This window comes from Rhizobium herbae (assembly GCF_017873135.1).
Taxonomy (GTDB): domain Bacteria; phylum Pseudomonadota; class Alphaproteobacteria; order Rhizobiales; family Rhizobiaceae; genus Pararhizobium; species Pararhizobium herbae.
Map to the genome: position 1 here is coordinate 221,389 of NZ_JAGGJV010000008.1, position 56,894 is coordinate 278,282.

General features: G+C 60.3%; 51 protein-coding genes and 3 tRNA genes (1 of these 54 running past the window's edge). 40 read left to right on the forward strand and 14 right to left on the reverse strand.

Annotated features, from left to right (window positions below):
• Nucleotides 1-26: 26 nt before the first annotated feature.
• Nucleotides 27-371, forward strand: a complete 345-nt coding sequence (locus tag J2Z75_RS21650; protein WP_209854854.1) for a cupin domain-containing protein — start codon at nt 27-29, stop codon at nt 369-371.
• 1 nt (nt 372) lies between these two features.
• Here the strand turns inward: J2Z75_RS21650 and J2Z75_RS21655 are convergent, their stop codons facing one another.
• Nucleotides 373-1,254 carry a hypothetical protein gene (locus J2Z75_RS21655; RefSeq protein WP_209854855.1) on the reverse strand — a complete coding sequence of 294 codons (882 nt, stop codon included), beginning with the start codon at nt 1,252-1,254 and terminating at the stop codon, nt 373-375.
• Between the two features lie 5 nt (nt 1,255-1,259).
• Nucleotides 1,260-2,507: a cytochrome P450 gene (locus J2Z75_RS21660; RefSeq protein WP_209854856.1), complete on the reverse strand. Its 1,248-nt coding sequence runs from the start codon at nt 2,505-2,507 to the stop codon at nt 1,260-1,262.
• Between the two features lie 217 nt (nt 2,508-2,724).
• Between J2Z75_RS21660 and J2Z75_RS21665 the strand changes: the two genes are divergently transcribed.
• The 7 genes from J2Z75_RS21665 (at nt 2,725) to J2Z75_RS21695 (ending at nt 13,461) form a co-directional block, all read left to right on the forward strand.
• Nucleotides 2,725-3,576, forward strand: a complete 852-nt coding sequence (locus J2Z75_RS21665) for an endonuclease/exonuclease/phosphatase family protein (protein ID WP_209854956.1) — start codon at nt 2,725-2,727, stop codon at nt 3,574-3,576.
• Between the two features lie 18 nt (nt 3,577-3,594).
• Complete coding sequence (locus J2Z75_RS21670) at nt 3,595-5,154, forward strand: phospholipase D family protein (protein ID WP_209854857.1); 1,560 nt, start codon at nt 3,595-3,597, stop codon at nt 5,152-5,154.
• A 275-nt stretch (nt 5,155-5,429) separates the two neighbouring features.
• Nucleotides 5,430-6,062: an ATP-dependent Clp endopeptidase proteolytic subunit ClpP gene (clpP, locus tag J2Z75_RS21675; RefSeq protein ID WP_209854858.1), complete on the forward strand. Its 633-nt coding sequence runs from the start codon at nt 5,430-5,432 to the stop codon at nt 6,060-6,062.
• 303 nt (nt 6,063-6,365) lie between these two features.
• Entirely contained in the window at nt 6,366-7,643 is a 1,278-nt protein-coding gene (gene clpX, locus J2Z75_RS21680) for an ATP-dependent Clp protease ATP-binding subunit ClpX (RefSeq protein WP_068953387.1), read from the forward strand.
• A gap of 473 nt (nt 7,644-8,116) precedes the next feature.
• Nucleotides 8,117-10,537, forward strand: coding sequence for an endopeptidase La (gene lon / locus J2Z75_RS21685; RefSeq protein ID WP_209854859.1), 2,421 nt, complete (start codon nt 8,117-8,119; stop codon nt 10,535-10,537).
• A gap of 231 nt (nt 10,538-10,768) precedes the next feature.
• Nucleotides 10,769-11,041 (forward strand): DNA-binding protein HupB, encoded by a 273-nt coding sequence (gene hupB, locus J2Z75_RS21690; protein ID WP_056331841.1) that lies wholly within the window; start codon nt 10,769-10,771, stop codon nt 11,039-11,041.
• Between the two features lie 224 nt (nt 11,042-11,265).
• The gene (locus J2Z75_RS21695; protein WP_209854860.1) at nt 11,266-13,461 is read left to right on the forward strand and encodes an esterase-like activity of phytase family protein; all 2,196 of its coding nucleotides are present in this window, start codon (nt 11,266-11,268) and stop codon (nt 13,459-13,461) included.
• A gap of 87 nt (nt 13,462-13,548) precedes the next feature.
• On the opposite strand, the gene J2Z75_RS21700 is transcribed toward J2Z75_RS21695, so the two are convergent.
• Nucleotides 13,549-14,022, reverse strand: a complete 474-nt coding sequence (locus tag J2Z75_RS21700) for a MarR family winged helix-turn-helix transcriptional regulator (protein ID WP_209854861.1) — start codon at nt 14,020-14,022, stop codon at nt 13,549-13,551.
• Between the two features lie 196 nt (nt 14,023-14,218).
• On the opposite strand from J2Z75_RS21700, the gene J2Z75_RS21705 reads away from it, so the two are divergent.
• From J2Z75_RS21705 to J2Z75_RS21720, 4 genes are all read left to right on the forward strand, one after another.
• Nucleotides 14,219-15,496, forward strand: coding sequence for a metallophosphoesterase family protein (locus tag J2Z75_RS21705; protein WP_209854862.1), 1,278 nt, complete (start codon nt 14,219-14,221; stop codon nt 15,494-15,496).
• Nucleotides 15,496-18,966, forward strand: a complete 3,471-nt coding sequence (locus J2Z75_RS21710; protein WP_209854863.1) for an ATP-binding protein — start codon at nt 15,496-15,498, stop codon at nt 18,964-18,966. The genes J2Z75_RS21705 and J2Z75_RS21710 overlap by 1 nt, the downstream gene beginning before the upstream one ends.
• Nucleotides 18,967-19,120: 154 nt before the next feature.
• Complete coding sequence (locus J2Z75_RS21715; RefSeq protein WP_209854864.1) at nt 19,121-19,519, forward strand: (R)-mandelonitrile lyase; 399 nt, start codon at nt 19,121-19,123, stop codon at nt 19,517-19,519.
• Between the two features lie 146 nt (nt 19,520-19,665).
• Complete coding sequence (locus J2Z75_RS21720; protein WP_209854865.1) at nt 19,666-20,040, forward strand: CAP-Gly domain-containing protein; 375 nt, start codon at nt 19,666-19,668, stop codon at nt 20,038-20,040.
• Nucleotides 20,041-20,098: 58 nt separating this feature from the next.
• Here the strand turns inward: J2Z75_RS21720 and J2Z75_RS21725 are convergent, their stop codons facing one another.
• Both J2Z75_RS21725 and J2Z75_RS21730 read right to left on the reverse strand, forming a co-directional pair.
• On the reverse strand, nt 20,099-20,356 hold the full coding sequence (locus J2Z75_RS21725) for a hypothetical protein (protein WP_209854866.1): 258 nt from the start codon (nt 20,354-20,356) through the stop codon (nt 20,099-20,101).
• Between the two features lie 201 nt (nt 20,357-20,557).
• A tRNA-Val gene (locus J2Z75_RS21730) sits at nt 20,558-20,633 on the reverse strand.
• Nucleotides 20,634-21,038: 405 nt separating this feature from the next.
• On the opposite strand from J2Z75_RS21730, the gene J2Z75_RS21735 reads away from it, so the two are divergent.
• Together J2Z75_RS21735 and J2Z75_RS21740 are read left to right on the forward strand one after the other, a co-directional pair.
• Nucleotides 21,039-21,115: transfer RNA gene (locus tag J2Z75_RS21735), tRNA-Asp, on the forward strand.
• A 50-nt stretch (nt 21,116-21,165) separates the two neighbouring features.
• Nucleotides 21,166-21,242, forward strand: a tRNA-Asp gene (locus tag J2Z75_RS21740).
• Nucleotides 21,243-21,460: 218 nt separating this feature from the next.
• Here J2Z75_RS21740 and J2Z75_RS21745 read toward each other — a convergent pair.
• Entirely contained in the window at nt 21,461-21,676 is a 216-nt protein-coding gene (locus J2Z75_RS21745; RefSeq protein ID WP_209854867.1) for a hypothetical protein, read from the reverse strand.
• A gap of 252 nt (nt 21,677-21,928) precedes the next feature.
• Entirely contained in the window at nt 21,929-22,192 is a 264-nt protein-coding gene (locus J2Z75_RS21750) for a DUF982 domain-containing protein (RefSeq protein WP_209854868.1), read from the reverse strand.
• Nucleotides 22,193-22,761: 569 nt separating this feature from the next.
• Between J2Z75_RS21750 and J2Z75_RS21755 the strand changes: the two genes are divergently transcribed.
• From J2Z75_RS21755 to J2Z75_RS21865, 23 genes are all read left to right on the forward strand, one after another.
• A complete protein-coding gene (locus tag J2Z75_RS21755) occupies nt 22,762-23,127 on the forward strand; it encodes an NADH-quinone oxidoreductase subunit A (protein WP_209854869.1) in 366 nt (121 codons plus the stop codon).
• Nucleotides 23,118-23,696 (forward strand): NuoB/complex I 20 kDa subunit family protein, encoded by a 579-nt coding sequence (locus J2Z75_RS21760; RefSeq protein ID WP_209854870.1) that lies wholly within the window; start codon nt 23,118-23,120, stop codon nt 23,694-23,696. Before J2Z75_RS21755 ends, J2Z75_RS21760 begins: the two co-directional genes overlap by 10 nt.
• 17 nt (nt 23,697-23,713) lie before the next feature.
• The gene (locus J2Z75_RS21765; protein WP_209854871.1) at nt 23,714-24,319 is read left to right on the forward strand and encodes an NADH-quinone oxidoreductase subunit C; all 606 of its coding nucleotides are present in this window, start codon (nt 23,714-23,716) and stop codon (nt 24,317-24,319) included.
• Nucleotides 24,320-24,376: 57 nt separating this feature from the next.
• On the forward strand, nt 24,377-25,567 hold the full coding sequence (locus J2Z75_RS21770; protein ID WP_209854872.1) for an NADH-quinone oxidoreductase subunit D: 1,191 nt from the start codon (nt 24,377-24,379) through the stop codon (nt 25,565-25,567).
• Nucleotides 25,567-25,827 (forward strand): hypothetical protein, encoded by a 261-nt coding sequence (locus J2Z75_RS21775; protein WP_209854873.1) that lies wholly within the window; start codon nt 25,567-25,569, stop codon nt 25,825-25,827. The genes J2Z75_RS21770 and J2Z75_RS21775 overlap by 1 nt, the downstream gene beginning before the upstream one ends.
• Nucleotides 25,828-25,842: 15 nt before the next feature.
• Nucleotides 25,843-27,006, forward strand: coding sequence for an NADH-quinone oxidoreductase subunit E (locus tag J2Z75_RS21780; protein ID WP_209854874.1), 1,164 nt, complete (start codon nt 25,843-25,845; stop codon nt 27,004-27,006).
• 11 nt (nt 27,007-27,017) lie between these two features.
• A complete protein-coding gene (nuoF, locus tag J2Z75_RS21785; protein ID WP_209854875.1) occupies nt 27,018-28,322 on the forward strand; it encodes an NADH-quinone oxidoreductase subunit NuoF in 1,305 nt (434 codons plus the stop codon).
• Nucleotides 28,323-28,327: 5 nt separating this feature from the next.
• Complete coding sequence (locus J2Z75_RS21790) at nt 28,328-28,993, forward strand: NADH:ubiquinone oxidoreductase (RefSeq protein ID WP_209854876.1); 666 nt, start codon at nt 28,328-28,330, stop codon at nt 28,991-28,993.
• A gap of 110 nt (nt 28,994-29,103) precedes the next feature.
• A complete protein-coding gene (nuoG, locus tag J2Z75_RS21795) occupies nt 29,104-31,185 on the forward strand; it encodes an NADH-quinone oxidoreductase subunit NuoG (protein WP_209854877.1) in 2,082 nt (693 codons plus the stop codon).
• Between the two features lie 21 nt (nt 31,186-31,206).
• A complete protein-coding gene (gene nuoH, locus J2Z75_RS21800; protein WP_209854878.1) occupies nt 31,207-32,250 on the forward strand; it encodes an NADH-quinone oxidoreductase subunit NuoH in 1,044 nt (347 codons plus the stop codon).
• 64 nt (nt 32,251-32,314) lie between these two features.
• Nucleotides 32,315-32,806, forward strand: coding sequence for an NADH-quinone oxidoreductase subunit NuoI (gene nuoI / locus J2Z75_RS21805; protein ID WP_068953425.1), 492 nt, complete (start codon nt 32,315-32,317; stop codon nt 32,804-32,806).
• 140 nt (nt 32,807-32,946) lie between these two features.
• Entirely contained in the window at nt 32,947-33,561 is a 615-nt protein-coding gene (locus tag J2Z75_RS21810; protein ID WP_209854879.1) for an NADH-quinone oxidoreductase subunit J, read from the forward strand.
• Between the two features lie 29 nt (nt 33,562-33,590).
• A complete protein-coding gene (nuoK, locus tag J2Z75_RS21815) occupies nt 33,591-33,899 on the forward strand; it encodes an NADH-quinone oxidoreductase subunit NuoK (protein WP_037169335.1) in 309 nt (102 codons plus the stop codon).
• A gap of 7 nt (nt 33,900-33,906) precedes the next feature.
• Nucleotides 33,907-35,904, forward strand: coding sequence for an NADH-quinone oxidoreductase subunit L (gene nuoL / locus J2Z75_RS21820; RefSeq protein WP_209854880.1), 1,998 nt, complete (start codon nt 33,907-33,909; stop codon nt 35,902-35,904).
• Complete coding sequence (locus tag J2Z75_RS21825) at nt 35,904-37,415, forward strand: NADH-quinone oxidoreductase subunit M (RefSeq protein ID WP_209854881.1); 1,512 nt, start codon at nt 35,904-35,906, stop codon at nt 37,413-37,415. The genes nuoL and J2Z75_RS21825 overlap by 1 nt, the downstream gene beginning before the upstream one ends.
• Before the next feature lie 18 nt (nt 37,416-37,433).
• Nucleotides 37,434-38,876: an NADH-quinone oxidoreductase subunit NuoN gene (gene nuoN, locus J2Z75_RS21830; RefSeq protein WP_209854882.1), complete on the forward strand. Its 1,443-nt coding sequence runs from the start codon at nt 37,434-37,436 to the stop codon at nt 38,874-38,876.
• Nucleotides 38,873-39,640, forward strand: a complete 768-nt coding sequence (locus J2Z75_RS21835) for a biotin--[acetyl-CoA-carboxylase] ligase (protein WP_209854883.1) — start codon at nt 38,873-38,875, stop codon at nt 39,638-39,640. Before nuoN ends, J2Z75_RS21835 begins: the two co-directional genes overlap by 4 nt.
• A gap of 34 nt (nt 39,641-39,674) precedes the next feature.
• Nucleotides 39,675-41,342: a ribonuclease J gene (locus J2Z75_RS21840; protein WP_209854884.1), complete on the forward strand. Its 1,668-nt coding sequence runs from the start codon at nt 39,675-39,677 to the stop codon at nt 41,340-41,342.
• A gap of 17 nt (nt 41,343-41,359) precedes the next feature.
• Nucleotides 41,360-41,764, forward strand: coding sequence for a methylmalonyl-CoA epimerase (gene mce, locus J2Z75_RS21845; protein ID WP_209854885.1), 405 nt, complete (start codon nt 41,360-41,362; stop codon nt 41,762-41,764).
• A gap of 112 nt (nt 41,765-41,876) precedes the next feature.
• Entirely contained in the window at nt 41,877-42,146 is a 270-nt protein-coding gene (locus J2Z75_RS21850; RefSeq protein ID WP_209854886.1) for a DUF1467 family protein, read from the forward strand.
• A gap of 704 nt (nt 42,147-42,850) precedes the next feature.
• The gene (gene proS / locus J2Z75_RS21855) at nt 42,851-44,179 is read left to right on the forward strand and encodes a proline--tRNA ligase (protein ID WP_209854887.1); all 1,329 of its coding nucleotides are present in this window, start codon (nt 42,851-42,853) and stop codon (nt 44,177-44,179) included.
• Nucleotides 44,180-44,190: 11 nt separating this feature from the next.
• A complete protein-coding gene (locus tag J2Z75_RS21860) occupies nt 44,191-45,498 on the forward strand; it encodes a lipoprotein-releasing ABC transporter permease subunit (protein ID WP_209854888.1) in 1,308 nt (435 codons plus the stop codon).
• 18 nt (nt 45,499-45,516) lie between these two features.
• Nucleotides 45,517-46,200: an ABC transporter ATP-binding protein gene (locus J2Z75_RS21865; RefSeq protein ID WP_209854957.1), complete on the forward strand. Its 684-nt coding sequence runs from the start codon at nt 45,517-45,519 to the stop codon at nt 46,198-46,200.
• A 17-nt stretch (nt 46,201-46,217) separates the two neighbouring features.
• Here the strand turns inward: J2Z75_RS21865 and J2Z75_RS21870 are convergent, their stop codons facing one another.
• Nucleotides 46,218-46,685 (reverse strand): DUF5680 domain-containing protein, encoded by a 468-nt coding sequence (locus J2Z75_RS21870; protein ID WP_209854889.1) that lies wholly within the window; start codon nt 46,683-46,685, stop codon nt 46,218-46,220.
• 79 nt (nt 46,686-46,764) lie between these two features.
• Entirely contained in the window at nt 46,765-47,346 is a 582-nt protein-coding gene (locus tag J2Z75_RS21875; protein ID WP_209854890.1) for a hypothetical protein, read from the reverse strand.
• A gap of 462 nt (nt 47,347-47,808) precedes the next feature.
• Here J2Z75_RS21875 and dnaE point away from each other — a divergent pair, with 462 nt between their 5' ends.
• Nucleotides 47,809-51,315, forward strand: coding sequence for a DNA polymerase III subunit alpha (gene dnaE / locus J2Z75_RS21880; RefSeq protein WP_209854891.1), 3,507 nt, complete (start codon nt 47,809-47,811; stop codon nt 51,313-51,315).
• A 7-nt stretch (nt 51,316-51,322) separates the two neighbouring features.
• Here dnaE and J2Z75_RS21885 read toward each other — a convergent pair whose 3' ends face one another.
• From J2Z75_RS21885 to J2Z75_RS21905, 5 genes are all read right to left on the reverse strand, one after another.
• The gene (locus J2Z75_RS21885) at nt 51,323-52,549 is read right to left on the reverse strand and encodes a L,D-transpeptidase family protein (protein ID WP_209854958.1); all 1,227 of its coding nucleotides are present in this window, start codon (nt 52,547-52,549) and stop codon (nt 51,323-51,325) included.
• A gap of 120 nt (nt 52,550-52,669) precedes the next feature.
• A complete protein-coding gene (locus tag J2Z75_RS21890; protein ID WP_209854892.1) occupies nt 52,670-53,959 on the reverse strand; it encodes a DNA polymerase IV in 1,290 nt (429 codons plus the stop codon).
• 86 nt (nt 53,960-54,045) lie between these two features.
• Nucleotides 54,046-54,366, reverse strand: a complete 321-nt coding sequence (locus J2Z75_RS21895) for a hypothetical protein (RefSeq protein ID WP_209854893.1) — start codon at nt 54,364-54,366, stop codon at nt 54,046-54,048.
• Between the two features lie 18 nt (nt 54,367-54,384).
• Nucleotides 54,385-55,032 (reverse strand): hypothetical protein, encoded by a 648-nt coding sequence (locus J2Z75_RS21900; RefSeq protein ID WP_407692802.1) that lies wholly within the window; start codon nt 55,030-55,032, stop codon nt 54,385-54,387.
• On the reverse strand, nt 55,029-55,301 hold the full coding sequence (locus tag J2Z75_RS21905; RefSeq protein ID WP_209854895.1) for a DUF3572 domain-containing protein: 273 nt from the start codon (nt 55,299-55,301) through the stop codon (nt 55,029-55,031). Before J2Z75_RS21905 ends, J2Z75_RS21900 begins: the two co-directional genes overlap by 4 nt.
• 166 nt (nt 55,302-55,467) lie before the next feature.
• Here J2Z75_RS21905 and J2Z75_RS21910 point away from each other — a divergent pair, with 166 nt between their 5' ends.
• Together J2Z75_RS21910 and J2Z75_RS21915 are read left to right on the forward strand one after the other, a co-directional pair.
• Nucleotides 55,468-55,839, forward strand: a complete 372-nt coding sequence (locus J2Z75_RS21910; RefSeq protein ID WP_003547430.1) for a response regulator — start codon at nt 55,468-55,470, stop codon at nt 55,837-55,839.
• Between the two features lie 116 nt (nt 55,840-55,955).
• Nucleotides 55,956-56,894: the 5' portion of a PleD family two-component system response regulator gene (locus tag J2Z75_RS21915; RefSeq protein WP_209854896.1), read on the forward strand. It continues 429 nt past the right edge of the window; 939 of the gene's 1,368 nt are visible here — the first part of the coding sequence; its start codon is at nt 55,956-55,958; its stop codon lies off the right edge, out of view.

Below are 56,894 nucleotides of genomic sequence, written 5' to 3' on the forward strand. Positions count from 1 at the left end.
GGCCATCTCCTTCTTGCGGAGCCTGCATGACCTACGCGTTGACATTCGATCCGACGTCCATCGAACCTGAAGCGGGTGCCCCGGCACCCGACCGGCTGATCTCCGGCACGCCGGAATTTCGCACCTGGAATTTCGAGGAAGCCGAAGGCGGCATCTATGCCGGCATATGGGAGGCGACGCCGGGCAAGTGGCGGATCGCCTATGACGAGTGGGAGTATTTCCACATCCTGTCCGGCGTTTCCGTCGTCATCGAAGACGGCGGCGCCGAGACGCATCTGAAGGCCGGCGACAGCATGATCCTCAGACCCGGCTTCAAGGGAACCTGGGAAGTGATTGAAACGACTCGCAAGGACTATGTCATTCGGGTTTGAGTTAAGGGTGTTGTTGCGGGGTGCACAAAATCTCCGGCCGAGCGGTACTGTTTGGGGAATCATAGAGCGAATCCGACGTGAACGTTGTCTTGCGATAAGACCAGTTGAAAACGTGCCGCCCATCCGCCGCATCCACGATGAGGAGGCCGTGGTTTCGAAGAAAGCGAACTCCGCTGCCGCTGTATTTCGGCTCACGAAAAGTCAGAACCGACGCGTCCATCATGGTAGTGACCGGCCGGTTGCCTGATTGCAGACAATAAGGGTGTCCCTCCGCGCCCCTTTCCGCTTCGGTCCAAACAGCGACGGCAGATACATAGGCGATGGTCACAGACAGCGTGAGCGTTGCTGCGAGCATCAGGCAGGATAAACCGAAACGATCAAACGGTGACCTTTGCCGCAGCCCGGGCACGGCGAAAAAAGCCAGGCAGACCAAGGCGACTGCGAGACAGATCAGCAGCCCGAAGACGATAATGCCGGGCCAACGCGCGAAAATGCCCAGCGGAAACAAAATTATCAATGGTATTGGAACGGATGTAACGAACGCGAACAGTACATCGACATAGCGGTTCGCCGCTGCTTCTTTCCGTCTCCGAAAAGTGCTGATCGTTGCTCCAAGGGCAAAGCATATCAAGAACAACACGATAGCGGCAAAGGCGATCAGTACGCCGACCCCGAACCGATCGTCGCTATCAGCAGCATCAGACGCCAGCCAATAGCAGAAAACCGCATTTGAGAACGCAAGAATCCAGAAGGAAAGGCGGTTGAAGTACGGCATGATCGGCAGAATGATCATCGCCAGCAGCAACGACGGATAGGCGACGAAAAAGGCAACGACCATTATCTCGTTTGTGTTCTGAGATATCTGACGAAATACATCCGCCAACACCGTTACCACTCCAGTTCCAGCCGCTCCAATCCGTGGAAATGATAGCTGTCCTTCACCTGGGGCTCGCCCTTGAGCCGCAGCCCCGGCAACCGTTCGAACAGGATCGGCAGCGACAGTTTCAGTTCGAGCCTTGCCAGCGGTGCGCCGATGCAGAAATGCAGGCCGGCGCCGAACGAGACGTGGGCGCCTTCGTTGCGGTCCGGACGGAAGGCGAGGGGATCGGAGAATTTCTTCGGATCGACATTGGCGGCGGCCAGCAGCAGGCCGATCTTGTCGCCCTTCTTCAGGCTGATGCCGTCGTCCAGCTCGATATCGGAAAGCGCGTAGCGCTGGAAGATGTGCAGCGGGGCCGCGTAGCGCATGCATTCCTCGATCGCCCGCTCGGTGGCGGCGTCGCTGGAGAACGCCGCTTCGGCGGACGTGCCGGTTTCGAGCAGGGTGCGCACGGCGTTACCGAGCTGGTGAACTGTCGCCTCGTGTCCGGCGTTGAGCAAAAGGACGGCCGTGGAGATCAGCTCGTCGTCCGACAGCCGCTCGCCATCCTTCTCGGAGGTGATCATGTGTGTCAGCAGGTCGTCGGAGGGATTGTCGCGTTTCCAGTCGATGATGCTCTTCAGGTAGGCGCTGAATTCGGCAGACGCCTGGTTGGCGTCGAGTTCGGTTTCGAGCGTCGGGTTGAACATGTACATCCGCACCATGCGGTGCGACCAGTCGAGCAGCTTGGGCGCCATGTCCACCGGCACGCCGAGCATGCGGGCGATCACGGTGACGGGGATGATTTCGGCATAGGTCTTGAGAAGCTCGACCTCGCCGTCCTTTTCGAAACCGTCGATGAGGGAATGGGAGAGTGCTGCGATTTCCGGCTTCAACTGCTCGATCTGGCGCGAAACGAAGGCGCGGTTGACCAGCGTTCGAAGCCGCGTATGCGCCGGCGGTTCGAGTTCGAGCAGGGAATAGGCCTCCAGCCGGTCGAAATCCTGCAAATGCGGCTTGGGGTCGGGTAGGCCCAGTTCCTCACGGGTCGCGACATGCAGGATCTGCCGGCCGAAGCGGCGGTCTCGCAACAGGCCGTTCACCTGGTCGTAGCCGGCGAAAAACCATTTCTGCTGTTCTTCCCAGAAGAAGGCCGGACATTGTTGATGCAGCTTCGCGTAAGATGCCAGCGGGTTCCTGTAAAAGGCCGGATCGCGGACGTCGATGCTGACGCTGCGGGTCGAGGGGGCGACGGAAATGGCAGATTGTGCGGGCATTTGGCATTCTCGCTGGATGAAACGACGTGCGTAGGATTGCGATCTATGGTGAGTGCGGCATGGCCGACAAGGAAATTGTCATGTGCATGCCAGATATTGCTACCTGGAAAATCGTGATGCAGACACCGAAAAACGCGCATTTGTCGGATGCCGCCTTGCCTTGCGGTGTGACATGTCTATTTCATGGACGATGAACGGCAACGACCAGAGAGAGACTATGGCTTCGTCGCATACCAGCCTGTCAGCGGGCATTCTGGCCGCTCTCCGCGGCAAGCGCGTCTCGCTTGCAGGCCGGGATCCGGCGGGCGAGCGCGGCGATACCGTCATCGCTTCCTACAATATCCACAAATGCGTCGGCACCGACAACCGCTTCGATCCCGGTCGCACCACCGAAGTGATCAGCGAAATCGGCGCCGATATCATCGCCCTCCAGGAGGCAGACCAGCGTTTCGGCGAACGGGCGGGCCTTTTGGACCTTGAGCGGCTGCACCGCGACTGTCATCTGATCGCGGTGCCGATCGCCGCTTTTTCCGCCAAGGGACACGGCTGGCACGGCAATGTGCTGCTTTTGCGCGAGGGGGCGGTCGCCAAGGTCCACCAGTTGAGGCTGCCGGGCGTCGAGCCGCGCGGCGCTCTTGTCGTCGATCTCGACCTGAAGGCTGGGCCGCTGCGCATCATCGCCGCTCATTTCGGCCTGCTGAGACATTCCCGCGCCCGGCAGGCGGAGGCGATCATCGCGGCCATCAGCGAGGCGGAGGAACGTCCGACGCTGTTGATCGGCGATCTCAACGAGTGGCGGACGGGGCGCCGGTCGGCGCTGAGTTACCTCAGTCCCGTCTTCGATCATGCCGCCACCGTTGTGCCGAGCTTTCCCTCGCGGTTCCCGCTTCTGGCGCTCGACCGCGTCATGGGAAGCCCGCACAATCTGGTCACCGCCGTCGAAGTGCACAATACGCCGCTTGCCCGCGTGGCTTCCGATCACCTGCCGATCAAGGCCTATATCGACCTCAAGGCGGCGCTTGGGCGCGGCGGAAATCCAATCGAAGCGGTTTCCACCGCTCAACCCTGACGGACAGGTCGTCGTTTCATGCGTGCCGCTATTGTTGCCCTGTCCGTTTTCGTGTCCGGCCTGTTCGCGCTCGTCGCAGTCTACACGTACGGCCGTTTCGGGCGTAGATTGCAGGGCCCTGCATCGACCGCTTTGCAGCCGGGGCACGATCAGACCGAACTCGACCGATTGGCAACGCCCTTGCTTAAAGCGCATGAGGGGCTGCACGGCATTTCACTGATCTCGGACAATATGACGGCCTTCACACTCAGGGCGCTGTCGGCGCGCAAGGCCGGGCGCAGCCTCGATTTGCAGTATTACTACTGGAAGAACGACCTCACCGGCCGGATGCTGACGCGTGAAGTGCTGGCCGCCGCCGATCGCGGCGTTCGGGTGCGGTTGCTTCTCGACGATATCAATGCCGGGCTGCACGACCGCATGTGCCTGTCGCTTGACGGCCATCCGAATATCGAGGTTCGACTGTTCAACCCCAGCCGCGCGCGCACCGACCGCTTCAAGCGCGGCTTCGAGATGGTGCTGCGACCTTTCCGCGCCACGCGGCGCATGCACAACAAGCAATGGATCGCCGATGGCTGTCTCGTGATCGCCGGCGGCCGCAACATCGGCGATGCCTATTTCGACGCGGACGAGCAATCGAACTTTCGCGATCTCGACGTCTGGATGCTCGGCCCCGTCGCCGACGATGCCGCAGCGGTTTTCGACCGCTATTGGAATAGCCCGATGGTCGTGCCGATCAGCGCGCTGCGGACGCCGCGCGCGCACTATCTGCCGGCTTTCAGGGAGAAGCTCGAAAAGATTGCCGCAACATCGGGCGGGCTTCACTATCTGGCGCAGGTCGATCTGGCGACCCGGGATGGTGGCCTGTTGCCGGCAAAGGTGCCGCTTCATTGGACAAGCGCTGCCAGGCTCATATCCGATCCGCCCGAGAAGGCGTTTCTACAGAAACGCAACAACTGGATCATGCGGGAATTGATGCCGGTCCTGACATCGGCGCAACGGGATGTCCGGGTTATTTCGCCCTATTTCATCCCCGGCGCCCAGGGCATTGCCGAAATCGCCAGGTTGGTGGAACGGAAGGTCAAGGTCGACGTATTGACGAATTCGCTGGCGGCCACCGACGTCGCGGCGGTTCACGGTGCCTACGCCAACTACCGCAAGGCGCTGTTGAAAAGCGGCACGACATTGTTCGAGCTGAAGGCCATGCACGAATTCGGCGATCCCCAGCGTATGTCGCTGTTCGGTTCGCGCGGCGCCAGTCTGCACACCAAGGCCTTTACCGTCGATGGAAAGACCGGGTTCGTCGGATCGATGAATTTCGATCCGCGCTCGGCCTCGCTGAATACGGAGATGGGGGTGCTTTTCACCCATCCGGCGCTGGTCACGGAGGTCGAGGCGATTTTCGACGAGGAGACAAGCCCGGAAAACAGCTTTCGGCTGTCGCTCGACAAGGGGCGTCTTCGCTGGCACGACAGCGAGGGCAGCGCGCCGCGCGTACTTTACCGCGAACCGGAGGCCGGTTTCTGGCGCCGCCTGACGGCCGGGATCATCCGTATACTGCCGATCGAATCGCAACTTTGATCCGCATTTACCGATTTTTCACCCTGAAGGCCCGAAAGCCTGTGTGAAAAAGCGAAAAATACCGGCTGGCGCTCTATCCTGCCCGTTAGAACCCGCTAAAGGATCCGCATGGATGCGCCGCGACGGCAATATCGCCGCGCCATTCGGGTATTAACGTTATGCAGAGTTCGCGACTTGAAGTGGGGGTGTGGGACACTCTATGTATGGACAAGAGATATTCCCGATGATTCCCGGTGTGCAAAAGGGTTTGTGCACCAGCTAGACAAAGGTTTGACATGAGAAATCCCGTTGATACCGCTATGGCTCTGGTGCCGATGGTCGTTGAACAGACCAATCGCGGCGAGCGCTCCTACGATATCTTTTCGCGCCTCCTGAAAGAGCGCATCATCTTTTTGACGGGTCCTGTGGAAGACCACATGGCAACGCTGATCTGCGCTCAGCTGCTGTTTCTCGAGGCTGAGAACCCGAAGAAGGAAATCGCCCTCTACATCAATTCGCCGGGTGGCGTCGTCACCGCCGGCATGGCGATCTACGATACGATGCAGTTCATCAAGCCAGCCGTTTCGACGCTGTGCATCGGCCAGGCCGCCTCCATGGGGTCGCTGCTTCTGGCCGCCGGCCACAAGGACATGCGCTTTGCGACGCCGAACGCCCGCATCATGGTTCACCAGCCGTCTGGCGGCTTCCAGGGCCAGGCATCCGACATCGAACGTCATGCCCGCGATATCCTGAAAATGAAGCGCCGTTTGAACGAAGTTTATGTCAAGCACACCGGCCGCACGTTGGAAGAGGTTGAACAGACGCTTGATCGTGACCACTTTATGACAGCGGACGAAGCGCTGAGCTGGGGTGTTGTCGACAAGGTGATCACCTCGCGTGAAGCGATGGAATCCGCGACGGACGCGTAAGTTTCAAGCTTTTGTGTGCGGATAGATGCATTTGTGACACAATTGTAACCGTCATAGGGCTTTATCCGCAGACCAAAGCCGTTAATATCGACCGTTAATGCTATGTTGAAGTTTGAAGTCCTAGCATTCGGTATTCGGTGGGAGATTCGTTGCTGCCGGACATCAAACGTGGTTGTTTGAAGCCGGTTCGTACTCCCGAAAGCGCCGTATCTTTGCGTGTGAACGCGGAAGGTAATGCGGGGCGGGTTGAGTAGTCCGTTTCACCTTGTCTCAAGGTGTCCGGCGTGCTGGAAGGAAAGTGATATGAGCAAGGTCAGCGGTAGCAACGGCGGTGACTCGAAGAATACCCTATACTGCTCCTTCTGCGGGAAGAGCCAGCACGAGGTCCGCAAGCTGATTGCCGGACCGACGGTGTTCATCTGCGATGAATGCGTCGAACTCTGCATGGACATCATCCGCGAAGAGAACAAGACCTCGATGGTCAAGTCCCGTGACGGCGTTCCGACGCCGCAGGAGATCATCAAGGTTCTCGACGAATATGTGATCGGCCAGCAACAGGCCAAGCGCATCCTGTCGGTCGCCGTCCACAACCATTACAAGCGTCTGGCGCATTCCGCGAAGGGAAGCGACATCGAGCTTGCGAAGTCGAACATCATGCTCGTCGGCCCGACCGGTTGCGGCAAGACCTATCTGGCACAGACGCTGGCGCGCATCATCGACGTGCCGTTCACCATGGCCGATGCGACGACGCTGACCGAAGCCGGTTATGTCGGCGAGGACGTCGAGAACATCATCCTGAAGCTGCTGCAGTCGGCCGACTACAATGTCGAGCGGGCCCAGCGCGGCATCGTCTATATCGACGAAGTCGACAAGATCTCGCGCAAGTCCGACAATCCGTCGATCACGAGGGACGTGTCGGGCGAGGGCGTGCAGCAGGCGCTTCTGAAGATCATGGAAGGCACGGTCGCTTCCGTTCCGCCGCAGGGCGGCCGCAAGCATCCGCAGCAGGAATTCCTGCAGGTCGACACGACCAACATCCTGTTCATCTGCGGCGGCGCCTTTGCTGGCCTCGACAAGATCATTTCGGCCCGTGGCGAAAAGACCTCGATCGGCTTCGGCGCTTCGGTGAAGTCGCCGGAAGATCGCCGGGTCGGCGAAGTGCTGCGCGAACTGGAACCTGAAGATCTGGTAAAGTTCGGCCTCATCCCGGAATTCATCGGCCGTCTGCCAGTCCTGGCGACGCTAGAGGATCTCGACGAGCCGGCGCTGATCCAGATCCTGTCGGAGCCGAAGAACGCGCTGATCAAGCAGTACCAGCGCCTGTTCGAGATGGAAGACGTGGAACTGACCTTCCACGAGGATGCGCTGCGCGAAATCGCCAAGCGTGCCATCATCCGCAAGACCGGCGCCCGCGGCCTCCGTTCGATCATGGAAAAGATCCTGCTCGACACGATGTTCGAACTGCCGACGCTCGAAGGCGTTCGCGAAGTGGTCATCTCCGACGAGGTGGTCAAGGGTTCGGCCCGTCCGCTCTACATCTATTCGGAGCGGTCTGAAGAAAAGGCCAACGTTTCGGCCTGATCGAACGCGACTTAAGTTGAAGAGGCCCGCCACGTGCGGGCCTTTTTTATGGGGAAAATTGTAAATGTGACTATGCCACTGCCTGTCAGGACGAACGGGTGAAGCCAAAAAGGCGTGGCTGCCTTGCATATTTTGCAGTGCTTCGACGCGTCAACAGCTTGAATTCCGGGCGTTGTGGTCGAATGGACAATCGGCAGAATCGGCGATTGCTAAAAGCAGCCAACAACGCGATTATATAACGATTCTGTGTCGGCGTGTCCTGATACGAATCGTGTGCGTTAAGTTCCGCGGCAAGGCCCGCAACAGTCAGATGCCGTTTAATATCCGACTACGGCGCCCTCCCGGTTCGGTAGTCGGCAAAGGGTTGAAAACAGACGTCACACACTCCACCTGACAGTGGAAAGAATGAGGACCGGAAGCGCTCTTGAACGCTTCGGGTAACGGGCCCGGAAACGGGACGGAAAGGAAATGACATGACGAGCAAAACGTCTCCGGCAATTGAGAGCGCGACCTATCCGGTGCTGCCGCTACGCGACATCGTGGTGTTCCCGCACATGATCGTACCGCTGTTTGTCGGCCGCGAGAAGTCGATCCGCGCGCTGGAAGAAGTCATGGGTACCGACAAGCAGATCATGCTTGCGACCCAGATCAACGCGAGCGACGACGATCCGGAACCCGCTGCAATCTATCAGATCGGCACCATTGCCAACGTGCTTCAACTGCTGAAACTGCCCGACGGTACCGTCAAGGTGCTTGTCGAAGGCCGTTCGCGCGCCGAGATCGACGGCTATACCGCCCGTGATGAGTTCTACGAAGCGATGGCGCACCCGCTTGCCGAACCGGAAGAAGACCCGGTCGAGATCGAAGCGCTCAGCCGCTCTGTGGTGTCCGAATTCGAGAGCTATGTGAAGCTCAACAAGAAGATTTCCCCGGAAGTCGTTGGCGCTGCCAGCCAGATCGAAGACTATTCGAAGCTTGCCGATACGGTCGCTTCGCACCTCTCCATCAAGATTGTCGAAAAGCAGGAAATGCTCGAGACGACCAGCGTCAAGCTGCGCCTTGAAAAGGCGCTCGGCTTCATGGAAGGCGAAATCTCCGTTCTCCAGGTCGAAAAACGCATCCGCTCGCGCGTCAAGCGCCAGATGGAAAAGACCCAGCGCGAATATTACCTGAACGAGCAGATGAAGGCGATCCAGAAGGAGCTCGGCGACGGCGAGGAAGGCCGCGACGAGATGGCCGAACTCGAGGACCGCATCGTCAAGACCAAGCTCTCCAAGGAGGCCCGCGAAAAGGCCGACGCGGAAGTCAAGAAGCTGCGCCAGATGAGCCCGATGTCGGCGGAAGCCACCGTCGTGCGCAACTATCTGGATTGGCTGCTCGGCATTCCGTGGTCGAAGAAGTCGAAGGTCAAGACCGACCTGAACCATGCCGAGAAGGTGTTGGAACTCGATCACTTCGGCCTCGACAAGGTCAAGGAACGGATCATCGAGTATCTGGCGGTTCAGGCGCGTTCGCAGAAGATCAAGGGACCGATCCTGTGCCTCGTCGGTCCTCCGGGCGTCGGCAAGACCTCGCTTGCCAAGTCGATCGCCAAGGCGACCGGCCGTGAGTATATCCGCATGGCGCTCGGCGGCGTTCGCGACGAAGCCGAAATCCGCGGTCACCGCCGCACCTATATCGGCTCGATGCCCGGCAAGGTCATCCAGTCGATGAAGAAGGCGAAGAAGTCCAATCCGCTCTTCCTGCTCGACGAGATCGACAAGATGGGCCAGGATTTCCGCGGCGATCCGTCCTCGGCTCTGCTTGAGGTGCTGGATCCGGAACAGAACTCGACGTTCATGGACCACTATCTGGAGGTCGAATACGACCTCTCGAACGTGATGTTCATCACCACGGCGAACACGCTGAACATTCCAGCCCCCTTGATGGACCGCATGGAAGTGATCCGCATCGCCGGCTACACGGAAGAAGAAAAGCTGGAGATCGCCAAGCGGCATCTGCTGCCGAAGGCGATTGCCGATCACGCGCTTCAGCCGAAGGAGTTCTCGATCACCGACGGCGCGCTGTCGACGATCATCCAGACCTACACCCGCGAAGCCGGTGTGCGCAGCCTTGAGCGCGAACTGATGAAGGTCGCCCGCAAGGCCGTGACGGAAATCTTGAAGGGGCGCACCGACAAGGTCGAGGTGACAGCCGAGAACATCAACGACTATCTCGGTGTTCCGCGCTATCGTCATGGCGAAGCTGAGCGCACCGATCAGGTGGGCGTTGTCACGGGTCTGGCCTGGACCGAGGTCGGCGGCGAGTTGCTGACGATCGAAGGCGTGATGATGCCCGGCAAGGGCCGCATGACGGTGACCGGCAACCTGCGCGACGTGATGAAGGAATCGATTTCGGCTGCGGCATCCTATGTCCGCTCGCGCGCGATTGACTTCGGCATCGAGCCGCCGCTGTTCGACAGGAGCGACATCCATGTGCACGTGCCGGAAGGCGCGACACCCAAGGACGGTCCGTCCGCCGGTGTGGCCATGGCAACCGCGATCGTCTCGATCATGACCGGTATCGCTGTCAACAAGGACGTGGCGATGACCGGTGAAATCACCCTGCGCGGCCGTGTCCTGCCGATCGGCGGTTTGAAGGAAAAGCTGCTCGCAGCGCTTCGCGGCGGCATCAAGAAGGTGCTGATCCCGGAAGAAAACGCCAAGGATCTGGCGGATATTCCGGACAACGTGAAGAACAACATGGAGATCATTCCGGTCTCGCATATCGGTGAAGTCCTGCAGCATGCATTGCTGCGGGTTCCGGTGGCGATCGAGTGGGATCCTGCCAAGCAGGCGGTGCCGATTGCCGCTGTCGATCCGGTCGATGACGCCGGAACGTCGATTGCTCACTAGGCACTTGACTTGAACTCCAACTGGTGCCTGCCGCAGGTTGGGTGCCGATTTGGAACGGAAACAGTGGAAGACCGGCATTTTTGCCGGTCTTTTTTATGTAAAACCTCTCGCAAAGCCTTGCATTCCATGGGATTCGGAGCGATTGGGTTTGCCAAGGCGGGGGTGGCGCGTATGCTGCTCCCGGCTTGAAAATTTAAGTCGTTTCGAACCAGTATTGAAAGGGGTGGAAACATGAACAAAAATGAGCTCGTGTCCGCAGTTGCCGAGAAGGCCGGACTCTCGAAGACCGACGCATCGTCTGCAGTTGATGCAATCTTCGACGTTATCCAGGCAGAACTGAAGAACGGCGGCGACGTTCGTCTCGTCGGCTTCGGCAACTTCTCGGTCAGCCGCCGCGAAGCATCGAAGGGTCGCAACCCGTCCACCGGCGCAGAAGTTGATATTCCGGCACGCAACGTGCCGAAGTTCTCTGCCGGCAAGGGTCTGAAGGACTCCGTGAATTAAGTTTCATGTTTCGCCTGCAGCACCGTGGCGAAGACGCTGACGGTTCGATAGCAGGTTGATTTGAGGTCCGGGTTTTCCCGGGCCTCTTTTCGTTTCTGGATGCTGCTTTTTCTCGCTGCTCACATCCGCTTGCCGACTGTTTTCTAATATGCTCCGGCTGTCACGCGCGTGTTACACTGCGCGATCACAACCCCTCGGTATTTGATTTATCTGGAGGGATTCCCGTGAAGACATTTTCACTGACCGCAGCGCTTGCCGCCGTGCTTGCCGCATCCACTGCTTCCGGCGCATTTGCCGAGCCGGTTTTCAATCGCATTGCCTCTTTTGCCGTAGCCGACAATCTTCCGGCCGACGCTGACAAGAAATCCGTGACCTCGGCTGAAATCATCACGGCCAGCGAAGACGGTAATACGCTCGTCTATTCCGACAGCCCGCTGAAGGCGATCGGCTTCATCGACATCACCGATCCGAAGACCCCGAAGGCTGGCGGCATCGTTTCGTTCGAAGGCGAACCGACATCCGTCGCGATTGCCGGTGGCAAGGCGCTGGTTGCCGTCAACACCCGTGAAAGCTTCGTCAAGCCGTCAGGCTTCCTTGCGACCGTGGATCTGGCGACAAAGAAACTGGACGCCAAATGCGACCTCGGCGGACAGCCGGATTCGGTTTCGGTCAACAAGGACAAAACGATGGCCGCGATCGCCATCGAGAACGAGCGTGACGAAAAGGTCAATGACGGCAAGCTCCCGCAGATGCCGGCGGGCGATCTGGTCATCGTCTCCTTGAAGGATGGCGCCGCCGATTGCGCCTCGATCAAGCACGTGACGCTGACGGGTCTCTCCGACATTGGCGGCGATGATCCGGAGCCGGAATTCGTTGCTTTCAACGGCCTGAACGAAATCGCTCTGACACTGCAGGAAAACAACCATATCGTTATCATCGACGGCACGACCGGCACTGTGAAGACGCATTTTTCGGCCGGCACCGCGAACCTTACGGCCGTCGACGACAAGCGCGATGGCAAGCTGTCCTTCACCAGCGATCTGAAGGACGTCAAGCGCGAGCCGGATGCCGTCAAGTGGCTGGACGACAACCGCCTGGTCGTTGCCAATGAAGGCGACTATGAAGGCGGTTCGCGCGGCTTCACCATCTTCGACAAGACCGGCAAGGTTCTCTACGAAGCGGGCTCGAGCTTCGAGCATGCAGCGGCCGCGATCGGCCACTATCCGGAGAAGCGGTCGTCCGCCAAGGGCATCGAGCCGGAAGGCCTGGAAGCCGCCACCTTCGGCGACGACAAACTGTTCTTCGTTCTGGCCGAGCGTGCTTCCGTCGTCGGCGTCTTTAAGGACACCGGTGCTGATCCCGAACTGCTGCAGATCCTGCCCTCGGGCATCTCGCCGGAAGGTGGCGTCGCCATTCCCGGCCGCAATCTTCTGGCAACTGCCAACGAGGTCGACCTGGTCGAAGACGGCGGCGCCCGCTCGCATGTCATGATCTACGAGCGTGCCGAAGGCACTGCTGCCTATCCGCAGATCACCTCGGCCGAAAAGGACGGCGTGCCGCTTGGCTTCGGTGCTCTTTCCGGTCTTGCCGCGATCAAGGACCAGCCCGGCAAGCTTTATGCGGTCAGCGACTCCGTCTATTCCGCGCAGCCGCGCATCTTCACCATCGATGCCACGCAGAAGCCTGCGCTGATCACCGAAGCGCTTACCATCACCCGTGACGGTGCCCCGGCCCAGAAACTCGACATCGAAGGCGTTACCACCGACGGTGAGGGCGGCTTCTGGCTGGCCTCCGAGGGCGATGCGGCCAAGCTCTATGCGAACGCGCTGATCCATGTGAACGCCAAGGGCGCGATCAAGAAGGAGATCGCCATTCCGGAAGAACTCCGCGCCAATGAGGTGCGCTGGGGCTTCGAAGGCGTCACCAGCGTTGGCGAAGGCGATGCAACGACGCTGTGGATGGCAATGCAGCGGCCCTGGAAGGATGACGAAAAGGGCTTCGTCAAGCTGGTTTCCTACAATCCGGCGTCCGAGGAATGGGGTGCGGTGCGTTACCCGCTCGAAAAGACCGAAGAAGGCTGGGTCGGCCTGTCGGAAATCTCCGTCTATGGCGATTATGCCTATGTCATCGAACGCGACAACCTGATCGGTGAGGCCGCCAAGCTGAAGAAGATCTATCGTGTCGCGCTGGCCGATTTGAAGCCGGCCAAGCTCGGCGGCGAACTGCCTGTCGTCAAGAAGGAAGAGGTCCGCGACCTCATTCCCGAACTGAAGGCACTGGGCGGCTATGTCGTCGACAAGGTCGAAGGATTCACGGTCGATGCCGCCGGCAACGGTTACGTGGTCACCGACAATGACGGAGTCGATGATTCCTCCGGCGAAACGCTGTTCTTCCCGATCGGTACGATGAACGCGATGTAATTGCTTCAGTACTGGTAACGGAAAAGGCCGGGACATGATGTCCTGGCCTTTTCTATTTGGGTCGGATGCAATTGGTGGATGTCGGCGCTATTCGGCGGCGCTTTCCCTCGCACCTTCACCGTCTTCCTTGCGCTTGCGGATTTCGTCCGCCTTGGCAACCAGCCGGCTGACAATCTCATGCATCTGGTCGAGCTGCTCGTCGTCGAGTGCCGAGAAGATTTCCTCGATCAGCAGTTTTCGCGGATGCTCGGCCGCTTCCATCACCACGCGGCCAACCTCGGTGATCGAGACGATCTTGGCGCGTCGGTCTTCCGGATCGGGCTTTCGCAGGACAAGCTTGTCGCGCTCCAGTCCATCGATGGCTTCCGTCACCGTGCGCGGAGCGAAATTGAGCGCTTCGGCAATGTCGGTCGATCGGCATGGTCCAAGCTTGCTCAAAAAGAACAGAAACTTGCTGCGCGCCAGCGACACGCCCTGGTCCCGCATCGACTCGTTTACGAGGCGATGGACGCGATGATAAAGCTCAAAGAGCTTGTCGGAGACTTCGATCGTGGATTTCATGTGTTTTATATGGATATTATGAGGTGCCATGTCAAATGACGGTATTCCCGGTGTTGTAGTCAAGTCTAATTCCTGGCCGTTGGCCTTGGGTCTCACATCACCCCAATAATGTTCCGCGCGGGAAAGCGCTGAATAGACGCGCGGGCAGGGTGCCCACGGCATTGACGCGGCCCCGCAGCGCGGGCCATGGTCGGGCATGCCATTCCGTTTCGTCCATACCGCCGATCTTCATCTCGATTCTCCGTTGCGCAGCCTGGCGCTGAAAAATCCGGAACTCGCCGAACTGGTGCGCGGCGCGACCCGGACGGCGCTCGCACGGATCGTCGATCTGTGTCTGGCGGAGAGCGTCGATGCGCTGCTGATCGCGGGCGATCTCTATGACGGTTCGCAGACCTCGATGAACACGGCGCTTTATCTCGCCGGCGAGCTGCGCCGGCTGGAGGCTGCCGGGATCCGGGTGTTCGTCATCCGCGGTAATCATGATTCTCAATCGACCATCAAGAAAGAGCTGACACTTCCCTCAAACGTCCATCTCTTCTCGGGCCGTGTGAAACCGATATTGGCGAAGGTTCTTGAGAATGGACGCGAGGTCTATATCCACGGCGTCGGCTTCGATAATCCGCATGCGCCCGACAGCCTGCTCTCGTCCTTTCAGGCGCCGGTCATCGACGCCGTCAACATCGGCATGCTGCACACCAGCCTGGCCGGTGCGCCGGGACACGATCCCTATGCGCCATGCAGCGTCGCCGAGCTTTCCCGGCACGGTTTCGACTACTGGGCGCTGGGCCATGTCCACCTGCGGCAGGTGCATTCCGAGATGCCGCTGATCGTCATGCCCGGCATGCCGCAGGGGCGGGATATCAACGAAGCAGGCCCGAAGACGGTGACGCTGGTGACTGTCGGCGACGACGGCAGTTTCGAACATCGGGCGCATGAGATCGGGCAGGCGGTGTTCGAGCGTCTTGCGGTCGATTTGACCGGCGCGCAGGATTGGCGGCAGATGCTGGAGAACGTGGGGGACGCACTGTCGGCGACGAGATGCCGCTCGGTGGCCGATCATCTCATCCTTCGCATTGCCCTGACAGGCTCAACGCCGCTTGCCTGGAAGCTCAGGCGCGATCCGGATTTCCTGGCGGCCGAAATTTCCAATCTGGCAGCGGGTCTTACCGGCTGCTGGATCGAGAAGATTGACATCGAATGCCGGGGCATGGAGGCAGCCGCGTCCGTCTCCGGCCCTGATCCGGTCGAGGAACTGGCGGCGCTCATCCGCTCCGACGTCCTGCCGTCGCATGCCTTCCGGCAAGAGGCGAGTGCGATGCTGGACGAACTGCTGTTGCAGCTGCCGCGCGAGCTGCGTGAAAGCTTGGCCGGCGACGAGGAGACCGCCAAGCAGTTTGCCGAGGCGATCGCGCTCTCCGGCAGCGATGAAGTTCTCGCCCATCTGCACGGCGATGCAGGGGAGGCGGATCGCTGATGCGCCTCCATCGTCTCGATCTCGTTCGCTATGGCAAGTTCACCGGACGCAGCCTGGATTTTGGCGAAGCGCGTGCCGGCAGCCCGGATTTTCACCTCGTCTACGGCCCGAACGAGGCAGGGAAATCGACCCTGTTTTCCGCCTTTCTCGATCTGCTGTTCGGGATCGACAACCGCAGCGCCTATGGTTTCCTGCATCCCTATGAGACGATGCGCGTCGGCGGTGTGATTGAGACCGGCGGCAGAACCCAGGCCGTCGCCCGAATCAAGCGCAAGCAGAATTCGCTTCTCGGGCCGGATGACCAGGCTTTGCCGGACAATCTGTTTTCGGCCGCGCTCGGCTCGATCGACCGGGCAACCTACCAGATGATGTTCTCGCTCGATGACGACAGCATCGAAAGGGGCGGCGAAAGCATCCTCAAGAGCGAAGGCGAACTCGGTGCGCTGTTGTTTTCCGCCAGTTCCGGCCTGCCGGACAGCAGCGCCATCCTGTCCGGACTGAAGGCCCAGGCCGACGCCTTCTACAAGCCGCAGGGCCGCAAACATCGGCTGGCGGAGCTGAAGGCGGAACTCGACGTTCTGAAAGACGAAAAGAGCGCCATCGACGTCAATGCGCGCGAATTCGCAAACCTGCGCAAGGCGCGGGACGTGGCGACGGAACGGCACGAGGCTGCGGTAAAGGCGCGGGCTGAATTGCGCGTTTCCCTCGATCGGGCGCGCGACCGCATCGATGGACTGCCGATTCTGGCGCGGCTGCGCGGCCTGCGTGCCGGGCTTGGCGCTTTCGGCTATATGCCGGAGCCCCCTGCGGCCTGGCACACAATGCTGCCGCAGCTGCAACGCGAGGAAGCCGACATCGGCGCCCGGCTGGAGCAGCTGGAAAGCGATATCGAACGAAGGGCAGTGGAGATCGCCGCCATCGAGCGGGACGGTTCCGTACTCGCCCTTGCCGCGGATATCCGTGATCTGGAGAGTTCCGGACTGGAGGCGCGTCACAGGACGGCCGCCAGCGACATGCCCAATCGCCTCGACGAGCGCGGCAAGATCGCTGCCGATATCGCCGTGTGTCTTGCGCGTCTGGACCGTGCCGATGCGGCAGACCCCGCGGCACTCATTCTGCCCGCCGCCGTCACCGCGCGTATTCAGGACCTGGCGCAGACGCATTCCGCACTGAACGAGCGGCTGGCGACAGCTGTACGCGAACGGCAGCAGGCCATGGACGCAAACGGCGAGGCGCTGAAGGCGCAGGCGGCGCTGACGGATTCGGACCGCGCTGCCGGCGACCCGGCGCCTCTTGCCGATGTGCTGCAAACCCTTCGGCAGAGCGATTGCCTGCTGCGGCAGCAAGCGGCGAACCGGCAGATTGCCGGGCTGAAGGACCAGTTGACCGACAGGCTTGCGACGCTGGCGCCCGCGCAGCTGGATGCCGACGGCCTGGCGGTGCTGGCCATCCCTGAAGATGCCGATATTGCCGAGTGGACGGCGCGGCGCACGGCGCTGACGGAACAGCTGAAACGGCTCGATGACCGGATCGCGGACGAGACTGCGCTGATCGCGGCGGAGGGCGCCCGGCTTGGAGAATTGACCCGCACCGGCGGCTTTGCCGGCGATGACGCGGCGCTGACGCTGCGGCAGGCGAGGGACCTTGCCTGGCAGGCCCACGCAGGGCGGTTGGACGGCGAAACGGCGCACGCATTCGAAACCGCTCTGAAAAAAGACGACGAGGCGACGGCGCTGCGACTGGCGCGGGCGCAGGACCTTGCGCAGGCCAGAGGCCTTTCGCTGTCCATTGCCGAACGCAACGCCAGGCTTTCGGTACTCCGGCAGCAGCATGCGGCTGCGCTCGGAGAAATTGCTGAACTCAGGACTGAGATTTCCGTGGCGGCCCGCCATTGCAGCCTTCCCGAGGACATGAAGCTGAACCAGCTTGTGGCGTGGCTTGTTCGCCGGACTGCGGCACTCGAGATCCGCAATCAGCTTCGCACGGCGCAGCAGGATTTACGGCTTGCGATGGCGGACGAGGCAAAGGCGCTGGAGCGTCTGGCGCGGATGTTCGAGGCGCGCGGCCTGAACAAGGACATGCCGGATCGGCTGGAGGATGCGATCGCTTTCGCCGAGCGCACCATGAATGCCATGCAGTCGGCCCATCGCGCCCATGCCGCTGCCAAGGAGACGGCGGAAAGGACGCAGGCCGCACTGAGCACGCGCGACGCGGCATGGGCCGCGGCAGACGCCGAAATGTCGGACTGGACTGCGCGGTGGGATGAAGCGGTAAGCGCCACATGGCTGGTTGAAAGCGGACGAACCCGGTCCGCGCAGGAGATCGTTCCGGTGCTTGCCGTTCTCCAGGATCTGGACAAGCTCATCCAGCGCAAGGCGGATCTGGACCATCGTATCGATGGCATGCGCAGGGATCAGCTGGCCTTTGGAGCGACCATCAAAACGTTCGCCGAACGGCTCTCCTTGCCGGCATCCGATGAACCATTGGTCACTTTCCAGGCGATTCGGGATCGGCTTGCCGGTGCCGAAAGGCAGGAAGCGCTTTTCCGACGGCTTTCGGACGACAATAATGCGCGCGTTTCCGAACAGCGGACCTTGATCGAATCGCGTGAACGGCACGACGCGCAGAAGCGCGGCATGCTTGATCTGTTCGGCTGCGCGACCCTTGTTGAGGTCGGCGCACAACTGGAAGCGGCCAAGGCGCGCGAACGCCTGCGGCAGCGGATTGTTGAGGTGGAAGCCGATCTGGCATCCCGTCTGGGCGTCGGGCGTGCGGATGACGCGGAAATGATCCTCAGCGCCGTCGATGAGGAGGGCCTGCGATTGGAAATGGCAGAGCTGCAGTCGCGGTGGGAGCAATGCGATCGGGACGCCAGCGAACTGCATGCGGAGCGCCGGGATGCGGACAAGGCACTTGCGGCGATCGGCGGAGGCGATGCGGCAGCGCACATTGACGAGCGCCGCCGCACGGTGCTGGCCGAAATCGAGGAACGCGCTACCGCCTATCTGCGGCTGCGCATCGGTATCCTCGCCGGAGAAACGGCGCTGAGGCTCTATCGCGAGCGCCATCGCAGCGCGATGATGCAGCGGGCATCCGCTGCCTTCAGCGCCATCAGCGGCGGTGACTACGAGGGACTGACGACCCAGGCCGACAAGGGCGAGGAGTTCCTCATCGCCAATGCCAAGGGCGGGGGATCGAAACTGGCACGCGATCTTTCCAAGGGCACGCGGTTCCAGCTTTATCTGGCGTTGCGCATGGCCGGCTACCACGAGATCGCGGCAACGCGCGAATCGCTGCCGTTCATCGCCGACGACATCATGGAGACCTTCGACGATAACAGGGCGCAGCACGCCTTTTCGCTGATGGCGGATATGGCTGGGGTTGGGCAGGTGATCTATCTGACGCATCACCAGCATCTCTGCGAGATAGCCCTGAAGGCCTGCCCGGACGCAACGATCCATACGCTGTGATTTCCATGCGGGGCGAATGAAACGCCTCTGTTGCTGGATCGGCACGAGACTACAATCGTATGCGAGACTTCTGGTCACAGCACGCTATGTTATGTCCTTCAATTCCCATCCTTTGCCTGTTCGCAGGGGATTTTTACGCCAAGGAGCCATCGCCATGGAGATCAAACCCTGTGGATCGCGTCCGTCGGTTCGACCGCCGGCCGAGTATTTTACCGGCAGCGTCCGCCTGGACCCGATCATCGACGCGCCGGAGCCGGCCCGCGTCCGCAGCGCGGCCGTGACCTTCGAGGCCGGCGCGCGCACGGCCTGGCATACCCATCCGCTCGGCCAGACCCTGATCGTCACCTCCGGTAGCGGCCTTGCTCAGACCTGGGGCGGGCCTATCCGCGAGATCAGGGCAGGCGATACCGTCTGGTTTCCGCCGGGCGAAAAACATTGGCATGGGGCTGCGCCCACGACCGCCATGACCCACATCGCCATCCAGGAGGCGCTTGACGGCAAGGCGGTGGATTGGATGGAGTTCGTGAGCGACGAGCAATATCAAGGGAAATAAGGTTGTGGCGACGACCGAACGCGAAGGGGAACCGGCGTTCGTGTCGCTTCCTCGTTGCAATGGGCGGCTGAACGCAGCTATCTGAAGACGAAGGTTTACGGTCTTGACGGTTTTGCGCCGGAGACTGCCGCTTGAGGGTTTTGCCGATGAACAATTTTCATGTTGGACAAAAGGTCGTCTGCATCGACGATAAGTTCAAGAACGTCTCGATCGACCAAGGCATCCGCAAGGGTCAGATCTATACCATCCGCTGGGTCGGGCCCTACAAGCATTATATTGACGGCGAGTTCATCGGCGTCAAGCTGGCGGAAATCCACCGGGGGAATGACGACGGTCCGGAAGGCTATGGGGCAGCCGACATGCCCTATCGCGCCACGCGCTTTCGCCCACTGCTGAAGGATCGTCTGTCGGCGCTGAAGAACCTGCTGGCGCCGACGCCGAAGGGCGAAAAGCCCTATGTGCCGGAAGCACCGGAAGAGCCGAAGCGCAAGACGCCAGCGCGCAAGAAGGAAGAAGTCTGAACTGCCGATACAGAAACCACGCTTCGGAACGGTGGCGTGGTTTCTGTCGTTACTCTCTTCAGTTCGGATCGACGATCTGTTCCCTACGCACCAGCCTCAGCGAGCGGTCGGGCTGGATGATATAGGTTTCCTCGGCCGGATGGCCGTATTCGTCGTCGAGCTGATGATGAACCACGCTGCCGACGGGGGCCTTGGTCAGCTTGGTGGCAGGCTGGCCGCCATAGGTAATGCTGCCGGGGATCGGCGCGATTTCCGGCATGGCGGTACAGGCGGCGAGACCCGTCGCAAGCGCTGTTGCCAAGATTGCTTTCCTCATGTCGCGTTCCCCTTTTTACTGCCGCGATCGCCGATCCGCGATACGCCAAGTGATGCCTACGGATCGACTCGTATTTTCGTCCGCAAAGACATGGCGATGCCGCCGCCGCGTGGCAAGAGGTCCGGGCGGTCCTGCCACCTCGGAAATCGCACAGAGACGCGCATTTTTGAGAGAGAACACAATAATCTGACAGAAAGGGAGTGGTGGGCGATGACGGACTCGAACCGCCGACATCCTCGGTGTAAACGAGGCGCTCTACCAACTGAGCTAATCGCCCTTCGCGAAGCAGAAGCAATGTCCGCCGCGTCGGTGGCCGTGATCTATGCGTATCGGCGAAAAACCGCAAGGGTGTAACGGAAGATTTTTTGATTTTTTTGCAGAGACCATCAGTCCCGGCGGCGGGGCGAGAAATCGGATGTGGAAAACCGGCGGGGCCGCAATGCCGAACAAACGCATGGCCGATTGGTTCGAGGCAGGGCGGGAAGCTGAGGCGCTGCTGCCGGATAGCATGCACTTTGCAGCATGCTTTTTCGGGCCTGTGGAAACAATTCGATGGCTGTCACGGTTTTGTCTCCAAACCTGCTTGACACCCAAAGACGAACCTCGTAGTTAGCCGCTCATCGAAGCGGCCAAGCCGGTTCGAGCGGATGTAAAAGCATCCGGATCACTTGAAATGAAATGCGCGGGTGTAGCTCAGTTGGTTAGAGTGCCGGCCTGTCACGCCGGAGGTCGCGGGTTCGAGCCCCGTCACTCGCGCCATTTCAAGAATAGCAAATTTGCTTAGGTCCGGGAATTTTACTCCATAATGCGCGGGTGTAGCTCAGTTGGTTAGAGTGCCGGCCTGTCACGCCGGAGGTCGCGGGTTCGAGCCCCGTCACTCGCGCCATTTCCGTAATGATTTCAATCGACATTGCATGGTTTGAAACTGACTGGATTGACGGATCCGGTCGGTTATTGCGATTTTCCGAGGTATTTTCGCCTGGCAGCTGTGCTCAAGATTGCACTTGGCAGTTCAAGTATCCTCCGCGATCCGACAATGGGTGGCGCCTTTGGTTTTTTACGCGTTCCGATGGATGGCCGGTACCCGGAGACAAGCGTGTCGTGTCACGCATGCAGGACTTTCTCGATCACATAGCCGGATTGCCCGCTCTCGTCGCCCAGTTCGCAGCGGCCGGTTTCTTCCACCTGGCGGCAGACGAAGCTCACTCTCTCGTCGTCAGGGCCAAAGGCCAGACGCAGCGTTTCACGCAAGCCGGTTGCCGTGAGGAACTTCGGTTCTCCAGCGCGTTCTCCCCATAGCAGGACGCTTATCCGCGCCATGAGCGGCATTCCGCTGGTGTTTCCTTCTATACTCCAGACGTCGCCGGGCAGGGCATTCCGTCCGATCGCCGGCCTCGACGGTTTCGCCCCCGCGGAAAAAGGATATCGATGGTGAGCAATCCTCTTCACGGGGGCGACCTTCTTCTGTTTCGTGCGGACGATCCTAAAAATGCTCGGCCCCGGGCACCGAGCCGGAGGTGTGATGTCTGAAAAGCATGGTCTCAGCCGCCTCACGGGCGCGCCATTAGAACATCAGATGCTGATCGATCGCGGCTTGACGTAGATATGCGCTTCGATGGCTGCCGCGATCAGGTCCTGTCGCGCAAGTTCCGGTGGTTGTTTCCCTTGAAAGGAGGCGAGGCACGTCATGACTGCGAGCTTGTAGCTCGGGCCGCGCTTCTTCGGCCATTTGTTCAAAAGCAGGTCGGCGGCTTCCAACGAACTGGAGACGGCCACGACGCCCTGACGATCGTTCAGTTCGAACAAAACACTCTCATGCCAAAGAATATCATCCATGAGTTCGCCCTCTATTAGAGATACTTTGCATAAGAAAGCTTGCGCGACGGTTGCGTGAGTGTTCTCGCCGTCGAAAGTCTGGCGGCAAGTCAACCGCCGGCATTGTGCGACAAGCAGCGCCCGTCGTGATCGGCGGCTGCAGGAGGGCGTGGAGAAGGCGTGTGTCTTGGCCTGGCAACCCATGCAAATCGGGGATGGGGGCCATGCAGTCCTGCCGCATCTCAAGGAGGCAGGCAGTGCTTGCGCCCACATGATTCTTGGCGTGACGGCCACCGGTTTCAATCGATTTGAGCCCGCGCGACCATATGTCTCTGGGGTTGCCGGGCAGGGGGTCGTCGGGCTGTCGTGCCTGCCTTCCTTGAGGTTTTGCGGCATTTGCGCGTGCCCATGGGAGATGCTAGCTTTTGGCCGGTCTTCATTCCGGCCAATGAAGGGGATGAAAACCGTTCTGAAGGCTTGCACAGCGGCGCTGGCTGCGCTAACCACTTTGGCGTTGCAACATATTTTTCGGCCTGTGAGCCTTTGTTTTGCGCTTCTCCAGCGCGCCTCGCAGGCAGGGACGGATCACAATGACAGACCTTCTCGGCTCCTACATTCCGATCGCGATTTTCATCGGTATTTCGCTGGTTATCGGCCTGGCGCTGCTGATCGCGCCGTTCGCCGTGGCCTACAAGGCGCCCGACGATGAAAAGCTTTCGGCCTACGAATGCGGCTTCAACGCATTCGACGACGCCCGTATGAAATTCGATATCCGATTCTATCTCGTGTCGATTCTCTTCATCATCTTCGACCTCGAAGTGGCGTTTCTGTTTCCCTGGGCGGTGTCGTTCAAGGAAATGGGCTGGTTCGGCTTCTGGTCGATGATGTCGTTCCTCGGCGTGCTGACCATCGGCTTTATCTATGAATGGAAAAAGGGAGCGCTGGAATGGAACTGACCTCCGGCACCACGCTCGTTGCGCCAAAGCCGAAGGGGATCGTCGATCCCTCGACCGGCAAGCCGATCGGCAGCAATGACAAATATTTCGGCGAGATCAACAATGAGCTCGCCGACAAGGGTTTTCTGGTCACCTCGACCGATGAACTGATCAACTGGGCCCGTACCGGCTCGCTGATGTGGATGACCTTCGGTCTCGCCTGCTGTGCGGTCGAAATGATGCAGATGTCGATGCCGCGCTACGATGCGGAGCGCTTCGGTTTTGCACCGCGCGCTTCACCGCGCCAGTCCGACGTGATGATCGTTGCCGGCACGCTGACCAACAAGATGGCGCCCGCTTTGCGCAAGGTCTACGACCAGATGCCTGAGCCGCGCTACGTCATCTCGATGGGCTCCTGCGCCAATGGCGGTGGCTACTATCATTATTCCTATTCGGTGGTGCGCGGTTGTGACCGCGTCGTGCCGGTCGATATCTATGTGCCGGGCTGTCCTCCCACGGCAGAAGCGCTCCTTTACGGTGTGCTCCTGCTGCAGAAGAAGATCCGCCGCACAGGCACGATCGAACGGTAAGGGCAGGGGACCTGAACATGAGTGAAGCCCTGAACGGACTTGCTACTTATATCCGCGAAACGCGCGGTGCGTTGATCTCGGATGCCGTCATCAGCTTTGGTGAACTGACGCTGACGTCCACCGCCGACAATCTGATCGCGCTCCTGACGTTCCTGCGGGATGACGCCCGCTGCGGCTTCATCAACTTTACCGATATTTGCGGTGTCGACTGGCCGCAGCGTCCGGATCGGTTCGATGTGGTCTATCACATGCTGTCGCCGAAGCAGAACCTGCGCATCCGCGTGAAGATCGCAACCGGCGAAGATCAGCCTGTGCCGTCGGCCTGTGCCGTTTATCCCGGCGCCGACTGGTTCGAGCGGGAAGCCTACGACATGTACGGCATCCTCTTCACCGGCCATCCGGACCTGCGCCGCATCCTCACCGACTACGGTTTCGAAGGCTATCCGTTGCGCAAGGACTTCCCGACGACCGGTTTCGTCGAGGTTCGCTACAATGACGAAGCCAAGCGGGTGGTTTACGAACCGGTCGAATTGAAACAGGAATTCCGCAATTTCGATTTCATGTCGCCCTGGGAAGGAACGGACTACGTTCTGCCGGGTGATGAAAAAGCAAACGCGAAGTGACGATGAAGGCCGAGGGCTCGCAAACATGCGGGCTTGTCCGGCTTGGAGCAAGCGGCAATGAACGAACATAACGTTCGCAATTTCAATATCAATTTCGGACCCCAGCACCCAGCGGCGCATGGTGTTTTGCGGCTTGTTCTCGAACTCGACGGCGAAATCGTCGAGCGCGTCGATCCGCATATCGGCCTCTTGCATCGCGGCACCGAAAAGCTGATCGAGACCAAGACCTATCTGCAGGCCGTGCCCTATTTCGACCGGCTCGACTATGTCGCGCCGATGAACCAGGAACATGCCTTTGCACTGGCGGTCGAGAGGCTGACCGGAACGGAAGTGCCGATCCGCGGCCAGCTGATCCGTGTTCTATATTCGGAAATCGGCCGTATCCTGTCGCATCTCTTGAACGTCACGACGCAGGCCATGGACGTCGGCGCGTTGACGCCGCCGCTCTGGGGCTTCGAAGAACGCGAAAAGCTGATGGTTTTCTATGAGCGGGCCTGCGGCGCGCGCATGCACTCGGCCTATTTCCGTCCAGGCGGGGTTCATCAGGACCTGCCGCATGAACTGGTCGAAGATATCGGCAAGTGGATCGATCCGTTCCTGAAGACCGTCGACGATATCGACGAATTGCTCACCGGTAACCGCATCTTCAAGCAGCGCAACGTCGATATCGGCGTGGTGACCCTTGACGACGCCTGGGCCTGGGGCTTTTCCGGCGTCATGGTGCGCGGTTCGGGCGCCGCATGGGACCTGCGCAAGTCGCAGCCTTACGAATGCTACGCCGACATGGATTTCGACATCCCGATCGGCAAGAACGGCGACTGTTTCGACCGTTACCTGATCCGCATGATCGAGATGCGCGAATCGGCCAAGATCATGCGCCAGTGCGTCAACCGTCTGCTGGGCGACGCCAAGATCGGGCCGGTCTCGTCGCTCGACGGCAAGATTGTTCCGCCGAAGCGCGGCGAGATGAAGCGTTCGATGGAAGCGCTGATCCACCACTTCAAGCTTTACACCGAAGGCTATCATGTGCCCGAGGGCGAGGTTTACGCGGCGGTGGAAGCACCGAAGGGCGAGTTCGGCGTCTATCTGATCTCCGACGGTACCAACAAGCCGTATCGCTGCAAGATCCGGGCTCCGGGTTATGCCCATCTGCAGGCGATGGATTACATCTGTCGCGGCCACCAGCTGGCCGACGTATCGGCCATCCTGGGTTCGCTTGATATCGTCTTCGGTGAGGTGGATCGCTGATGCGTTCTATCGCCCTGACAATGTTCGGTCTGGTTTTGGCTGCCGCGCCGGCTTTGGCGCAGCAGGCTGCCCAGCCGAGCGAAGCGATGAGCTCATCTGATGCCGGCAGTGGCATGGGCAAGCTTTTGACCCAGGGTTATGAAATCAGGGCCGCGGTGCCGAACGGCACGCGCTACATCGTATTTTTACAAAAAGACCAGTCAGCCTATGCCTGCGAGTTCGTCTCCTTGACGAAATCGCGGTGCGGTTCGATTAACTGATAAGGTGCGGGAAGAATGTCCGTTCGTCGACTAGCCGAAGAAAACGTCCAGCCAGCGGCCTTTGCGTTCAGCAAGGACAATGCCGCCTGGGCCAAGGCAACGATCAAGAAATACCCGAAGGGCCGCGAGCAATCGGCGGTCATCCCGCTGTTGATGCGGGCGCAGGAGCAGGATGGCTGGGTCACCAAGGCGGCGATCGAGAGCGTCGCCGACATGCTCGCCATGCCCTATATCCGTGTGCTCGAAGTCGCGACCTTCTATACCCAGTTTCAGCTGAAGCCGGTCGGTACGCGCGCCCATGTGCAGGTGTGCGGCACGACGCCCTGCATGCTGCGCGGTTCCGAAGACCTGATCAATCTCTGCAAGAAGCGCATTCACCCCAACCCGCTGACGCCGAACGAAGCCGGCACGCTCTCCTGGGAAGAGGTCGAGTGTCAGGGGACCTGCGTCAACGCGCCGATGGTGATGATCTTCAAGGACACCTATGAAGATCTGACGGTTCCGCAGCTGGAATACATCATCGACCGTTTCGACGCAGGCAAGGGCGCTGACGTCAAGCCGGGACCGCAGATCGACCGTATCTTTTCGGCGCCAGTTGGCGGTCCGACGACACTGCTGGCACCGGAAAAGAAGCCGGCCGCGCCGCGCGCCAAGAAGGTGAACGACGACGCTGCCGTCAGCGTGCCGCCGTCGAACGCCGGACGCGCGAAGACCGCTGCTCCCGAAACCGATCCGACTCTAAAGACGCCGGTGACGGCAAAGGCGGAGTCGGCGGCGAACGACAAGGTTGCCGGAGACACCAAGGCTGAAGGCGGCAAGGTCGCCAAACCGGAAACGGCCGCGGCAACGCCTGCTGCTCTCGTTGGCAAGCCCGCTGACACCGCAAAGCCCTCGCTTGAGGACAAGAACCGTCCCGCCGGCATTGCAAAGCCGGCGACCCCGGATGACCTCAAGCTGATCTCCGGCGTCGGTCCGAAGATCGAAGGCATCCTGCATGAACTCGGCATCTTCACCTTCGCGCAGGTCGCGGGCTGGAAGAAGGCCGAGCGCGAATGGGTGGACGGCTATCTCAATTTCAAGGGCCGCATCGAACGCGACGATTGGGTCAAGCAGGCCAAGGCGCTGGCCAAGGGCGGCGAAGCCGAATACATCAAAGTTTTCGGCAAGAAGCCGCGATAGACAGGTGAACCATGCTGGACGATAAAGATCGCATTTTTACCAATATCTATGGCATCCATGACAAGTCCCTGAAGGGTGTCATGAGCCGCGGCCATTGGGATGGCACCAAGCAGATCCTCGAAAAGGGCCGCGACTGGATCATCAACGAGATGAAGGCTTCCGGTCTTCGCGGCCGTGGCGGCGCTGGCTTCCCAACGGGCCTGAAGTGGTCCTTCATGCCGAAGGAAAGCGACGGACGCCCGCATTACCTCGTCGTCAATGCCGACGAATCCGAGCCCGGTACCTGCAAGGACCGCGACATCATGCGCCACGATCCGCATACGCTGATCGAAGGCTGCCTGATTGCGAGCTTCGCCATGGGCGCGCATGTCGCCTATATCTACGTGCGCGGCGAATATATCCGCGAGCGCGAGGCGCTGCAGGCGGCAATCGACGAATGTTATGACGCAGGCTTTCTCGGCATCAACAACAAGCACGGCTGGGACATGGACATCTACGTCCATCACGGCGCCGGCGCCTATATCTGCGGCGAAGAGACGGCCCTGCTGGAAAGCCTCGAAGGCAAGAAGGGCCAGCCGCGCCTGAAGCCGCCGTTCCCGGCCAATATGGGTCTCTATGGCTGCCCGACGACGGTCAACAACGTCGAATCGATCGCGGTTGCCCCGACCATCCTGCGCCGTGGCGCCGGCTGGTTCTCGGCGATCGGCCGTCCGAACAATGTCGGCACCAAGCTGTTCATGGTCTCCGGCCACGTCAACAGGCCGTGCACGTTCGAAGACGCGATGGGCACTCCCTTCCGCGAGATGATCGAGCGCCATTGCGGCGGCATTCGTGGCGGCTGGGACAATCTTCTGGCGGTCATTCCCGGCGGCTCGTCCTGCCCGGTGGTGAAAGCAGAACATATCATCGATGCGCCGATGGATTTCGACGGCATGCGCGACGTCAAGTCGTCGTTCGGGACCGCCGCCATCATCGTCATGGATCGCTCCACCGACATCATCAAGGCCATCTGGCGCCTTGCTGCTTTCTACAAGCACGAGAGCTGCGGCCAGTGCACGCCGTGCCGCGAAGGCACCGGCTGGATGATGCGCGTCATGGAGCGCATGGTTCAGGGCCGCGCCCAGAAGCGCGAGATCGACATGCTGTTCGATGTCACCAAGCAGGTGGAGGGGCACACGATCTGCGCGCTCGGCGATGCCGCGGCATGGCCGATCCAGGGCCTGATCCGCAATTTCCGTCCGGAGATGGAAGCACGCATCGACGAATACACCCGCAATTCCTCGTCGCATGGTGCGGTGTTGCAGGCGGCGGAGTAAGCGATATGGCCAAGCCGGAACACGAAACGCACAAAGGCACGCAGGCGGGATCCGCAGGCCCCTCGTTCGGTTCCGGTATCGGCAGTACAAATGATCCATTCGGCATGGCCGAGTGGTTGAAGGATATGCCGAAGGTGCCGCTGCATCCGCTGATGCAGCATCCGGCGGCGGCTTTTGCCGCGGCAACGGCTGTCGGGCTCGGCATGACCAGCCATATCGCCGGCTTCATGCTCGGCGCGATGCAGGGCATGGCCGAGACGGCGCAGAAGACCGGCGCTGCCCTGGACGAAAAGCCTGTGGCGCAGCCGGCCGAACCGATGGCGGGTGCTGCTGCGGCAGCGTCGCCTGCCAAGGCGTCGGTTGAGGCTAAACCGGTGCGGGTCGAGCCCGAGAAGGCGAAGCCGGTCAAAGCTGAACCGGTGAGGGCCGAAAAGCCGAAACGGCAGAGGGTTGCCCGCGTTGTCGAAACGCAGGCCGACGACCTGAAGCGGATTTCCGGCATCGGCCCGAAGCTGGAGCAGGTTTTGAATGGAATGGGCGTGCGGCGTTATGCGGATGTCGCGTCGTGGAGCGATAAGGACGCACAGCGTTTCGACGCGCAGCTCGGCTTTGGCGGACGGATCGCGCGGGACGGCTGGGTCGAGCAGGCAAAGGCCCTTATGAAGGGTTGAGATTGGATTTCGAGCGGGAGCCGGTGGCTTTCGTTCAACAGGTTAGCGTGCCTTTATAATATCTGTTCGCCGCTTTGGCTGGCGAATGAACGACAGGATTGAGTGCGAAGATGGCAAAGCTGAAAGTCGACGGAAAAGAGATCGAGGTCCCGGATCATTTCACGCTGTTGCAGGCGTGCGAAGAGGCCGGCGCCGAGGTTCCGCGCTTCTGTTTCCACGAGCGGCTGTCGGTCGCCGGAAACTGCCGCATGTGTCTGATCGAGGTGAAGGGGGGGCCGCCGAAACCCGCAGCCTCCTGCGCTATGGGCGTGCGCGACCTGCGTCCCGGCCCGAACGGCGAAGCGCCGGAAGTCTTCACGACCACGCCGATGGTCAAGAAGGCCCGTGAAGGCGTGATGGAATTCCTGCTCATCAACCATCCGCTCGATTGCCCGATCTGCGACCAGGGTGGCGAATGCGACCTGCAGGATCAGGCCATGGCCTTCGGCGTCGATTCGACCCGCTACAACGAAAACAAGCGCGCCGTCGAAGACAAGTATATCGGCCCGCTGGTCAAGACCGTGATGAACCGCTGCATTCACTGCACGCGCTGCGTCCGCTTCACCACCGAAGTTGCCGGCATCGCCGAACTCGGCCTGATCGGCCGCGGCGAAGATGCGGAGATCACAACCTATCTCGAGCAGGCGATGACGTCGGAGCTTCAGGGCAACGTCGTCGATCTCTGCCCGGTCGGCGCGCTGACCTCCAAGCCGTATGCCTTCAACGCCCGTCCGTGGGAACTTGGAAAGACCGAATCGGTCGACGTCATGGATGCCGTCGGCTCGGCCATCCGCGTCGATACCCGTGGCCGCGAAGTCATGCGCGTCATGCCGCGCGTCAATGAAGAGATCAACGAAGAGTGGATTTCCGACAAGACCCGCTTCATCTGGGATGGCCTGAAGACCCAGCGTCTCGACCGCCCTTACGTGAAGAAGGACGGCCGTCTGCAGCCCGCCAGCTGGAACGAGGCCTTTGCCGCCATCAAGGCAGCCGTTGCCAAGACCAGCGGCGACAGGATCGGCGCCATTGCCGGCGATCTGGCATCCGTTGAGGAAATGTACGCGCTGAAGGAACTGATTTCTTCGCTCGGCTCTAAGAACATCGATTGCCGCCAGGATGGCGCAGCGCTTGATCCTTCTTTCGGCCGTTCGAGCTACATCTTCAACCCGACGATCCTTGGCATCGAAAGCGCCGACGCGCTGCTGATCATCGGCTCGAACCCGCGCTTTGAAGCCTCCGTTCTCAACGCCCGCATCCGCAAGCGGTTCCGGATGGCCAATTTCCCTATCGCCGTGATCGGCGAGCAGGCCGAGCTTCGTTACACTTACGAATATCTCGGTGCAGGCACGGATTCGCTGGCTGAGCTTGTCGGCGGCAAGGGCAAGTTCCTGAGCGTGTTGAAGAAGGCACAGCGTCCGATGATCATCGTCGGCCAGGGCGCGATCACCGGTGGCAACGGCGCCTCGGTTCTGGCTGCCGCTGCAAAGCTCGCAGGGGCCGTTGGTGCCGTGACCGCAGACTGGAACGGCTTTGCCGTCCTGCATACGGCCGCCGCCCGCGTCGGTGGTCTCGATCTCGGCTTCGTGCCGGGTGAGGGGGGTAAGACTGCTGCTCAGATGCTGACCGGCACGGACGTCCTGTTCCTGCTCGGCGCCGACGAAATGGATTTCTCCGGCAAGACCGCCGGCTTCACCGTCTATATCGGCTCGCACGGCGACGAGGGCGCGCACGGCGCCGACGTCATCCTGCCGGGCGCGACCTATACGGAAAAGTCCGGTACCTGGGTCAACACCGAAGGCCGCGTCCAGATCGGCAACCGCGCCGGTTTCGCGCCGGGCGATGCCCGCGAGGACTGGGCGATCATTCGCGCGCTGTCCGACGTGCTTGGCAAGAAGCTGCCGTTTGATTCGCTTGCCGAATTGCGTGGCAAGCTCCATGCGGCGCACCCGCATTTCGCCGATGTCGACATGATTGCGCCGGGTGGTAGCGGTGAAATTGCCGCACTTGCACAAAAAGCCGGTGAGATGGCTAAATCGGCGTTTGCGTCTCCGGTCAAAGACTTCTATTTGACGAACCCGATAGCACGCGCGTCCGCCGTCATGGCCGAATGTTCGGCTTTGGCACGCAACAACTTCAAAGCTGCGGCGGAATGAGCGCGAGGGAATAAGACGAAAATGGACGCTTTCATTTCCACCTATGTCTGGCCAACGGCCATCATGATCGGCCAGTCGCTGTTGCTGCTGGTCGCGCTTTTGATCTTCATCGCCTACATCCTGCTGGCGGACCGCAAGATCTGGGCGGCGGTGCAGATGCGCCGTGGACCGAATGTGGTAGGCCCCTGGGGTCTTTTCCAGTCCTTCGCCGATCTTTTGAAGTTCGTCTTCAAGGAGCCAGTCATTCCTGCCGGTTCGAACAAGATCCTGTTCCTGCTGGCGCCGCTGGTGTCCGTGACGCTGGCGCTCGCAGCCTGGGCGGTCATTCCGCTCAATGCCAACTGGGTAATGGCCAATATCAATGTCGGCATCCTCTATGTCTTCGCCATTTCCTCGCTTGAGGTCTACGGCGTCATCATCGGCGGCTGGGCATCGAACTCGAAATATCCGTTCCTCTCGGCGCTGCGCTCCGCCGCCCAGATGGTCTCCTACGAAGTCTCCATCGGTTTCGTCATCGTCACCGTGCTTCTCTGCGCCGGTTCGCTGAATCTGACGGATATCGTCGATTCGCAGCGTGACGGCCTCGGCACGATGATGGGCCTGCCGGGCTCGTTCCTCGACTGGTACTGGCTGCCGCTGTTCCCGATGTTCATCATCTTCTTCATCTCGGCGCTGGCGGAAACCAACCGTCCACCCTTCGATCTGGTCGAAGCGGAATCGGAACTGGTCGCCGGCTTCATGGTCGAGTATGGCTCGACCCCGTACATGATGTTCATGCTCGGCGAATATGCAGCCATCTGCCTGATGTGCGCGCTGACGACGATCCTGTTCCTCGGCGGCTGGCTGCCCCCGGTCGACGTCTGGTTCCTCAACTGGGTTCCGGGCATCATCTGGTTCATCCTGAAAGCCTCGATGGTGTTCTTCATGTTCGCCATGGTGAAGGCCTTCGTGCCACGCTACCGCTACGACCAGCTGATGCGTCTCGGCTGGAAGGTCTTCCTTCCGCTGTCGCTTGCCATGGTCTTCATTGTTGCAGTCACGCTGAAACTGGTGGTGTGGGCCTGATGTCCGTTCCCCGTTTCGCAAAATCAGCCGGCGCCTCCCTGGCCGGCACGTTTGGAGGTTGATGATGGCAAGTCTGTCGCAAGCCGTCAGTTCGCTGTTCCTCAAGGAATTCGTCAACGCGTTTTTCCTGTCGATGCGGTATTTCTTCGCGCCGAAGTCGACGCTGAACTACCCGTTTGAAAAGGGGCCGATCAGCCCGCGCTTTCGCGGCGAGCATGCGCTGCGCCGTTATCCGAACGGCGAGGAACGCTGCATCGCCTGCAAGCTGTGCGAGGCGATCTGTCCTGCCCAGGCAATCACCATCGAAGCCGGCCCGCGCCGCAACGATGGCACCCGCCGCACGGTGCGTTACGACATCGACATGGTGAAGTGCATCTATTGCGGTTTCTGCCAGGAAGCCTGTCCGGTGGACGCGATCGTCGAAGGTCCGAACTTCGAGTTCGCCACCGAGACACGCGAAGAGCTCTACTACGACAAGGACCGGCTGCTGGCCAACGGCGACCGCTGGGAACGCGAAATTGCCCGCAACATTGCAATGGACTCGCCTTACCGCTGAGACCGCTGCAACCGGACTGCGCCCGCCACTGAGGCGGGCGCCCATCAGATTTAGGGCGTTGGCCGGGAGTTCCGGTGCGCCAGTGGGAAGGGTGGCCTTTTGGCCATGCCTGCCCGGGGAAGACGAAAAAGGCACCGATCATGGGTCTGCAGGCTCTTTTTTTCTATCTTTTTTCATTCGTCGCGGTTGCGTCGGCGTTCATGGTGATTTCCGCGCGGAACCCTGTTTATTCCGTGCTGTTCCTGATCCTGACGTTCTTCAACTCGGCCGGTCTGTTTCTTCTGACCGGCGCCGAGTTCCTGGCGATGATCCTGCTGGTCGTCTATATCGGTGCCGTCGCGGTTCTCTTCCTCTTCGTGGTGATGATGCTCGACATCGACTTCACGGAACTGCGGTCGGGCGTGCTTGAATATGCGCCGGTCGGTGCCTTGATCGGCCTCGTGCTGGCTGCCGAACTGATCATCGTGGTCGGCGGCAGCTCGTTCTCGCCGGAAATCGCCAAGACGATCTCGATGCCGATCCCGGCGATCGCCGATCGCACCAACACGGCCGCGCTCGGCGACGTGCTCTATACGCATTATGTCTACTTCTTCCAGATTGCCGGCCTGGTTCTGCTGGTCGCGATGATCGGCGCCATCGTGCTGACGCTGCGCCACCGTGACAACATCAAGCGCCAGGATATTCCCACACAGGTTGCCCGCACGCCGAAGACCGCTGTCGAAGTGGTCAAGGTGAAGTCGGGGCAGGGTCTTTAAGACGGACGCGAGGTCAAGGAACAAACATCATGGAAATCGGTATTTCCCACTATCTGACCGTCAGCGCCATCCTGTTCACGCTGGGCGTCTTCGGCATCTTCCTCAACCGGAAGAACGTCATCATCATCCTGATGTCGGTGGAACTCATCCTGCTTGCGGTGAACATCAATATGGTCGCCTTCTCGTCGTTCCTCAACGACATCACCGGCCAGGTGTTCGCCCTGTTCATTCTGACCGTCGCGGCCGCGGAAGCCGCCATCGGTCTTGCAATTCTCGTCGTCTTCTACCGCAACCGCGGCTCCATCGCCGTGGAAGACGTCAACATGATGAAGGGCTGAGCGGCCAATGAATACGATTATTCAAGCCATCGTCTTCCTGCCGCTGATCGGCTTCCTGATCGCGGGCCTGTTCGGCACCTCGATCGGCGCCAAGGCATCGGAATATGTCACCAGCGGTTTCATGATCATCGTCGCGGTCCTCTCGTGGATCGTCTTCTTCGACGTCGCGATCGGCGAGACGGAGATGATCAAGGTCACGGTGATGCGCTGGGTCCAGTCCGGCAGCTTCGACGCCGAATGGGCTTTCCGCGTCGATACGCTGACGGCCGTCATGTTCGTCGTCGTCAACACGGTCTCCTGCCTGGTTCATATCTACTCGATCGGCTACATGCACCACGATGCGAACCGGCCGCGTTTCTTTGCCTACCTGTCGCTGTTCACTTTCGCCATGCTGATGCTGGTGACATCCGACAACCTGCTGCAGATGTTCTTCGGCTGGGAAGGCGTGGGCCTTGCGTCCTATCTGCTGATCGGCTTCTGGTACAAGAAGCCGTCGGCCACGGCTGCGGCGATGAAGGCCTTCATCGTCAACCGCGTCGGCGACTTCGGCTTCGCGCTCGGCATCTTCGGCGTCTTCGTGTTGTTCGGTTCGATCAGTTTTGAGACGATCTTTGCCACAGCCGCCACCTATCTGCCGGCGGAAGGTGCCCATGAGGGCGGCGAGGCCGTCATCACCCTGTTCGGCATGCATCTCGACAAGGCGCACGCCGTTACCGCCATATGCCTGCTGCTCTTCATGGGCGCGATGGGCAAGTCGGCGCAGTTCCTGCTGCACACCTGGCTGCCGGACGCCATGGAAGGCCCGACGCCCGTGTCGGCGCTCATCCATGCCGCGACCATGGTCACCGCCGGCGTCTTCCTCGTCGCCCGCATGTCGCCGCTGTTCGAACTGTCGCATACGGCTCTGATGGTCGTCACCGTGGTCGGCGCGATCACCGCGTTCTTTGCGGCCACCGTCGGCCTCGTGCAGAATGACATCAAGCGCGTCATCGCCTATTCGACCTGTTCGCAGCTCGGCTACATGTTCGTGGCGCTCGGCACCGGTGCCTATGGCGCTGGGATATTCCATTTGTTCACTCATGCCTTCTTCAAAGCGCTGCTGTTCCTCTGCGCCGGCTCGGTCATCCACGCCGTCGATGGCGAACAGGACATGCGCTACATGGGTGGCTTGCGTAAGCACATCAAATGGACCTTCGCCATGATGATGGTCGGCACTCTGGCGATCACCGGCGTCGGTATCCCGTTCTCGGGCATTGGTCTTGCCGGCTTCATCTCGAAGGACATCATCATCGAATCTGCCTATGCCGCGCATTCGCCGGTCGCGGGCTTTGCCTTCACGCTGCTCGTCATTGCTGCCTGCTTCACCAGCTTCTATTCCTGGCGCCTTATTTTCATGACCTTCTATGGCAAGCCGCGCGCTTCCCACGAAGTCATGCATCATGTCCATGAATCGCCGATGGTCATGCTGGTGCCGCTGTTCATCCTCGGCATTGGTGCGGTTTTCGCCGGCATGGTGTTCGAAGGCCGTTTCTTTGGTCACGAATATGCCGAGTTCTGGCAGGGCGCGCTATTCACTGGACCGGAGAACGAAATCCTGGAGCACTTCCATCATGTTCCGGCTTTGGTTGCCCTCAGTCCGTTCATCGCGATGATCCTCGGCTTCGTCACCGCCTGGTACATGTACATCCGCTCGCCTGAGACGCCGAAATACCTGGCCAATCAGCATCGCGGTCTCTACCAGTTCCTGCTCAACAAGTGGTACTTCGACGAACTCTACGACTTCCTGTTCGTGCGGCCCGCCAAGCGCATCGGCACATTCCTGTGGAAGGAAGGTGACGGCAGGGTCATCGATGGCTACGGCCCGAACGGCATTGCCGCCCGCGTCATGGATGTTACCGACCGCGTCGTTCGCCTTCAGACCGGTTACCTCTATCACTACGCCTTCGTAATGCTCATCGGCATCGCGGCGCTTGTTACCTGGATGATGCTCGGGAGCTCCTTCTGATGACCGATTGGCCCATTCTTTCGTTTGTCACCTTTCTGCCGCTCGCTGGCGTGTTAATGTTGCTTCTGACCAATGAGAACAGCGTTGCCGGCCGCCGCAACATCCTGAATATCTCGCTGTTTACGACGCTGGCGGTGTTCGTGCTGTCGTTGATCGTATGGTGGAGCTTCGACAAGTCGAACCCCGGCTTCCAGATGGTCGAGAAGCATGCATGGCTCGGGACCGGTATTTCGTACCATCTCGGCATCGACGGCATTTCGGTCCTCTTCGTCGTGCTGTCGGCTTTCCTCATGCCCTTCTGCGTGCTGGCAAGCTGGATCTCGGTCGAAAAGCGCCTGAAGCAGTACATGATCGCTTTCCTTCTTCTGGAAGTGTTCATGATCGGCGTCTTCGTGTCGCTCGATATCGTGCTGTTCTACGTGTTCTTCGAGGCCGGCCTGATCCCGATGTTCATCATCATCGGCGTCTGGGGCGGCAAGGACCGCGTCTACGCGTCCTACAAGTTCTTCCTTTATACGCTGCTCGGCTCGGTTCTGATGCTGCTCGCCATCATGGCGATGTACTGGCAGGCCGGCACGACCGATATCGCCGAACTGCTCGCCTATCAGTTCCCGCGCCAGATGCAGACATGGCTATGGCTCGCCTTCTTCGCGTCGTTCGCGGTGAAGATGCCGATGTGGCCGGTCCACACCTGGCTTCCCGACGCACACGTCCAGGCGCCGACGGCGGGTTCGGTCATCCTGGCCGGCGTTCTCCTGAAGCTCGGCGGCTACGGCTTCCTGCGCTTCTCGCTGCCGATGTTCCCGCTCGCGTCCGAATATTTCGCGCCGTTCGTCTTCACGCTGTCGGTGGTGGCGATCATCTACACCTCGCTGGTGGCGATGATGCAGTCCGACATCAAGAAGCTCATCGCCTATTCTTCGGTCGCCCACATGGGCTATGTGACGATGGGGATTTTCGCGGCCAATACGCAAGGCGTGCAGGGCGCAATCTTCCAGATGCTGTCGCACGGCATCGTGTCCGGCGCGCTCTTCCTCTGCGTCGGTGTCGTCTATGACCGCACCCACACCCGCGAGATCAGCGCGTATGGCGGCCTCGTCAACAACATGCCGAAATACGCGGTTGCCTTCATGGTCTTCACCATGGCCAATGTCGGTCTTCCCGGTACCTCGGGCTTCGTTGGCGAAATCACCGTGCTGGTCGGCGCCTTCCGGGCAAACACCTGGGTCGCCTTCTTCGCGACGACGGGTGTCATTCTGTCCGCGTGCTACGCGCTCTGGCTCTATCGCCGGGTGATTTTCGGCGCGCTGGACAAGGACAGCCTGAAGTCGCTGCTGGATCTGTCCGGCCGTGAAAAGGCTCTGCTCTATCCGCTGATCGTGCTGACCATCTTCTTCGGCGTCTATCCGGCTCCGGTATTCGATGCGACGGCTGCCTCGGTGGATGTGCTGGTAAACAACTACACTGCGGCCGTGCAGGCAGCGCATGACGTTGCGCTTTCGGCGAAATGACGACAGGACGGGATTGAAATGACTGCTGAAACATTCCTCGCTAGCCTGCACCTGTCGACGCCGGAGATGATCCTTGCGGTCGGCGCCATGGTCCTGTTGATGATCGGTGTCTTCTTGGGCGAGAAGTCGTCCGGTCTGGTCACCGGCCTAGCCGTCGGGCTGCTCGCCGTTTCCGGCGCCTGGCTGATCTGGCAGACCGGCGATGGCCAGGCCTATAATGGCGCCTTCCTGTCCGATCCGTTCGCCAAGTTCATGAAGGTGCTGACGCTGGTCGGCTCCATGGTGGCGCTGATCATGTCGGCGGGCGAGGCGCGTTCGACCGGCATCGACCGGTTCGAGTTTCCCGTCCTGATCGTGCTTGCCACGCTCGGCATGATGCTGATGATCTCGGCCAATGACCTGATCTCGGTCTATCTGGCGCTCGAATTGCAGTCGCTGGCGCTCTACGTCGTTGCCGCGATGAACCGCGACAATCTGCGCTCGACGGAAGCCGGCCTCAAATATTTCGTTCTCGGCGCGCTGTCGTCGGGCATGCTGCTTTACGGCATGTCGCTGGTCTATGGCTTCACAGGCCATACCAGTTTTGAAGGTATTGCCGCGGCATTGTCGGCCGAAGGCCGCTCGCTGGGCCTGATCTTCGGATTGGTCTTCATTCTTGCCGGCGTTGCCTTCAAGATTTCGGCCGTTCCCTTCCACATGTGGACGCCGGATGTTTACGAAGGCGCACCGACACCGGTGACCGCGTTCTTCGCAGCCGCTCCGAAGGTCGCAGCGATGGCGATGCTGATCCGTCTGGTGATCTCGCCGTTCGAGCCGATCGTCGCCGATTGGCAGCAGATCATCGTTTTCATCTCCATCGCCTCCATGCTGCTCGGTGCTTTCGCGGCCATCGGCCAGAAGAACATCAAGCGCCTGATGGCCTATTCCTCGATCGGTCACATGGGCTATGCGCTCGTGGGTCTCGCCAGCGGCTCGATGGCAGGCGTGCGCGGCGTGCTGATCTATATGTTGGTCTACATGGTCATGACGCTCGGTACCTTTGCCTGCATCATGGCGATGAAGCGCAAGGACGGAAATCACGTCGAGGAGATCGATGATCTTGCCGGCCTGTCGCAAACCAATCCTTTCATGGCGACGGTACTGACCGTCATGATGTTCTCGCTTGCCGGCATCCCGCCGCTGGCTGGCTTCTTCGCCAAATATTTCGTCTTCATGGCGGCGATCGAGGCGCATCTCTTCGCACTGGCGATCATCGGCGTGCTGGCATCGGTCGTCGGTGCCTACTATTACCTGCGCGTCATCAAGCTGATGTGGTTCGATGATGCCAAGGGCGAGTTTGCCCGTCCCTCCGGTGTGTTGCGCCTCGTGTACGGGCTCTCCGGTCTGTTCGTTCTCGCCTATGTGCTGATCGGCGGACCGATCGGCACGGCGGCCGAAGTCGCAGCGCGGACCTTCTTTTGACAGGACAGAACCGGATCGGCAGGATCGCGCTCGACGACTTCCGGCACACGGCCCTGGGCGATGTCGGATCGACGAACACGGAATGCCTGATCCGGGCCCGCGCCGGTGATCCGGGACTGCACTGGATCACTGCGGCGCGACAGATTTCCGGCCGGGGGCGGCGCGGTCGTGCCTGGGCGTCCGAACCGGGCAATCTCTACGCTTCGCTGCTTCTGATCGATCCGGCGCCAATGGAGAAACTGCATTCCCTACCGCTCGCAGTCGCCGTCGCGGTGCACCGGGCGATCCAGGTGGTGATGCCGCCGGGCTCCAATCCGGTCTCGATCAAATGGCCGAACGATATTCTGATTGCAGGCAAGAAGTGCTGCGGTATCCTGCTTGAAGGCGAGGGGCTGCCAGACGGACATCATGCTCTGGTCATCGGCTGCGGTATCAATGTTGCGCTGGCGCCGGACCATGGGCTTTATCCTGTGACGAGCCTGCAGGCGGAAGGTGCCACCGTTTCGCCGGACGAACTGTTTGCCCATCTGTTTCGCAGCATGGGCGAGGCATTGAACGTCTGGAATTGCGGCGAGGGCATAGCCGAGATTATTGCACAATGGCGGTCGGCTGCTGGCGGAATAGGCCAGAAGATCACCGTCAACCTGCCGGATCGCTCGCTTTCCGGGCGGTTCGAAGGCATAGATGAAGACGGCCGGCTGATGCTCGATCTCGGGGCAGGCACGGTTCAACGCATCGCCGCGGGCGATGTATTTTTTGGATAAACCCATTTTGGGTGACATAAGGCGCAATCAATAAATGAGCAAACAAGACGAACTCGTCTTCCTGCCGCTGGGCGGAGTTGGGGAAATCGGCATGAACCTGGCCCTTTACGGCTATGGTGCTCCCGCCCATCGTCAGTGGATCATGGTTGATTGCGGCGTGACCTTCCCGGGCCTGGACCTGCCCGGTGTCGATCTGGTGCTGCCCGATATCCGGTTTCTTGCCGAAGAGCGCAAGAACCTCAAGGGCATCATCATTACCCATGCCCATGAAGACCACTATGGCGCGCTTGCCGATCTCTGGCCGGGCCTCAACGTCCCGGTCTATGCCTCGCCGTTCACCGCCGGCATGCTGGAAGCCAAGCGCTCCTACGAGCGCAGCCGCGCCGAAGTGCCGATCACCATCTTCAAGGAGGGCGACCGCATCAATGTCGGTCCGTTCGAAATCGAGGCTGTTGGCGTCAACCATTCGATCCCCGAGCCGATGTCGCTGGTCATCCGCACGCCGCTCGGCAATATCGTCCACACCGGCGACTGGAAGATCGATCATGCGCCGTCGCTCGGGCCCTTCACCGATGAAGCGCGCTTCCGCGCCGTCGGCGACGAGGGCGTTCTGGCGCTGATGTGCGACAGCACCAATGCGATGCGCGATGGCGTGTCACCATCGGAAGAGGAAGTCTCGACCAGCCTCACCAAGATCATCGAGGACGCCAAGGGCCGCGTGGCGATCACCACCTTCTCGTCCAATGTCGGCCGCATCCGCTCGATTGCCAAGGCATCCGCCGCCGCCGGTCGCGAAGTCCTGCTTCTCGGCAGCTCGATGAAACGCGTCTGCGACGTCGCCCGCGACGTTGGGCTGATGGAAGGACTGAACCCGTTCATCGCCGAAGACGAATTCGGCTATATCCCGCGCGACAAGGTCGTGATCATCCTGACCGGGAGCCAGGGCGAATCCCGCGCGGCACTGGCAAAGATCTCGCGCGACGAAATGCGCAACGTTGCGCTGACGGCCGGGGACACGGTCGTGTTTTCCTCGCGCGCCATTCCCGGCAACGAGAAGGCGATCAACGACATCAAGAACGGCCTCGTCGAGCAGGGCATTCATATCGTCACCGACACCGAAGCTCTCGTCCACGTTTCCGGCCATCCCCGTCGCAACGAGCTGCAACAGATGTACGCATGGACGCGTCCGCAAATGCTGGTGCCCGTTCATGGTGAGGCCGCGCATCTGACAGCGCAGGCCGAACTCGGCCTTCAATCCGGCATCAAGACCGTTCCGCGTGTTCGCAACGGTGACATTCTGCGTATCGCTCCCGGGCCTGCAACCGTGATCGGCACGGCGCCGCATGGCCGCATCTACAAGGATGGCAGCCTGATCGGCGATTTCGAGGAGATGGGGATCGGTGAGCGTCGCAAGCTCTCCTTTGCCGGACATGTCTCGGTCAATGTGGTTCTCGACGCGCGCTACGATTTCGCTGCCGACCCGATCGTCGTTCCGATCGGCTTGCCGGAATTCGACGATGAAGGCGAAGACATGAACGATACGCTCTATGATGCAGTCCTTGGCGCCGTCGAAAGCATTCCGCGCGGCAAGCGCAAGGATATTGCATTGGTAACGGAAGCCGTGCGCCGGGCGATCCGCGGCACTGCCAACGAAGTCTGGGGCAAGAAGCCGGTCGTCACGGTGTTCATCAACAAGCTCTGACAGCTTAAAGGCCATTCATGCTTGGACGTGTCAATCATATCGCTCTGGCCGTGCCGAATCTTGCCGAGGCGGCGGAGCGATACCGGTCGATGCTTGGCGCCTCGGTAACCGAGCCCGAAGCCTTGCCGGAGCATGGTGTCAGCGTTGTCTTCGTCACTCTGTCCAATACCAAGGTGGAGCTTCTGGAACCGCTCGGCGCAGACTCGCCGATCGCGGCCTTCCTTGCCAAGAACCCCGCCGGCGGCATGCATCATATCTGCTACGAGGTCGATGACATCCTGGGCGCGCGCGATAGTCTCGTTGCCGCCGGGGGCAGGGTTCTGGGCGACGGCAGCCCGAAGATCGGCGCGCATGGAAAGCCGGTGCTGTTTCTCCACCCGAAGGATTTCTTCGGTACGCTGATCGAGCTCGAACAGGTGTGACAGAAGGGCGCGAGCCAGATATTTGTCGAGTTGGCGGGAAAGCGCTATAACGTCGCTCCAAAGCACAATGCCAAAGGGAGCTTTTCATCTCCCTCCGCAGTGAGAGACTACCATGCCCATCTTCTCCGTCTTCGCGATCTATTTCATCATCTGGTGGCTAACGCTGTTCATCGTCCTGCCGATTGGCTTGCGGACTCAGGCGGAGGAAAACGAGGTCGTGCCGGGAAGTGTTGAAAGTGCGCCGGCGCGCTTCCGCGCATTTCGGGTCTTTTTGATGACGTCCGTGCTTGCGGCCGTGATTCACTTCGCCTGGTATATCCTCTCTGTCCGTCTCGGCTACGGCCTCGACGCGATCCCGCAGTTCGCTCCAAAGTTCTATTGAGATCGAAGAAGCGCGTGTTGTTCCTGCGACATTCGCCGGTGCGATAGCGACAGCTTACCGAGCGTTTGGCTCAACGAGATGAGGTGCGTGCCACATAATCGACACGAATCAAGTCGTGTCCAAAATTCTCTAAAAGGTGAACTGTAAAAAAATCAAAAAAAAACAAGGCTAAAAGCCTTGTTTCTTAAAGTATCGCGTGATCCTTATCCGTTACCGGTGGCTGCGTGTAAACGCGCCTAAGATCTTATCCTCCCAAGACTTGACCGCGAAATCGACAAGAATTTAATCTCCCTGCCTCTTTTCTGAGCCGAAACTAGCTCAAACATTATGCGTTGTCATCTGATTTTTTTGTATTTTTGCTACACTTAGGTAAAATTTTTCCGTTGACAACTTCTGTCAGAATCCTGTTACTACCGTGCCTTTTTAAAGCCCGAATTTCAGCTTGCCCGGTCTTCGAATTCTGGCTCCCGTCAGGTGAGGCACCCGCGAAGATGACGGGTTTTCTTCCTGTCGCGAAGCGTCTATGAACGCGTGAGCGCGGTGCATCCTCTTTGCGGAATCAGCTGGCCGGATCGCCGCGGCAAACAGTCAAACGGCAGTATCCGGCTTGCGCGCCTGACGCGTGTGTGCGGCCTGCAAGCTCAACGTTATTTCGCCCGATTCCAACGATAGTGCGAAGTGCTTTTAAGTTCTGGAACCCGTTCATGCGCCTGTCCCGCTTTTTCATGCCCATTCTGAAGGAAAATCCCAAGGAAGCGGAGATCGTCTCGCACCGGCTAATGCTGCGTGCCGGCATGGTTCGCCAGCAGTCGGCCGGCATCTATACCTGGCTGCCGCTCGGCAAGCGCGTACTCGACAAGGTCAACAAGATCATTCGGGAAGAGCAGAACCGCGCCGGCGCCGTCGAGCTTCTGATGCCGACGCTGCAATCGGCCGAACTCTGGCAGGAAAGCGGGCGCTACGACGCCTATGGCAAGGAAATGCTGCGCATCAAGGACCGGCAGGACCGGCCGATGCTCTATGGGCCGACCAACGAGGAGATGATCACGGATGTGTTCCGCTCCTATGTGAAGTCCTACAAGGACCTGCCGCTCAATCTCTATCATATCCAGCTGAAGTTCCGCGACGAGATCCGCCCGCGCTTCGGCACCATGCGCTCGCGTGAGTTTCTGATGAAGGATGCCTATTCTTTCGATCTCAACCGCGAAGGGGCGGTGGACAGCTATAACCGCATGTTTGCCGCCTATCTGCGCACCTTCACGCGTCTGGGCCTGCGCGCCATTCCGATGCGTGCCGACACCGGCCCCATCGGTGGCGACCTCAGCCACGAGTTCATCATCCTTGCCGACACCGGCGAATCGGAAGTCTTCTGCCACAAGGATTTCCTGAATTTCGACATTCCCGGCGAAGACACGAATTTCTGGGACGCGGCCGCCATGAAGGCCGTCTTCGACAAGTGGACCTCGCTCTATGCCGCCACGTCGGAGATGCATGACGCGGCCGCTTTCGACGCGATCGACGATGCCTCGAAGGTTTCGGCGCGCGGTATCGAGGTCGGTCATATCTTCTATTTCGGCACGAAGTATTCCGAAGCCATGGGCGCCAAGGTGCAGGGTCCGGACGGCAAGGAGCACACCGTGCACATGGGGTCCTACGGCATCGGCCCGACCCGGCTGGTTCCGGCGATCATCGAAGCCTCGCATGACGAGAACGGCATCATCTGGCCCGACTCGATCGCGCCGTTCGATGCGGTTGTGATCAATATGAAATCCGGCGACGAAGCCTGCGACGCAGCGTGCGAAACCATCTATGCTGCGCTCAACAACGCAGGATTCGATACGCTGTATGACGACAAGGACGATCGCGCCGGAACCAAGTTTGCCACCGCCGACCTGATCGGTGTGCCGGTACAGATCATTGCCGGCCCGCGCTCGGTCGCAAACGGCGAGGTCGAACTCAAGAACCGCAAGACCGGCGCCCGCGAAACATTGACCATCGAGGCCGCCATCAACAAGCTGACCGCCTCGAAATAAGGGACCAGGGAATGAGCGCCGCGACGCTAGAGCAGGATAAGGCAGCGGCCGCCCAGCCGCCGTCGAGCCGTCCGTTTTCCACATTTGAGCGCATGGTGGCCTGGCGCTACCTGCGCTCGCGCCGCAAGGAAGCGTTCATTTCGGTGATCGCCGGATTTTCCTTCATCGGCATCATGCTCGGCGTCGCAACGCTGATCATCGTCATGGCTGTCATGAACGGCTTTCGCACCGAGCTTATTTCGCGCATCCTCGGCATCAACGGGCACATGATCGTCCAGCCGCTCGACGGGCCGCTCGACAACTATGCCGATCTGGCGACGAAGTTTTCCGGCGTCAAGGGCGTCACCATGGCGATCCCGATGATCGAGGGGCAGACGCTGGCTTCCGGTCCGGGCGGCGCCGGTACCGGCGCGCTGGTACGCGGCGTGCGCGCCGACGATCTGACCAAGATGAAGGCGATTTCGAACCACATCACGTCCGGCGATCTCGTCGGTTACGCGGCGGGAACAGGCGTGGCTATCGGCTCGCGCATGGCCGAGCAGCTGGGCATCACTGCCGGCGGCACGATCACGCTGGTGGCACCCGAAGGCGACATCACCCCGATGGGCGTCAATCCGCGCGTCAAGTCCTACACCGTATCGGCGATCTTCGAGCTCGGCATGTCGGAATATGATGCCTCGATCATCTTTATGCCGCTGGAGGAAGCGCAGCTCTATTTCAACGCCGAGGGCATCGCCCAGTCGATCGAGCTGTTCGTCACCAATCCCGATCTGGTCGACGACCTGCGCCAGCCGGTGGAGGATGCCGCCGGCCGCCAGGTGCTGATCAGCGATTGGCGCGACCGCAACAAGACGTTCTTCTCCGCGCTTGCCGTCGAGCGCAACGTCATGTTCATGATCCTGACGCTGATCGTCCTGGTAGCGGCGCTCAACATCGTCTCTGGCCTGATCATGCTGGTGAAGGACAAGGGCAGCGACATCGCCATCCTGCGTACCATGGGGGCGACATCGGGTGCGATCATGCGGATATTCTTCATGACGGGCGCGGCGATCGGCATCGTCGGCACGTTCGCAGGCGTACTTCTGGGCGTCGTCGTCTGCCTCAACATCGAATCCATCCGCCAGTTCTTTTCCTGGATTTCGGGCCAGACGCTGTTCAATCCCGAACTCTACTTCCTCAGCCAACTTCCGGCCGACATGAACCCGGGTGAGACCATTTCCGTGGTCGCCATGGCCATCGGCCTGTCCTTCCTCGCCACGATCTTTCCGGCCTGGCGCGCCTCGCGCCTGGACCCGGTTCAGGCCCTGCGCTACGAATAATTAAGGATGACTGACACGATGAATGCGCGCGTGGCACTGCAGCTTTCCGGCGTCGAACGTTACTACAGCCAGGGCGAAGAAACCCTGTCGATCCTCAAAGGCGCCGATTTTTCGCTGCACGGCGGCCAGACCGTGGCGCTTGTCGCTCCGTCAGGCACCGGCAAGTCGACGCTGCTGCATCTGGCAGGGCTGCTCGAGCGGCCGGATGGCGGCGAAGTGCTGATCAATGGTCAATCCTGCGGAACATTGGGTGACCAGGAGCGCACGGCCATCCGCCGCAACGAGATCGGCTTCGTCTATCAGGCCCATCATCTGCTGCCGGAGTTCACGGCGATCGAAAACATCATGATGCCGCAGCTGATCGCCGGCCTCAACAAGGCCGAAGCGCGCGAACGCGCAGCCGCATTGCTCGACTACATGCGCATCGGCCACCGCGCCGAGCATCGCCCCTCGGAGTTGTCAGGCGGCGAGCAGCAACGGGTCGCCATCGCCAGGGCGGTTGCCAACGCGCCGCTGGTGCTGCTGGCCGACGAGCCGACGGGCAACCTCGATCCGGAAACCGCGGGCTATGTGTTCGAGGCGCTGGAGGCGTTGGTGCGCCAGTCCGGCCTTGCGGCCATGATCGCCACGCACAATTACGAGCTGGCCTCGCGCATGGACCGCCGCGTCACCATCGAAGGCGGTAAGGTCGTCGAGTTGTAACCGGACTGGCTCATGGATCACGGACGGATAAGACCGCCGCGATAGTCCAGCTCATAGGCCCCAAGCCCATCGACAATAATAACCTCCCGCCCGCGAAAATGTGCGGTGTCTCCGTCGCTTGCGTCCAGATAGAGGCCATGGTCGTGGTCGTATCGCAACCCGCCCAGAAACCGGCCTTGCTGCATATACATGCTGGCCAAGGCCGCTTGAATGACCGTCCCCGCCCGGACTGAATCGATCAAATCCGGAAGGATGATCCGTCCAAAATAGTTCATAGCCCAGATCGGCGTGCCCGCATTCCAGACGACTTCCTGCCCGGCAAAATCCGTTCCCCCGAAATAGCTGTCGAGATAGGACCATCCGTCGCGCGCATGTCCGATGTCATGCGAGGCTTGCCGGCAGGAGGGCAGGGCCGTGCCGCCGCCGACATAGGTCTTTGCCTTGGCCTCGACGATGAAGGCCGTCAGCTGGTCGATATCTCGCATGCCGCCACTCTCCCCGACTGAAGCAGAAGGATGGCGCGAGACGCTGCTCTTGTAAAGAACAAAAGATGAACGTTGAAGGCTATTGTTCCTGACAGACTTTCTGACCTGTTTCGTCGTTCCAGTCCTTGAGGAAAATCATCTTTCCCGCGACCGCGACAGGCTTGTCGTTGAGTTTGCCCTTGCCGGTGAGGACATTGAAGTCGCAATTCGTGGTGTTGTCCGGGTCAAGTGTGTCGTAGGACGTGTAGGTATATCCGGCCACCACGAAGTCGAAGTTGCGATAGGCGACGGTCAGCTTCTGCTCCCAGCGATCGCGGCCAACGGCGTCATTGTGAGAGGTGATCAGGATCGAACCGTTCGGTAGCGCCGCGATCGAGGGAGCCCGTCCGGCCATGGTCAGGTCTCCCCATATCTTGTTGGTCGCCACAGTCTTTAGTTTCAGCCGCTCGGTATCGCCGTCATTGAGGTAGATATACACAGCATGATCCTCATCGCTGCCCTCGGCGGCGGCCACCAGCATGGCGAGATCCATGCTGCCGTCCTTGTCCCAATCGCCCGTGGCCGCGAACACGATGCGGTCCGGATCGATGGCTTCGGCGGCCTGCGCCGTGCTTGCGCAAAAGCCAATGAACGCCGTCATGACGGCCAGCGATATCTTCATGTTTCATTCCCCGATTGCCCTTGGCACCAAACTAGTCGGCCGGCCGGCATGCGTCCAGATGGCGTCGCTGTGGAGAAAGGCGTGGATTGAAAGTGTTTACCATCCCGGCAGCACCCGATCGCAAGATTTGCAGTTGCTGCTTGACGCGTGAACATAAATAGAACATTATAAGAACATAACGGAAAAGGAGCCTGCCAATGACCGACTTTATTCGTGATCTCGCTGCTTTCACCTCCATCGCCATGTTCGTCGCCAGCCTCTCGATTATCGTCATTGGAATGTGAAGAGGGTTCAAGCCTTCGAACATCGTGGCCGGATTCTTCATTTCACGGAAGCCGAACCGGTTCGGGCTGTGGACAATCCGGGACCCGCATGAAAATGCCGTCGGACGGCGGATGAAATCTGGACATCTGCGGACGGAAACAGGATATCCTCGGGCCTTCACGGGAATCGGGGTGTGCGATGGCGGATGCTGTAAACGACAAGCGGTTGGATAGCGGCGTCCCGGGCGAAACGTCTCCCCGGTTTGTTCATCTTCGCGTTCATTCGGCTTTCTCGCTGCTTGAGGGCGCCCTGCCGATCAAGAAGATCATCGGCAAGGCCGTGTCCGACGGGCAGCCTGCGATCGGCATTGCCGACACCAACAACCTGTTTGCCGCGCTCGAATTCTCGCAGAAATGCATGGACGATGGTTTGCAGCCCTTGATCGGCTGCCAGCTGTCGATCGACATGGAGGATGAAGGCGAGGGCGAAAAACGCGGTCATGCCCAGCATCTGGCCAAGCTTCCGGCGATCGTGCTGATCGCCGCCACGGACGAGGGATACGTCCGTCTCGTCGATATCGTCAGCCGCGCCTATCTGGACGGCGAGGGCAACCAGTCCGTCCGCATCGCGCTGTCCTGGCTGCGCGACGGCGGAACGAACGGCTTGATTGCGCTGACCGGCGCCTCGGGCGGACCGGTCGACATGCCGTTGAAATCCGGACATCCGGGGCTCGCCGAAACGCGCCTCAAAACACTGGCTGCGCTGTTTGGCGACCGGCTCTATGTCGAACTTCAGCGTCATGGAAAATACGATCGGCGCCACGAAAACCGGATCGTCGATCTCGCCTACAAGCTCGACCTGCCGATCGTGGCGACCAACGAGCCGTTCTTCCCGTCGCCGGCCGAATTCGAGGCGCATGACGCGCTGATGGCGGTCGCCCACAATGCGATGGTGTCGGACGACAGCCGCTTCCGCCTGACGCCGGACCATTACCTGAAAAGCCGCAAGGACATGGCGGCGCTGTTTGCCGATCTGCCGGAGGCGCTCGACAACACGCTCGAGATCGCCAGGCGCTGCTCCTTCGTCCTGAAGACGCGCGCCCCGATCCTGCCGCGGTTTACCGGCGCTTCGGATGATCCGAAGGAGGCTGAGCGCGCCGAGGAGATCGAGCTGCGCCGTCAGGCGGTCGAAGGTCTCGACGACAGGCTGCGCACGCTCGGGATGTCGCCTGGCTATACGGAGACCGATTATCGCGAACGGCTGGATTTCGAGCTCAGCGTCATCGAGAAGATGAAATTTCCGGGCTACTTCCTGATCGTTGCCGACTTCATCAAATGGGCAAAGCAGCAGGATATTCCGGTCGGCCCTGGCCGTGGGTCGGGTGCGGGCTCGCTGGTCGCCTATGCGCTGACCATCACCGACGTCGATCCCTTGCGGTTTTCGCTGCTGTTCGAACGTTTCCTCAATCCCGACCGCGTCTCGATGCCCGACTTCGACATCGACTTCTGCCAGGACCGGCGCGAAGAAGTGATCCGCTACGTGCAGCGCAAGTATGGCCGCGAGCAGGTGGCGCAGATCATCACCTTCGGATCGCTGCAGGCGCGCGCAGCACTGCGCGACGTCGGCCGCGTTCTCGAAATGCCCTATGGTCAGGTCGACAAGATCTGCAAGATGGTGCCGAACAATCCGGCCAATCCGACGACACTTGCCAAGGCGATCGAGGAAGAGCCGCGGTTCCAGGAAGAGGTCGACAAGGAGCCGGTGATCGGTCGCCTTCTGGACATTGCCCAGAAGATCGAAGGTCTCTACCGCCACGCCTCGACCCATGCCGCCGGCATCGTCATCGGCGACCGGCCGCTGTCGCAGCTGGTGCCGATGTACCGCGATCCGCGCTCGGATATGCCCGTCACCCAGTTCAACATGAAGTGGGTCGAGCAGGCCGGTCTCGTCAAGTTCGACTTCCTCGGCCTGAAAACGCTCACCGTGCTCAAGGTCGCCGTCGATTTCATCAAGAAACGCAATATCGAGGTCAGGCTCGAAGCCCTGCCGCTCGATGATCAGAAAACCTACGAGATGCTGTCCAAGGGCGACACGGTTGGCGTGTTCCAGGTGGAAAGTGCCGGCATGCGCAAAGCGCTGATCGGCATGCGGCCGGACTGCATCGAGGATATCATCGCGCTGGTGGCGCTCTATCGCCCCGGCCCGATGGAAAACATCCCGGTGTACAATGCTCGCAAGCATGGCGAGGAAGAGATCGAGTCGATCCATCCGAAGATCGATTACCTGCTGAAGGAAACACAAGGGGTTATCGTCTACCAGGAACAGGTGATGCAGATCGCCCAGGTCCTGTCGGGCTATTCGCTCGGCGAAGCCGATCTTCTGCGCCGCGCCATGGGCAAGAAGATCAAGGAGGAGATGGACAAGCAGCGCGCCCGTTTCGTCACCGGCGCCGTCGACAACGGCGTCTCGAAGCCGCAGTCCGATCTGATCTTCGACCTTCTGGCCAAGTTCGCCAACTACGGCTTCAACAAGTCGCATGCCGCCGCCTACGCCATCGTTTCCTACCAGACCGCCTATCTGAAGGCGCATTTCCCGGTCGAGTTCCTGGCAGCGTCGATGACGCTCGATATGTCGAATACCGACAAGATCAACGATTTCCGCCAGGATGCGATGCGGCTCGACATCGAGGTCATCCCGCCGTCGGTCCAGACCTCGTTCCGGCGCTTCGAGACAGGCGACAACCGCATCTACTATTCGCTCTCGGCCATCAAGGGCGTCGGCGAGGCGGCGGTCGATCACATCGTCGAGATGCGTGGCGACGAGCCCTTCGCCAATCTCGAGGATTTCTGCCTGCGGATCGATCCGAAGCTCTTGAACCGGCGCGTCTTCGAAAGCCTGATCTGCGCCGGCGCCTTCGATTGCTTCGGCTACGACCGGGCAGAGCTTGTCGGCGGTCTCGACCGCATCCTCGGTTTCGCGCAGATCGCCCAGGCCAACAAAATCAGCGGTCAGAGCGACATGTTCGGGGCGGGCGCCGCGACGGGGCCGGAGCGGATCAGCCTGCCGGCCTATTCGCCGTGGCTGGCATCGGAAAAGCTGCACCGCGAGTTCCAGGTTCTCGGCTTCTATCTCTCCGCCCATCCGCTCGACACCTACAACGACCTGCTGGCAAAGATCCGCGTCCAGACCTTCGCCGATTTTGCGGCATCCGTGAAAAAGGGCGCGGCGGCGGGACGACTGGCGGGAACGGTGACCTCGAAACAGGAGCGCAAGACCCGCACCGGCAACAAGATGGGCATCATTGCCTTTTCCGATTCCACCGGCCAGTTCGAGGCGGTGCTGTTTTCCGAGGCGCTCAACCAGTATCGCGATCTGCTGGAGCCTGGAAAATCGCTGGTGATGACGGTGCAGGCCGAAGAGCGGCCGGAAGGCATCGGACTGCGCATTCAGACGCTGCAGTCGCTGGAAGAGCGGTCGCTCCAGATGCAGAAGGCGCTACGGGTCTATGTCCGCGACAGTGGCCCGTTGCGGTCGGTCGCCACGCATCTGAATACGCGCGGGGATGGTCTGGTGTCCTTCATCGTCATCAAGGACAACGGCCAGCGGGAGATCGAGGTGGAGCTGAACGAGAAATACCGCATCTCACCGGAAATTGCGGCGGCGCTGCGAACAGCACCCGGCGTCATCGACGTCGAACTGGTGTAATTCGGGTTCAGGATTTCGGCTTGGTGTGGGTAATCGTCACGAAGTCCGTGCCGTCGCCGGTTTCCTGTCCAAGCCCCATGTCGGAGATGGTTAGCGACGAGCCCTCGGCCAGAAGACCGTCGATCCGCTGGCGCGCGTCATCGGGAATGGTGATGCGGCTCATGCTGCGTTGCGCGGCATTGAACGCCGTCGCATCTTCTTCCACGGTAATGCCCAGCCGTTTCTTCATCCCGCCGGGTAGGGCATTGTCGAGCGTGACAGTGAACCACTCGCCCTTGCCGGTCGAAGCATCGATGTTCTGGAACTGGAAGAAATGCGTGCCGAGCGCGATCTCCGGCTTGTCGATCACCACGGGCGTTTCGAACAGCGGCGTAAAATCGCGGCGAACGAGAAGCTGGCCGTTTGGCGGCTTGCCCTTGCCTGCCTTGAGATAGAGCGCTTCCACGAAAGCAGGCGTTATCTTGCCGTCGACAGGCAGTTTTTCCGCCGTCTGAAAGGCCCTGACGGCCTCCACGGTTTGCGTACCGGCGTAACCATCGGGAATGCCTGCGGCATAACCCAGTTGATTGAGCAGCGCCTGGATATCGAGCGTGATCTCGCGCTGGCCGCGATGGGTGATCAGCATGCGGATCGGCGGTTCTTTTTCGGTCTCGACGGGCGCAGTCTTGGCCGCATCGGGCTCGATCGTGGCGACTTCGACGGATTTCGCGTCAACCTGCGAGACGCTCGGCCGCAACGTCGCGTCCGAAAGCAGCGCGGGCTCTTGGGCTGCCGGCTGGAAAAGGAAGGGGTCGGAGATGGCGACCGGCGTCAGCTGGCGGTCGGAGATCAGCACATGCAGGCCGCGACCGGTCATCTTGAACAGTTGCTTGGCGAAATCATCGGGCAAACGCACGCAGCCGTGCGACGCCGGATAGCTTGGAACATGATTGGAGGCATGCAGCGCGATGCCAGACCAGGTCAGCCGCTGCATGAAGGGCATCGGCGCATTCGAATAGATGTTCGACTTGTGGAAGCGGCGTTTCTCCAGAATGGAAAAGATGCCGGTCGGCGTCGAGTGACCGGCTTTCCCCGACGAGATATTGGACGTCGCAACGACAGTGTCACCATCGTAGACCACCAGTGATTGCTGGTCCTTGGAAACGATTATCTGCAGAGGAGCCTGCTCGCCGGCCGCAAAAGCGGTGCTGGCAGACAGGGTGAGGGCGAAGCCGATACCGAAGGCAAGACGCAAAACCATAGGAACATCCGGACACAAGAAACCAAGGATGAGCCTAGCTTGAGAGATTTAAAGAAGCTTTGCTGTTTCGCGCGGAACACATCAACGTGAAGCCGGCTACTTTCGCCCATCCTTCTACTTTCGCCCGCCCTTGCCGAAAGTGTAGCCGGTCTCGACCGACGCCTTGCCGAACTTGTCGCGCAACGTATTGATTGCCGCTTCCGCAGCCGCACGGCGCGTCGCCTGCGTATCGACGAGATCCGGCGGATCGGCAAGATCGGGAGCGGAAAGGTCGGAGACGCCGATGCCGATCAGGCGGAATTTCGTCCCGTCGGTTTCCTTGTCGAGAAGCTGCATGCCGGTGCGGAAGATGCGGTCGGCAAGCCGGGTCGGGCTGTCGAGACGGCGGTTGCGCGTCCGGCTCTTGAAATCGGCGGTCTTCAGCTTCAGCACGACGGTCTGCCCGGCGATATCGGCCTTGCGCAGGCGGTGCGCCACCTGCTCGCTCAAGCGGCGCAGATGCGTCACCAGGTCGTCGTAGTCACAGAGATCGTCGTTGAAGGTCGTTTCCGAAGAGACGCTCTTGGCTTCGCCATCGATATCCACGGTACGCTCGTCCTGCCCGCGCGACAGGCGGTAGAGGCGCTGGCCCATCGTGCCGTAGCGCTTCATCAGGTCGGTTTCTTCCATCGTCTGCAGCTGGCCTATGGTGCGGATACCATCGCGCTCCAGGGTTGCCGAAAAGGCTTTGCCGACGCCCCAGATCATCGTGACTGGCCTGTCTTTGAGAAAATCCAGCGCCTCGGCCGCGCCGATGACGGAAAAGCCGCGCGGCTTCTGCAGGTCGGAGGCGACCTTGGCGAGGAACTTGCAGTAGGACAGGCCGACCGAAACGGTGATGCCGATCTCCTGTTCGACGCGGCGGGCGAATTTTGCCAGGGTCCGGGCAGGGGGATCGTGGTGCAGGCGCTCGGTGCCTTTCAGCTCGAGAAAGGCTTCATCAATCGACAGCGGCTGCACCAGCGGCGTCAGCTCCTGCATCAGCATGCGCACCTGGCGGCCGACCCGCACATATTTCTCCATGTCCGGCTTGATGACAACAGCCTGCGGACAGGCCTCCAGCGCCTTGAACATCGGCATCGCGGAGCGGACGCCATGGATGCGGGCGATGTAGCAGCAGGTGGAGACAACGCCGCGCTTGCCGCCGCCGATGATCACCGGCTTGTCGGCCAGCTCCGGATTGTCGCGCTTCTCGACGGACGCATAGAAGGCGTCGCAGTCGATATGGGCAAGGGTCAGTTGATAGAGTTCGGCGTGATACAGCAGGCGCGGGCTGCCGCAGGCCCGGCAACGGCGCATGCCGGCCGGCTGGCCCGTCAGGCAGTCTCGGCAAAAACCCGGAAATTGCTGCGCGTCTGTTTGCATCGATCAGAACAAAAGTTGAACATTTTCACGATACGCCCTAAGCTGCCGAGTCTCAAGGCAGGTGCCGTGAGATGGGATATATAGTTTTAGATCGGGCGGGCTTGGGCATAAGCATTCACGGCGGAGCAAAGTTTATTGAACCTTTCAACGAGCTGCTCGATTTCATCTATCCGTTCGATGTGCTCCCAGACGAGCTGTTCTCCGTCGGAGTCGATGATCTCGTAATCCGCAAAGCCGCCCTGATAATATGTAATCCGGCCCAAATGGTCTGCGAGTATGACATCAACATAAGAGCCACTCTCGTGAACAACATCTGCAAATTCAACGAAGCCGCTGCCGACGAGCACAACGCTCGAGCTTCTGCTTCTTATTGCATCGATAAATTCCACGACCGTGGGGTGGGGCATATTCGACTCCCATGTCTTTTACCGCAGGATATGTGTGCGGATAAGCGCGGCTGCGTCCGTCCAGCTGTCCGCTTTCAGAATGCCATCGCCCGGATCCGGCGCCATCGCCCGGAATTGCGCGTTCGCCATCAGGTTGACCAGCAGGCACTCCGGCGCGTGGGTGCGCACCGATTGCAGATTGCGCAGGATATCGTCGATGAACACCAGAGGCACGGTGCGGGCGTCATGCAGGCGCTTGATGATCGGGCCTTTGGGTTCTTCGCTGGCCAGCAGCGGGTAGTGAAGGCCATGCCGGTCGAGCAGTGCCCGCCTGACGCCGGTGTGGCGCGGCGGCATGGCAGTGAGGAAAATGATGTCGGCATCCACGGAAAGCGAGGCCAGGGTGTCGACAACGCGATCGGCCGGCGTCTGCCATGCGTCCTGGAGCGTAAAGAACTCCTCGAGAAAATCCGTTGTCATCTGGTCCGCCACCGGTTCGCCGCTGTCCAGCCGCACGACGTTTCCATGCAGCCGGAACGATCGCGGCAGCAGATCACAACCGGACGAGCGCAGGAAGTCGCGGAAAGGCGTGACGAATTCGAGCACCACCTCGTCGATGTCGCAGACGATCAGCGGCCGGTCGGACAAGTGGATATGGTTGAGGTCGAGCACATCCGTCACGGTCAGAAATCCCCGGGATTGTCCGGTCCCGACAGCATGGCATGCGCCCGCACGACATCTTCGGGCGGCGTGCAGGTCGCCTCGCAAAAGGCCAGCAGCGTGGGCTCATGGCCCATCAGGAAATCGACGATGCCGGCCAGAAAGCCCGGATCATTGACGGCATTGCGCAGGGAGGTGGGATCGGTACCGGTCAGCGCCAGAAACCGTCCGAGCAGTTCCGGCTCGTTTGCCAGCCATCCGAGGATAGCGATCGCTGTTTCTTCAGCCGGTGTCACAAGTATGAATCCTTATCGCAATCAGGTGATTTTTTCACTGAATATTACCTGTTTTTCAACCAAATAGCTTTAGCATCAAGCTTCCGGGAACAGTGAACCCGAGCGTGCCGCAACTTATAGGGATGCGGCGGGCTTGCAAGCTGGAACCGCAAAACAAGGGATCGAAATGCCCAAACAGGTGATGATTGTTGAAGACAACGAGCTGAATATGAAGCTCTTTCGTGACCTGATCGAGGCATCCGGTTACACGACCATCCAGACCCGTAATGGCATGGAAGCCCTTGATCTTGCGCGAAAACACCGCCCGGACCTGATTCTCATGGACATCCAGTTGCCGGAGGTTTCCGGGCTTGAGGTGACCAAGTGGCTGAAGGAAGACGACGAGCTGCATGTCATTCCGGTGATCGCAGTGACGGCATTCGCGATGAAGGGTGACGAAGAGCGGATCAGGCAGGGGGGCTGCGAGGCCTATGTGTCCAAGCCGATCTCGGTGCCGAAATTTATCGAGACCATCAAAACTTATTTGGGCGACGCATGACGCGGCGCTAAGGGCGACTGTAAAAACGTCGCTGTGAACCATGTTCTTGCGTTTGATACAAATTCGAGAGTTGAACACGCTCTCTGTTTCAGGCGCTCATTGGCAGGAAAGATTGCATGACTGCGCGTATTCTTGTCGTCGACGACATACCAGCCAACGTGAAGCTGCTCGAAGCGCGGCTCGTGGCCGAGTATTTCGACGTGCTGACAGCCGCCGACGGTTATGAGGCCCTGGCGATCTGCGAGAAACAGCCGGTCGATCTCATCCTGCTCGACATCATGATGCCGGGCATTAACGGGTTCGAGGTCTGCGAGCGCCTGAAGTCGAACCCACGCACTGCGCATATTCCCGTCGTCATGGTGACCGCGCTCGATCAGCCCTCCGACCGGGTGCGGGGCCTGAAGGCCGGTGCCGACGATTTCCTGACCAAGCCGGTCAACGACCTCCAGCTGATGTCGCGCGTCAAGAGCCTCGTGCGCCTGAAGAATGTCAGCGACGAACTGCGTCTTCGTGCCGAAACGGCCCATAGTGTCGGATTGCAGGATCTGACCGCCACGGACCGGCCGGACGAGTTCGGCAACGTTCTGCTGGTCGATGGCAGGGGCAGTTCGCAGGAGCGCATCGTCCGGGCGCTGAAGCCGATTGCCGACGTGACGGCGATGTCCGATCCGCAGGCAGCACTGTTCGAAGCCGCGGAAAGCAGCTTCGATCTCGTCATCGTCAATTCGAATTTTGACGACTACGATCCCTTGCGGCTCTGCTCGCAGTTGCGCTCGCTCGAGCGCACGCGCTACATTCCGCTCCTCATCATCGCCGAGCAGGGGCATGAGGAAATGATCGTGCGCGCGCTCGATCTGGGCGTCACCGACTATCTGATGCGGCCGGTCGATCCCAATGAACTGGTTGCCCGCAGCTTGACGCAGATCCGCCGCAAGCATTGCAACGACCGGCTGAGGGCGAGCGTCAAGCAGACCATCGAGCTTGCTGTCACGGATGGGCTGACCGGCCTGCACAATCGCCGCTATCTCGACAACCATCTGAAACTTCTGATCGAT

What these genes read in the sequence shown, in the direction of transcription:
- J2Z75_RS21875 (WP_209854890.1), bottom strand. Translation starts at nt 47,346, where the DNA reads ATGAAGATATCGCTGGCCGTCATGACGGCGTTCATTGGCTTTTGCGCA.
- J2Z75_RS21865 (WP_209854957.1), top strand. Translation starts at nt 45,517, where the DNA reads ATGAATGCGCGCGTGGCACTGCAGCTTTCCGGCGTCGAACGTTACTAC.
- nuoL (WP_209854880.1), top strand. Translation starts at nt 33,907, where the DNA reads ATGAATACGATTATTCAAGCCATCGTCTTCCTGCCGCTGATCGGCTTC.
- J2Z75_RS21910 (WP_003547430.1), top strand. Translation starts at nt 55,468, where the DNA reads ATGCCCAAACAGGTGATGATTGTTGAAGACAACGAGCTGAATATGAAG.
- J2Z75_RS21670 (WP_209854857.1), top strand. Translation starts at nt 3,595, where the DNA reads ATGCGTGCCGCTATTGTTGCCCTGTCCGTTTTCGTGTCCGGCCTGTTC.
- nuoI (WP_068953425.1), top strand. Translation starts at nt 32,315, where the DNA reads ATGGCAAGTCTGTCGCAAGCCGTCAGTTCGCTGTTCCTCAAGGAATTC.
- J2Z75_RS21665 (WP_209854956.1), top strand. Translation starts at nt 2,725, where the DNA reads ATGGCTTCGTCGCATACCAGCCTGTCAGCGGGCATTCTGGCCGCTCTC.
- clpP (WP_209854858.1), top strand. Translation starts at nt 5,430, where the DNA reads ATGAGAAATCCCGTTGATACCGCTATGGCTCTGGTGCCGATGGTCGTT.
- clpX (WP_068953387.1), top strand. Translation starts at nt 6,366, where the DNA reads ATGAGCAAGGTCAGCGGTAGCAACGGCGGTGACTCGAAGAATACCCTA.
- J2Z75_RS21660 (WP_209854856.1), bottom strand. Translation starts at nt 2,507, where the DNA reads ATGCCCGCACAATCTGCCATTTCCGTCGCCCCCTCGACCCGCAGCGTC.
- dnaE (WP_209854891.1), top strand. Translation starts at nt 47,809, where the DNA reads ATGGCGGATGCTGTAAACGACAAGCGGTTGGATAGCGGCGTCCCGGGC.
- proS (WP_209854887.1), top strand. Translation starts at nt 42,851, where the DNA reads ATGCGCCTGTCCCGCTTTTTCATGCCCATTCTGAAGGAAAATCCCAAG.
- J2Z75_RS21790 (WP_209854876.1), top strand. Translation starts at nt 28,328, where the DNA reads ATGGCCAAGCCGGAACACGAAACGCACAAAGGCACGCAGGCGGGATCC.
- nuoK (WP_037169335.1), top strand. Translation starts at nt 33,591, where the DNA reads ATGGAAATCGGTATTTCCCACTATCTGACCGTCAGCGCCATCCTGTTC.
- J2Z75_RS21710 (WP_209854863.1), top strand. Translation starts at nt 15,496, where the DNA reads ATGCGCCTCCATCGTCTCGATCTCGTTCGCTATGGCAAGTTCACCGGA.
- lon (WP_209854859.1), top strand. Translation starts at nt 8,117, where the DNA reads ATGACGAGCAAAACGTCTCCGGCAATTGAGAGCGCGACCTATCCGGTG.
- J2Z75_RS21850 (WP_209854886.1), top strand. Translation starts at nt 41,877, where the DNA reads ATGCCCATCTTCTCCGTCTTCGCGATCTATTTCATCATCTGGTGGCTA.
- J2Z75_RS21725 (WP_209854866.1), bottom strand. Translation starts at nt 20,356, where the DNA reads ATGAGGAAAGCAATCTTGGCAACAGCGCTTGCGACGGGTCTCGCCGCC.
- J2Z75_RS21705 (WP_209854862.1), top strand. Translation starts at nt 14,219, where the DNA reads ATGCCATTCCGTTTCGTCCATACCGCCGATCTTCATCTCGATTCTCCG.
- J2Z75_RS21840 (WP_209854884.1), top strand. Translation starts at nt 39,675, where the DNA reads ATGAGCAAACAAGACGAACTCGTCTTCCTGCCGCTGGGCGGAGTTGGG.
- hupB (WP_056331841.1), top strand. Translation starts at nt 10,769, where the DNA reads ATGAACAAAAATGAGCTCGTGTCCGCAGTTGCCGAGAAGGCCGGACTC.
- J2Z75_RS21895 (WP_209854893.1), bottom strand. Translation starts at nt 54,366, where the DNA reads ATGCCCCACCCCACGGTCGTGGAATTTATCGATGCAATAAGAAGCAGA.
- J2Z75_RS21715 (WP_209854864.1), top strand. Translation starts at nt 19,121, where the DNA reads ATGGAGATCAAACCCTGTGGATCGCGTCCGTCGGTTCGACCGCCGGCC.
- J2Z75_RS21825 (WP_209854881.1), top strand. Translation starts at nt 35,904, where the DNA reads ATGACCGATTGGCCCATTCTTTCGTTTGTCACCTTTCTGCCGCTCGCT.
- J2Z75_RS21765 (WP_209854871.1), top strand. Translation starts at nt 23,714, where the DNA reads ATGAGTGAAGCCCTGAACGGACTTGCTACTTATATCCGCGAAACGCGC.
- J2Z75_RS21770 (WP_209854872.1), top strand. Translation starts at nt 24,377, where the DNA reads ATGAACGAACATAACGTTCGCAATTTCAATATCAATTTCGGACCCCAG.
- mce (WP_209854885.1), top strand. Translation starts at nt 41,360, where the DNA reads ATGCTTGGACGTGTCAATCATATCGCTCTGGCCGTGCCGAATCTTGCC.
- J2Z75_RS21890 (WP_209854892.1), bottom strand. Translation starts at nt 53,959, where the DNA reads ATGCAAACAGACGCGCAGCAATTTCCGGGTTTTTGCCGAGACTGCCTG.
- J2Z75_RS21650 (WP_209854854.1), top strand. Translation starts at nt 27, where the DNA reads ATGACCTACGCGTTGACATTCGATCCGACGTCCATCGAACCTGAAGCG.
- nuoH (WP_209854878.1), top strand. Translation starts at nt 31,207, where the DNA reads ATGGACGCTTTCATTTCCACCTATGTCTGGCCAACGGCCATCATGATC.
- J2Z75_RS21700 (WP_209854861.1), bottom strand. Translation starts at nt 14,022, where the DNA reads ATGAAATCCACGATCGAAGTCTCCGACAAGCTCTTTGAGCTTTATCAT.
- nuoG (WP_209854877.1), top strand. Translation starts at nt 29,104, where the DNA reads ATGGCAAAGCTGAAAGTCGACGGAAAAGAGATCGAGGTCCCGGATCAT.
- J2Z75_RS21860 (WP_209854888.1), top strand. Translation starts at nt 44,191, where the DNA reads ATGAGCGCCGCGACGCTAGAGCAGGATAAGGCAGCGGCCGCCCAGCCG.
- J2Z75_RS21810 (WP_209854879.1), top strand. Translation starts at nt 32,947, where the DNA reads ATGGGTCTGCAGGCTCTTTTTTTCTATCTTTTTTCATTCGTCGCGGTT.
- J2Z75_RS21745 (WP_209854867.1), bottom strand. Translation starts at nt 21,676, where the DNA reads ATGGCGCGGATAAGCGTCCTGCTATGGGGAGAACGCGCTGGAGAACCG.
- J2Z75_RS21760 (WP_209854870.1), top strand. Translation starts at nt 23,118, where the DNA reads ATGGAACTGACCTCCGGCACCACGCTCGTTGCGCCAAAGCCGAAGGGG.
- J2Z75_RS21780 (WP_209854874.1), top strand. Translation starts at nt 25,843, where the DNA reads ATGTCCGTTCGTCGACTAGCCGAAGAAAACGTCCAGCCAGCGGCCTTT.
- J2Z75_RS21720 (WP_209854865.1), top strand. Translation starts at nt 19,666, where the DNA reads ATGAACAATTTTCATGTTGGACAAAAGGTCGTCTGCATCGACGATAAG.
- J2Z75_RS21755 (WP_209854869.1), top strand. Translation starts at nt 22,762, where the DNA reads ATGACAGACCTTCTCGGCTCCTACATTCCGATCGCGATTTTCATCGGT.
- nuoN (WP_209854882.1), top strand. Translation starts at nt 37,434, where the DNA reads ATGACTGCTGAAACATTCCTCGCTAGCCTGCACCTGTCGACGCCGGAG.
- J2Z75_RS21775 (WP_209854873.1), top strand. Translation starts at nt 25,567, where the DNA reads ATGCGTTCTATCGCCCTGACAATGTTCGGTCTGGTTTTGGCTGCCGCG.
- J2Z75_RS21750 (WP_209854868.1), bottom strand. Translation starts at nt 22,192, where the DNA reads ATGGATGATATTCTTTGGCATGAGAGTGTTTTGTTCGAACTGAACGAT.
- J2Z75_RS21870 (WP_209854889.1), bottom strand. Translation starts at nt 46,685, where the DNA reads ATGCGAGATATCGACCAGCTGACGGCCTTCATCGTCGAGGCCAAGGCA.
- nuoF (WP_209854875.1), top strand. Translation starts at nt 27,018, where the DNA reads ATGCTGGACGATAAAGATCGCATTTTTACCAATATCTATGGCATCCAT.